The sequence below is a fragment of the Aquicoccus sp. SU-CL01552 genome, assembly GCF_040365005.1.
GTDB lineage: Bacteria > Pseudomonadota > Alphaproteobacteria > Rhodobacterales > Rhodobacteraceae > Antarcticimicrobium.
In genome coordinates, this window is sequence record NZ_BAABWV010000020.1 from 1 (window position 1) to 57671 (window position 57671).

Here is a 57671-nt window from a genome sequence, read left to right on the forward strand (position 1 = left end):
AGGCAGGTCATCTCGATCAGGCCGCGTGCCGCGCTGGCGCATCGCCGGTCAGCTGGTGCAGGGCATCCGCGTCCAGCACATGGATGCGGGTGGGTTGTGGCATGGCGATCACCCCGGCCTTTTCCAATGCGCGGATCTGGCGCGAAACGGTTTCCAGTGTCAGGCCGGACATCTGCCCCAACTCGGCGCGGCTGACCGGCAAAAGCAGTTCGTTCGTCCCGCCTTGTCGGGCATGAAGCCATGCCACCATCGACGCCACGCGCTCGGACGCGCTCTTGCGGCCAAGCAGGGTCTGCCAACGATGCGTTATGGCGATCTGGCCCTGCAACAGGTGCAGCAGGTTCAGGCGAAGGCGCGGGATGTCCGCCGCCAGCGCGTCAAAGCCGGCGCGGTCGCAGGTCAGCAGCGCCGTCTCCTCGAGCGCGGACAATTGTCCGCCTGCGCGCCTGGGCCCCAAGGGCGAGAGCACCTCGCCCGCAAAGTTCAGCGCAAAGAGGCGGCGCGCACCATGGGCATCATGCACGTCCTCGCGCAGAGCCCCGGACAGTATCACGCCGACAAAGGGCCTCTGGACCGGGTCGAGCGGGACAGGTTCGCCACGGGCATAGAGGTTTTTGCAAAAGCCCTGCCGGATGCAGTGCATTTCGTGGCGGGTCAGCCCGCGGAACAGTGCGGGTCGTGGCTGTGTCCGGGCATCCGGGCAGGGGGCCTTGGTGGCCCATGGATGGATCATCGCGTTCATGAGGAACGTCCTTGTCTTGGATCACGGGACAAGGGGCACGCGGCCCCCGGTTGAGGGATCAGACCGGGACGGGTGGCGCGCGGGTGCGATGACGAGCCAGCGGCGCGTGTGCGGTGGGCCGTTGCGCGGTGACGGCGGGCGGAGCCGTGGGCCAGAGCGACAGGAGGATCGCGGCCCCCAACCGTGGCGGGGCCTCGGCGCCGGTGACGCTGATCTGAATGCAATCGGAGCCGTCATGACCGCCTCCGTCGGGCTGATGATCCTCGACGGGATGGACCTCTCCGTCATTGGCCAGCCAGACCTCCTGGGTGCCATCGGGCGTGCAGATCACCAGGCGCATGCCATCGGGACCCTGCGCGCGCATCATCCCGGTCGGCACGGTGGCCGGGCCGAGTAGCGCCAGGAACAGCAGCGCGCGTGTAATGAGGGCCGCAGGATGCAAGGATCAGTCGCCGGAGTGGTCCATCGTGGAATGATCGGCCGCGTCGGCAGCAAAGTCCCGTGTGACGGTCTGGTCGGCCAGTGTGGCGATCATGGGAGGGCAGGCGGCCAGTGCCGCACGAAAGGCGATGGTTTTCATTCCGTCTCTCCAGGGTCTGAAGGGGCCCGGCAAGACCGCCGGGCGAGCGTTTCACGAAGGTGAAAGGCGTCAGACTGCCGGAGGGGCGCGTGCCGGGCGCGTGGCCTCGGTGGTCAGGGTGTCTCGGACGGGCGGTTGTGGCGTCCAGTCTGCGGGGGCGAGCGAAAGCTCGGCGACAATCATCGAAACGGCGGGTGCCGGAAGGGACATGGCCCCGTGCAGGAGGCAGGCGCCACAGGTCTGCTGCGCGCCCTTGCCATCAATGTCCCCGCAGATGTCGGCCACATCCAGCCCGAAGGTCAGCGCATAGTCCGAGGCCGCCTGTTCATCCGGCGTCATGAACCGATGCGCAAAACCCGACGTCGACAGGGCGAGGACGAGCAGCACGACCAGAGTGCGCAAGGGCAATATCCGCATCAGGGCCTTCATGACAGGAGATGGATAGCACGACCCGGGAAAACCGCAAGCGTCCCTCGCATCGCGGTGCCCCGGTCCAGTTGCGGAAAGATCGCGACAAGGCTGGCACGGCGGAGGATATGAATGCGGGGAGAGAGGCCGTCTGCGGGGTTCTACCGCCCGTGCCCCCCCCCTTTGACGGCGAAGGGGCAACCGGACATTCAGGCAATCCCGAGATGGGCGCCCTTGCCACGTCACTGGATTTCCGCATTGGCGTGCCGCCGGTTTTATGGACGGCGACTTGGGCTTTCATCGCGCGCGCCCCGAACGCCATGGGGCTTGGGTCGCCGATGGTCGCGCGACGGTGGAACGGCTCGAACATGGCCGCTTGCACTGACGCCCCAGATCAGCGATCCTGACTTTTGTGTGCCTCACCTGGTGCACGAAGCCGTATCATCGCGACGAATGCCGGGGTCAAAAGTAACTTGATTTCAAGCGGTTGAAACGTTCCCCCCTGCGCCTCCGGCGGGCGTGTCCGGGGCCGGAAAAAGAGCCGGCCCCGGTGAGACAAAGATGGGCGAGACATGGGCCTGACAAGCGATCTGATGGAGCTGCGCGAGGCCGATATCACCGCGCATTACCCGGCCGCCGAGGCGATGCTGCAAGGGTTCGACCATGCCCCGCGTATCGCGCGCGCAGCCCCCGCGCCCGGTGACGCCGAGGAACGCTCGCCCGGGATCGGGACGCGACGGCGGTTCCGTTCGACCACGCCGGGGCTGGTCACCCGGCGAACCGTGCGGCCCGACGGGGTGCACCTGCTGGAGCGGATCGAGGCCTGCGACGGGGGCGATCCGCTGACCTCTCCGGCGCAGGCGCAGGTGATGCGGGCGCTGCGGCGGGCGCTCTCGATCGCGCTGGCGATGGCCGAGACCTATGGCGAGCAAACGCCGCTGGCCGCGCTCAAGCGCGCCAACCTGGCCGGCGATCTGCCAGCGGCGCGCAAGGGCGAGTTCTCCGAGCTTCTGGCCGGCGAGGCGCTGATCGCGCTGCATGTCTTCGGCAATGCGCTGTCTTACCTGCTGGCGCCGCACCTGGGCGAGACCACGATCGAACCCGGCGAGGTCGAGGAGGTGCTGACCGATCACGGCCAGATCGCTCTGCACGGCGCATTGTGGGAGCTGGACCGCGCGTTGGCGGCGCAGGCGGGAGACGACGCGCGGCTGGTCGCCACCGCCAGCACCTTTGCCGAGGCGCTGATGGAGAAGGTCGCGTTGCGGGCGCAGTCGGCGCCGCACCTGGGCGCGTTCTCCGGTGCCGCCTGGCGGATCGAGGCGGACGACCTGACCCTGCGCGGCTTTATCCCGGCGACGCGGGCGAAATCCACCACGCTCTCGATGTCCTTCAAGAAGCCCGAGGAGGTGGTCGGCAACCATATCGCCAAGTACCAGGCCCTGAGGCTGGCCAAGATGCTGATGGCCTATGATTTCGACCGCAAGCTGAATCCCTTTGCCGAGTTGGGCGGATTCATCTTCACCTTCATGGGCGACGGCATGCCGGGGACCGGCAAGACCACGCTGATCCAGATGATGGCCGGGTTGATCCACGAATACTGTCAGAACGCGGGCTATCCGTTCCGCTATCAGAACCTGAGCACCGAGAGCATCGACAGCTACCAGGGCAAGTCGGCGCAGAACGCCAAGGCCTTCATCAACGCGGTGATCGACCCCGGCGTGATCGGGTTCGGCACCATCGACGACATCGACCAGCTTGCCGGCAAGCGCGGCGACCGGCAATCGAGCGCCGGGCAGCTGGAGATCACCGCCGTGCTGATGGAGAGCTTTGCCGGCGCCAATACCGTGGTGCGGGGCAATTGCACATTCGGCATGTTCTCGAACTATCCCGAGAACGTCGACGATGCCCTGCGCCAGCGGGCCGGAGCGCGATTCCTGGTCGACGGGCCGCAAAGCCGCGAGGATTACATCGACATCCTGGCGCTGCTCTTGGGCAAGGGGCACGGGATTCCGCTGGGCGATCACGAGCTTTATGCCGCGCAGGAGATCCGGCGCGCGGTGGCGGCCAGCTTCGCCGCGCACAACCGCCCGCAGGAGGCGGCGCTGGTCGATGTGTTCGAACAGGTGACGCAGCGGGTCGGCGCGCTCGATACCGTGGCGCGGATGGGTGCCTATCTCAAGGCGATCCAGCAGGCCGACCCGCGGTTCACCGGCCGGTCGATCAAGAACATCACCGACGCGGTCAAGATGCGCTCGATGGATTTCGAGCTGCCCGATGAATGGATGGAGCAGCCCGAATTGTTCCTGTTCCGCGACTACGAGACCAAAAGGGCGATGATCGAGGAGTTGCGGGTGCCGATCACGCCGGAAATGGTGATCCAGGAAATCAACCGCTATGCCGACAGCGAATTCCGCTACAGCGAGAACTCCGACGAGGTGGCGATCGAGACGGCGGTGCGCGAGATGGAGCGGATGGAAGAGGCGAAACGGCGGTACCTGGAGGGGAAGGGGTGATGATGCGTACTGCTTTGCATCCCTCGAAAATTCAGCGCGCTGCCCCCCTGTTCGACAGCCCGGCGCGCCTGCGGCGCGCAGCCCCCACCCCACCCCCCTTCAGGGTCGGGGCTCATTTTCTGAACAGATGTTCGGCACGGAGGGTGTGCCCATGAAACGCCTCATCACCCGTGGCCTGATGTTCGGAAATCTCTACCGGGTCGACAGCCCGGCGCTGGTCGAACGGTACAACCGCGCGCTCACGCATCTGACCGGAAAGCGCACGGCGCTGGGCGAATTTCATGTCGATCTGTCGGGCTATTCCCCCGAGGTGGGCGATGAGCTGGGCGATCACCTCTATCTCAACCAGGGCGGGGTGAACCGGCAGTTCATCCTGCTGACCACCGAGCAGAAACACTGTCCGCTGCTCAATGCCAAGTTCTCGACCAGCCGTGACATCCTGCGCGATTTCATCGCCGACAACGAAACGCAGCTGTTCGCGCTGACCGCCACCGACGCGGTGGCGGGGGAGTTGGTGAACTCGGTGATCGACATCTCGGACCCGCGCCGGCTGTTCGATCTCCGCCGCGTGGTGATCGAGGCCGACACCACCACCGGCACCCTGCGCCACGCCGAAAAACTCACCCGGCTGGTCGACCGCTTCAAGTCCGAGCCGGACGCCTGGTTCGATGACGTGCTGATCGCCGAGATGATCGGGCTGGCGCAGAAATCCGGCGATCTCACCCGCAACCCGGTGCGGCTGGAAAACCGTGAGTATGAGCAGGCGGATTTCTGGACCGCGCATTTCGGCGGGCTCTACCTGTTTCAGAGTGTCGACGAGACGACGCTGATCGCCGCCGGCGAGACCGGCGGGCTGGAGGATCTGCCGGTGCAGCGGGTGATGCCGCTTTCGGCGCGCAACCGCATCGCGCGGTTCCTGACCGACAACGGGCTGGTCGAGCCGATCCTGCGCGCGCGCGGCATAGATGCCGCCGCGATCCTGCGGCAAAAGATGGATTTCATCGTGATCGACGCGGCCGCCGGGGCCGGGCTCGACCTGGCCGATCTCGACCGTGCCGACCTGCGGCGGCTGGCGCGCACCAACGCCGATGTGCTGCCCGGCGCCTATCACGGGCTGGCGCACCTGTTGAACTGGGCCTCCTCGGGCGGTGACTGGCCGCGCATCACCTCGGAGGATCCGGCCTATTTCTACACCCTGCGGGCGGCGGACACGCCGCTGCGCGACCTGGTCAACATGCTGCTGGCCGAACTGACGCCGCTGGACATCCGGCAGCTGTTCATCTGCCACAAGGCGCTGTTCTATCGCCTCTATGCCGATTGGCCCGAGGGCAAGCGCGCCTATGTTGCCGATTTCCTCGCGCGCGAGTATCAGGTGGACAAGGCTGGCGCGCGGGCGGCGCTTTACGGGCATGAGCCGGACATGTCCGGCGAGGATCCGCCAACCCCGCCCGACGACCTGATCCGCCGGGTCGGACCCTGGGGCGCGGTAAGGAGGAACTGACATGCTGGTGATGCTGCGTTTTCTCTTGCCGCTGCTGGTGGTGCTGACGGTGGTCTATGTCGTCCTCTCGGTCTATTCGCGATTTGTCCGCCGCCGCAAGCTGGCCGAACGCTGGGACAGCAAGGACGTGTTGACGGTGGATCGCGAAACCTTCATCCGGCGTGGGCTGGAACGCTATGACCGGTCCTTCCGCCGCAAGCTGATCCTGGGGGTCTACATCGTGCCGCTGACGGTGATCGCGATCCTCATCTATGTCACGAATTTCATGTAAGGGCGCTCCGATGGTTTACGTCAAATGGGCATTCATCCTCACCTTCTGGCTGCTGGTCGCGGGGTTCTTTCACTACACGCTGCCGCAGAACGACATCGCCCGGATCACCGACACCTATGAAAAGCGGATCGACCCGGGCGAGAACAGCTGGTTCTGGGCCTCGCACGACGTGGGCAGCGATCCGACCACCTCGAACCGCGACGTGTTCTTCATCCAGACGCGGGGATCGGACGGCAAGATCATGGTCTATCGCAACGAGGATACCGGCTGGTCCTGGCCGCCCTATTTCAAGGTCAACAGTTCCAACCTGCAGGCCGAGGCGGCGGATATGAAATCGACCGCCGAGGCGCCGAAATGGGTGGCGATCCGCCATTACGGCTGGCGCAACGAGTTCCTGTCGATCTTTCCCAACGCGGTGAAGATCAAGCCCGTCGCCGGGCCGGAGGTGCGCCTGATCCCGTGGTTCAACATCATCCTGCTGACCGTTCTGGCGGCGCTGGCCTATGCGGTCTGGGTGCGCTGGCGCCGGTTCCGGCGGGCCCGGATCGACCCGCTGATCGAGGATATCGAGGACAACATGGACATCGCCGGCGAGGCGATCTCGGAACGCGGCGGGCGGCTGCGCCGCTGGCTGTCCCGCAAGGGTGGCAAGTAAGCCGGGTCAGTCGGCGAACAGATGCTCGGCCTGCGCCAGGCTCGCCGCCTGGTCGCGCGGGATCGACAGGAAGGCGGCCAGCGCCTCGGCGTTGTCCTCGGGGTCGGCCGATTCTCGGATCTGGCAGAAATTCTCAAACCCGGCATCGCGCAGCTGGTCGGATTCGTGGGTCAGGTCGTTCCGGATCGTCGGCACCAGCCGCTCCAGCGCGGATTGCGGTGTTTGCTCTCCGGCCAGCCCGATGCGCCGGGCGTGCCCGATCAGGTAGTCGTCCGAAAAGTCGCAGTCGATCTCAAGGACCCGCGTTGTCGACCGGTCCGAGGCGAAATCCTGCATCAGGTCGAGGTTGCTCGGATCCATGCAGACGATCAGCCGGTCGGCCTCGTAATAATCGAACAACATGCGCATCAGCGCGCGGCGGTGCCGGGCGCGTTTTTCCAGAGACCCCTCGATCCCGCCCAGGTCGGGCAGGGGGGTATCGACCTCGTTGAACAGGTACTCGATCGCCGGCAGGTTGGTGATCTGGCGGATGTGCTGCAAAAGCCGCTTGGCGACGTGCCATTTCTTGCACACCACGATCATCAACTCGCGCTCGCGCCCTAGCGAGCTTTCGGTTTCCCAGAACCGCACGCCGAACCGGCGCCCGATGCGCCCGCGGCCGGTCAGGAACTTGTGCAGATTCTGGCCTTCGTTCGAGATCCGGAAATCCACGTCATGCGCGGCATAGAGTTGGCCCAGCCGATCCTTGAGGTCGGTCGCCTCGGGGCTGATCTTGCGTGCGAAAAGGTAGTCCTGCCCCAGCAGCAGGTCGTAGTGGTCGTTGTAGAAGGTCACCGGCATCCCGTAGTCCGAGAACATCAGGAAGGTCAGCGTCCGGCTTTCGATCTCGTTTTCCGGGACGAGGTGGCGCACCAGGGTCTGAAAAAACGTCTCGTCGGGAATCCAGGTGGTGCGAAAGAACCGCATCACGTCGCGCCGTTTCCGGGTAAAGTCCAGGATCCACTCGACGGTGCGGCGGCGCAGGCACCACCATTGACTGCCAATCTGCATTCGGAGGTCGGCAGGGACCGCCCGTTGCAGGCCCAGCCGACGTTGCAGCTCGACCGAGGCATAGAACAGGGTCTTGTGCTTTCGCTCGTTCAGGAAGTGGCGATAGATCAGCCGGTCTTCTTTCATCCCGGTCTTGATCCAGTCGCTGTCGAAGAAATCGACGCTCTCGATGAAGTCGCGGTCGTTTCCGTCAAGGAAGCTATGGGCGTATTCCGCCGATTTGATCGGCATGCAGTCGCCCGACAGCATGTAGAAATGCGAGGCGCGCGGAAAGGCCTCGGCCGCGGCCTCGACGGCGTTCAGGGTCGCCTGCACCAGCGACCACTCGCCCCAGCCGCAGCGGATGCGCGGGCGGGCAAAGGTCACGTTCGGGTTGTCGGCCAGCGCATCGCGGACCTGGCGGAACTGCGCCAGTGGCGCGCGAGCGTCGAAGTGGATCGAGATATAGTCGCCCGCCGTCGTCAGCCGCTCGGCCTGAAGGACAATCGCTTCGGGGTCCTTGTGACAGAGCAGGATGTAAGCGATTTTCGCCATGATAAAACGACATATACGTGTTTGGGCAATTCTCCTAACTAGATAAAGGTGAAGGGCGATTGAATAAACACGCAAAATTTGCTTTTTTCATGCAAACCCCGCCCGCGGCACCGAGAGAGTGGCCCGGGCTGCATGGAGGCAAAGGGCAAATGGGCTTTCCCGGCACCTGGATGACGACAAGCGAGAGCATGGTGTATCGGGTCGTCCCGAAGTGCGCCTGCTCGACCATCGGGCAGATCATGTATTATTCCGATCATGGCGTGTTCTTCGACGGCGACATCCACGATGCCAGGTCGGGGCTGCACAAATGGGGCATCGAGGAGAGCCAGGACCAGATCACCCGCAACGTGCAGGCGCACCGGTCCTATGCCTTCACCTGCGTGCGTAATCCCTACACGCGCATCCTGTCCTCGTTCTTTGACAAGATCTGCGGCATCCAGCGCAACGGCAAACGCTATCGCGGAAACCTGGTGCCCAAGCTGGCCTATACCTATGGCATCGAGGTCGGCGGCGATGACGGCAAGGGCGAGTTCGACCAGATCGCCTCGTTTCGCCGTTTTCTGCTGTTCGCCCGCGACACCATCCGCTGGCGCCGTCCGATGGACCCGGACATCCACTGGTCGGCGATGTCGGGCCATGTCTCGACCTTCATCGTCAACGGCGGGCAGTACGACAACATTTTCTGGACCGAGAAGTTCAACGAGGGCATGCAATCGGTGCTCGACGCGGTGGAGACCCCGCACGCCGTCGATCTGGCGACGATCCCGCGCTTCAACGAGAGCGAGGGGCACGGCCCGAAACGGGCGCATCCGGTCGAGGATTACTTCGACGACCTGTCGATGCACCTGGTCTACGAGATCTACAAACGCGATTTCGAGCTGTTCAAATACGACCCTGCCGATCCCGGCAACAAGCTCCCGGTGGGCGAGATCGACCTAGACGAGGTGCACGCCAAGCTCGGGCGCTGACGCGCACGATCTTGCGCAATGATCCGCGCGCGCGTAGATCGGTCGGCATGGCCAAGCAGAAGACAGATCCGAACTACAAGGTAATCGCCGAGAACCGGCGCGCGCGTTTCGATTACGCGATCGAGGATGACGTGGAATGCGGGATCATCCTCGAGGGCTCCGAGGTCAAGTCGCTGCGCGCCAACGGCGGCAATATCGCCGAAAGCTACGCGGCGGTCGAGGAGGGTGAGCTGTGGCTCGTCAATTCCTATATCGCGCCCTACAAGCAGGCCCGGACCTTTGGCCATGAAGAGCGGCGCCGGCGCAAGCTCTTGGTCAGCCGCAAGCAATTGTCGGACATGTGGAACGCGACCCAGCGCAAGGGCATGACGCTGGTGCCGATCGTGATGTATTTCAATCACAAGGGCATCGCCAAGCTCAAGATCGGCATCGCCAAGGGCAAGAAGGCCCACGACAAGCGCGAGACTCAGGCCAAGCGCGACTGGTCTCGGCAGAAACAGCGCCTGCTCAAGGATAACCGTTAGACATCCGGCCCGCAGGCGCGACGCGCTGTTGCCTTGCACCCGTTCGCGACCAATAGTAGGCAGGGAGTTGGCTTTGGTACAAGGGCGGCAGGCATGCAGGACGACCCCAAGACACTGGTTTCCACCGATTGGCTGGCGGCGCATCTGAAGGATCCCGACCTGCGGATTCTCGATGCGAGGATGCCGCTTGCGGGCCAGACGGGCGATCCCCGGGCCGAGTACGAGCAGGCGCATATTCCCGGCGCCCGCTTCTTCGATATCGACGATATCAGCGACCACCGGTCGGAGCTGCCGCATATGGTGCCGCCGGTCGAGAAATTCATGTCCCGCCTGCGCGCGATGGGCGTCGGTGACGGCCACCAGGTGGTGGTTTATGATTCCCTTGGGATCTATTCCGCCGCCCGCGTCTGGTGGACCTTCCGTCTGATGGGCCAGACCAATATCGCCGTCCTCGACGGTGGCCTGCCCAAGTGGTTGGCCGAGGGCCGCGAGACCGAGGATCTGCCGCCCATGGTCCGCGACCGGCATATGACGGTGCGGCTGCAGAACCAGATGGTGCGCGACGTGACCCAGGTCTCGGCCGCCGCCAAGCTCGGCGATCACGAGATCATCGACGCCCGGTCCGCCGGACGCTTTCGCGGCGAGGAGCCGGAACCGCGCGAGGGGCTGCGCAGCGGCCATATCCCGGGTTCGAAGAACGTCCCGTTCACCGAGCTTCTGACCGAAGACGGCACGATGAAATCGCCCGAGGCCTGCCGCGCCGTGTTCGAGGCCGCCGGCGTCGACCTGTCCAAACCCGCGATCACCTCCTGCGGATCGGGGGTCACCGCCGCCGTCCTCAGTCTCGCGCTGGAGCGGATGGGCAAGACCGACCATTCCCTCTATGACGGCTCCTGGGCTGAATGGGGTGCCTTCCCGACCCTGCCCGTCGCAACCGGAGACGACTGATGTTCGAAACCCTCAAGGAACAGCCCGCCGACAAGATCCTGGCGCTGATGAAGATGTTCGCTGACGATCCGCGGGCGCAGAAGATCGACCTTGGCGTCGGCGTCTACAAGAACGCCGAGGGGGTGACCCCGGTGATGCGCGCGGTGAAGGCCGCCGAACAGCGAATCTGGGAACAGCAGACCACCAAGAGCTATACCGGGTTGGCCGGTGATCCGGCCTATGCCGATGCGATGATCGGGCTGATCCTGTCCGATGCGGTGGCGCGCGATACCGTCGCCGCCGTTGCCACGCCCGGCGGCACTGGCGCGGTGCGCCAGGCGTTCGAGCTGATCCGCATGGCCAATCCGGGCGCGCGCGTCTGGGTCTCCGACCCGACCTGGCCGAACCATACCTCGATCCTCGGCTACCTGGGGATCGAGACCAAGGCGTACCGCTATTTCGACAGCGAGACACGTGGCGTCGATTTCGACGGCATGATCGCCGACCTCAAGACGGCGCAGGCCGGCGACGTGGTGCTGCTGCACGGGTGCTGCCACAACCCCACCGGCGCCAACCTGAACCTTGTCGAGTGGCAGGCGGTGGTCGACGTGTTGAACGATCGCGGGCTGATCCCGATGATCGACATCGCCTACCAGGGCTTTGGCGACGGTCTGGAAGAGGACGCCGCCGGCACCCGCCTGGTGGCCTCTTCGGTGCCCGAATGCCTGATCGCGGCGAGCTGTTCCAAGAACTTCGGAGTGTACCGTGAACGCACCGGGTTGCTGATGGCTGTCTCGGCGGATGCGGGCAAGACCAAGCTCAACCAGGGCACGCTGGCCTATCTCAACCGCCAGAACTACTCCTTTCCGCCGGATCACGGCGCCCGGGTGGTGAGCACGATCCTCACCGATCCCGCGCTGCGCGCCGATTGGGCGAGCGAGTTGGAAGAGGTGCGCCTGTCGATGCTGGGCCTGCGCCAGCAACTCGCTGACGAGTTGCAGCGGCTGACCGGATCGGACCGGTTCGGCTTCATCGCGCAGCACCGCGGCATGTTCTCGCGCCTTGGCACCACGCCCGAACTGGTGGCCAGGCTGCGCGAGGATCACGGCATCTACATGGTGGGCGACAGCCGGATGAATATCGCCGGGCTGAACAAGACCACCGTTCCGATCCTGGCCCAGGCCATCGTCGACGTCGGCGTCTGAGCCTTTCGATCACCGGTGCCACGCCCCGTTCGCATGGACGGGGCGCGTGCCTGTTTCACCGATTTAGCCCGAAGGGGACGACATGGCCGGACAGAAGAAACTGCTGCGCGCGCTGGCGGGCGAGGTGCTGGAAACCCCGCCGATCTGGATGATGCGGCAGGCTGGCCGCTACCTGCCCGAGTACCGCGCCACGCGGGAAAAGGCCGGCGATTTCCTGTCGCTGTGCTATAATCCCGAGCTCGCCGCCGAGGTGACGCTGCAACCGATCCGCCGCTATGGCTTCGATGCCGCGATCCTGTTCGCCGACATCCTGCTGGTGCCGCAGGCGCTGGGCGCCGACCTGTGGTTCGTCACCGGCGAGGGGCCGCGCCTGTCCACCGTGACCCAACAGGCGGATTTCGATGCCTTGAAACCGGCTGACGCGATCCACGACAAACTGGCACCGGTCTATGAAACCCTGCGCATCCTGAAGGGGGAGTTGCCGCAGGACACCACGCTGATCGGCTTTGCCGGCGCGCCCTGGACCGTGGCCACCTACATGATCGCCGGGCGCGGCACCCCGGCGCAGGAGCCGGCCCATGCCCTGCGCGAGGGCAACGTCGCGCTGTTCGAGGCGCTGCTCGACCGGATCACCAAGGCCACCATCACCTATCTCTCGGCGCAGATCGAGGCCGGGGCCGAGGTGGTCAAGATCTTCGACAGCTGGGCCGGGTCGCTCAAGGGCGCGGCCTTCGACAAATACGCGATGGAGCCGGCGCGCGAGATCACGGCGGCGCTCAAGGCGAAACATCCCGACATCCCGGTGATCGGGTTTCCGCGCGGCGCGGGCGAGAAATACGCCGGGTTCGCCAAGGCGACCGGCGTGGATTGCGTGGCGCTGGATCAATCGATCGATGCCGATTGGGCGGCGGCCAACGTACAGCCCAACGGTTGCGTGCAGGGCAACCTGTCCCCCGAGCATATGGTCACCGGCGGCCAGGCGCTGGTCGACGAGACGCGGCGCATCGTCAAGGCGTTCTCCAAGGGGCCGCATATCTTCAACCTCGGCCATGGCATCACCCCGGACGCGGACCCCGAAAATGTACAATTGATGGTCGATACTGTACGAGGGGCCGCCCGGGGCTGACCCAGACGCGGCGCCCCCGCTTCTTCTCTTTAAAAATACTCAAATCCGAGGGTGCGGCCGGGCGCGCCCTCAGCTGCCCTGTTCCATCCGCTGGCGAAAGGCGCGCGGCGGTATCCCGATGCCACGGGTGAACACGCGCGAGAAATGCGCCGGATCGGAAAACCCCAGCTCATAGCCGATCTCGGCCGCCGTCAGGTTGGTATAGATCAGCATGCGCCGCGCCTCGCGCAGCATCCGTTCGCCGATCAGCGCCGAGGCGGGACGACCGGTGGCCTGGCGCACCACGCGGTTGAGGTGGGTGGGCGAGACGGCGAGGCGGTCGGCATAGCCGGCGACCGGCAGCCGTTGGCGGAAATGCTGCTCCACCAGCGCCTCGAACCGGCGCAGCAGCGGGGTGCCGGCATGGGGATCGGGCGGCGCCTGGTCGGCATGGATCGCGCGCGCCGCCAGCCCCAGCAGCGCGCCCGCCTGCGAGCGCAGGATCTGCGCCCGGGCAAAGTCTCGGTTGTGGTACTCGGTCAGGATGCGGCGGGCCAGCGTTTCCAGTTCCGGCGGCAGTGGCACGGCGCAGGGCACCGACAGCGGAACCCGCAGCCCCTCGCGGTCGCGCAGCGCCTCGTCCATCAGGTCGGCGCTGACCGTGATGACCCAGCCCTCGGTGCCCCGGTGAAAGCGGAACCCGTGGACAAAGCCGCGCGGCATGTTGACCAGCACCGGAGGGACCAGCGGCACGGTCTTTCCCTCGATCCGGGCGCTGCCGCCGCCCGAGCGCATCAGCAGGACCTGGTGCAGCCGCGCGTGGCGGTGCGGGCGCAATTCCCAGTTATGCAGTTCTGAGCGTTCTGGAATGGTCTCGCAATGCACCACGTCGGGCACCTCGGCGGTTTCGCCGAACAGGTTGTAGTTGCGGATCGCGGCGCTGTGCGAGGTCTCTGTCATGTTCGAAATGTACAACAAGATGCGCGGTTGATCCATTCCGTACAAGTCGGTGCGGGGGCATATTCCGACCAGAAAAAGGAGGAGAGACCATGACAACTCCCATGAAAACCAAGGTCGGAATCATCGGCGGCGGGCCATCGGGCCTGTTGCTGTCGCAATTGCTGCACCTGAAGGGAATCGACAATGTCCTTCTGGAAAAGCACAGCCGCGACTACGTGCTGGGCCGGATCCGCGCCGGCGTGCTGGAGCATGGCTTTGCCGAGCTGATGCGCGAGGCCCAATGCGGCGAGCGGATGGACCGCGAGGGCGAGATCCACGACGGGTTCTATATCGCCCACGACGGCATCCGGGACCGGGTCGATCTGAAGAAATATACCGGCGGCAACTCGGTGGTGGTCTATGGCCAGACCGAGGTGACCCGCGACCTCTACGAGGCGCGCGACAAGATGGGCGGCACCGTGATCCACGAGGCACAGGACGTCACGCCGCATGACCTGAAGTCCGACGCGCCCTATCTGACCTATCGGCTGGGCGACGAGCCGCACCGCGTCGATTGCGATTTCATCATCGGCGCCGACGGGTTCCACGGGGTCAGCCGCAAGTCGATCCCCAAGGACGTGCTGACCGAATACGAAAAGGTCTATCCCTTCGGCTGGCTCGGGGTGCTGTCACGGACCAAGCCGGTCTCGCCCGAGCTGATCTATGCCAAGCATGAGCGCGGCTTTGCCCTGTGCTCCCTGCGCAGCCAGGTGCTCAGCCGCTATTACCTCCAGGTGCCGCTGACCGACCGGGTCGAGGACTGGTCGGACGAGGATTTCTGGGCCGAGTTGAAAAAGCGTCTGCCCGAGGATGTGGCCGGGGACCTGATCACCGGGCCGAGCATCGAGAAAAGCATCGCGCCCCTGCGCAGCTTCGTCGCCGAGCCGATGCGCTATGGCAACCTGTTCCTGGCCGGGGATGCCGCCCATATCGTGCCGCCCACCGGCGCGCGCGGGCTGAACTCGGCGGCTTCGGACATCTATTACCTCTATCATGCGCTACTGGATCACTATCAGGACGGCGACGATACCGGGCTGGAGCAGTATTCGCAAAAGGCACTGGCGCGGGTGTGGAAGGCGCAGCGGTTCTCCTGGTGGATGACCTCGCTGCTGCACACCTTCCCCGACAGCATTTCCTATGACAAGCGGTTGCAACAGACGGATCTGGAGTACTTGTTCTCGTCCGACGCGGCGCAGACCTCGCTGGCGGAAAACTACGTTGGCTTGCCATTCTGAGACGGTGCCATGACTGACCCACGGCGCGCATCCGCGCGCCGTGATGTCTTGCGGGGCGGGCCGGTGAATCTCGGCGCGCCCCTCGATCTCACGCCGCCTGAACGGCGTCGCGGTTCAGTGCCTGCTCCAGGTCCTGCAGGATGTCCTCGACCTCTTCCAGCCCCACCGACAGCCGCACCAGCCCTTCGGAGATGCCGTGTTCGGCGCGTTCCTCGGGGGTATAGGTGGAATGGGTCATCGAGGCAGGGTGCTGGATCAGGCTTTCCGCGTCGCCCAGCGACACCGCCCGCAGGATCAGGTTCAGGCGGTTCATCATCGCCACCCCGGCGCCGTAGCCGCCCTTGAGCTCAAAGGCGATCATGCCGCCGAAATCCGCCATCTGGCGCTTGGCCAGATCGTGCTGCGGATCGGAGGGCAGGCCGGGGTAATAGACATGCTCGATCTCCGGCTGCGCCGCCAGCCAATCGGCCACGGTGCGGGCGCTGGCGCTGTGGCGTTCCATCCGCAGTTTCAGCGTCTTGAGCCCGCGCAGGATCAGCATGGCGTTGAAGGGGGCCATCACCGCGCCGGTCATGTCCTTGAGCCCGTACATCCGGACCGCGGTGATATCCTCGGCGCTGCCGACGGCGAGCCCGGCGACAACATCGCCGTGGCCGCCCAGGTACTTGGTGGCCGAATGCACCACGATATCCGCCCCCAACTGGATCGGCCGGGTCAGGACCGGGGTGGCATAGGTGTTGTCCACCACCGTGCGCGCGCCATGGGCGCGGGCGATGCGCGAGACCTCGGCGATATCGACCAGCCGCATGTTGGGGTTCGCGGGGGTTTCGAAATAAACCATCTTCGTCGCCGGGGTCAGGGCGGCGGCGACGTTGGCGGCGTCGGTCATGTCCACATGGGTGACGGTGATGCCGAACTTTGCCAGACCATGGCGCAGATAGGCAAAGGTGCAGCCGTACAGCGTCTTGTCGACGATGACCTCGTCGCCCGGGGACAGGAAGGTCCACATCACCGCGGTGATCGCGCCCATCCCCGAGGCGGTGGCCAGCCCCGCCTCGGCGCCTTCGAGATCGGCGATGCGCCGTTCCAGCAGGTCGGTCGTGGGGTTGGAGACGCGCGAATAAAGGTATCCTTCGCGCTCGCCGGCAAAGACCTCGCCACCGGCCTCGGCGCTCTCGAAGGCGAAGGTCGAGGTCAGGTGCAGCGGCGGCGTCAGCGCGCCCTGATGCGCCATCGGGTCGTGAAAGGCGTGGATGGCGCGGGTGGCGAAACCGGAACGGTCGTGGGACATGGGGGAGACTCCTGCAAGGTGATCAGGGGCAGGGTACCAATGCACGGGCGCCAAGTTCTGCCAAATTATGCCCATGATTGGTTGAAAATTGGCATGTTATGCCACACTTTCCTGAGTCGTGGACGAAAAAGACTATCAGATCCTCCGCGCCCTGCAGGAGAACGGCCGACTGACCAATCAGGAGCTGTCGGAGCGGGTGAATCTCTCGCCCTCGCCCTGCCTGCGCCGGGTGCGGCAGCTGGAGAAATCAGGGGTGATCCGGGGCTATACCGCGCTGGTCGATCAGAACGCCTATGGCCTGCCGCTGACCGTGTTCATCCGGATCAAGATGGAACGCCACGCCGCCGAGCTCGTGCGGGTGTTCGAGGCCCGTATCCGCGACATCCCCGAGATCCAGGATTGCTACCTGGTGACGGGAGAGGCCGATTACCTGCTGCGCGTGGTCTGCCGGGATCTGGATGCCTATGAGCGGTTCATGCGGGAAAAGCTGCACGCGATTCCCGGCATCTCCTCGATCAACACGTCCTTCATCTTTGGCCGCGTCAAGCAGAGCCAGGTCCTGCCGCCGCCGTGAGCGGGCCTAACGCTGGGCCGTCTGCCAGTCGGGATGAATCCACGGGTGCTCGTTGGCGGGCGCCAGCGGCGCGCGGCCAAGGATGTGATCGGCGGCCTTTTCCCCGACCATGATTGAGGGGCCGTTGAGGTTGCCGTTGGTGATCTGCGGAAACACCGAACTGTCGGCCAGCCGCAGCCCCTCGACCCCGATCACCCGGCACTCCGGATCGACCACCGCCATCGGGTCGTCGGCCCGGCCCATGCGGGCGGTGCCGCAGGGGTGATAGGCGCTCTCGGCGTGTTCGCGGATGAAATCGTCCAGTTCGGCATCGCTCTGCACCGCGTCGCCCGGCTGGATTTCGTGGCCGGCAAAGGGTTTGAACGCCTCCTGCGCAAAGATCTCGCGGGTGAGGCGGATGCAGGTGCGAAAATCGCTCCAGTCGTCCTGGTGGCTCATGTAGTTGAAGAAGATCTTCGGCGCCGCCGCCGGATCGGACGAGGCCAGCGTCACCGCGCCCCGGCTCTTTGACCGCATCGGTCCGACATGGGCCTGGAAGCCGTGCCCCTCGGCCGCCGCCTGGCCGTCATAGCGCACGGCGATGGGCAGGAAGTGGAACTGGATGTCGGGGTACTTGACCCCCGCGCGCGAGCGGATGAACCCCGCGCTTTCGAACTGGTTCGAGGCCCCGGGGCCGGTTTTCGTCAGCAGCCATTGCGCGCCGACGCGAGCCTTGCCGACAAGGTTCCAGTACTTGAACAGGCTGACAGGTTGGGTCGCGGCCATCTGGATATAAAGCTCCAGGTGATCCTGCAGGTTTTGGCCGACGCCCGCGCGATCCGCGACAACCGCGATACCATGCTCGGCCAGATGCGCGGCGGGGCCGATGCCAGAGAGCATGAGCAGCTTGGGCGAGTTGATTGAGGAGGCAGCGAGGATCACCTCGCGCCGGGCCAAGATCACCTCGGTCTTGCCGCCGCGCGTCACCTCGACCCCGGTGGCGCGGCCCTCTTCGATCACCACGCGTTGGGCGTGGGCGCGGACCAGGTCGCAATTGGGGCGTTTCAGCGCGGGCTTGAGATAGGCCTCGGCGGCTGACCAGCGGCGGCCCTGCCAGATCGTCGCCTCCATCGGGCCGAAGCCCTCCTGCTTTTCGCCGTTGTAATCGTCGGTCAGCTCGTATCCCGCCTCGCGGCCGGCCTCGACAAAGGCTTGGGTCAGCGGGTTGTCGCGCTTGCCCCGGCTGACATGCAGCGGGCCGCTCTGCCCGCGCCAGTGTGGGTCGCCGCCATGGCCGCCGTCGTGCCATGTCTCCATGCGGCGGAAATAGGGCAGCACGTCGGCAAAGGACCAGCCGTCGGCGCCCATCTGCGCCCAGGTGTCGTAATCACAGGCGTGTCCGCGCACGTAGACCATGCCGTTGATCGAGGAGGAGCCACCGATCACCTTGCCGCGCGGGGTGGCCAGGCGGCGGCCGCCCAGGTGCGGCTCCGGCTCGGACCGATACCCCCAGTCGTAAAGCGGCATGTTCATCGGGTAGGACAGTGCGCCGGGCATCCGGATGAACGGGCCTGCATCGCTGCCGCCGTGTTCGATCACGAGGACCGAGGCGCCCGCCTCGGACAGGCGAGAGGCCATGGCACAACCGGCCGACCCGGCCCCGACGATGACGAAATCCGCTTCCATCCTTCGACTCCTCAGAACGGGGCTTCGGTGTCGCCAAGCGCGACATAGACCGATTTCAGCTGCGAGTAATGCTCGATCGCGGCCCAGCCGTTTTCCCGGCCCACGCCCGAGTTCTTGACGCCGCCAAAGGGCATCTCGACCGGGGTCAGGTTATAGGTGTTGATCCAGGTGGTGCCGGCCTGCAATTGTCCGATCACCCGGTGTGCGCGGGGCAGGTCGCGGGTGAATACCCCGGCGGCCAGCCCGAACTGGGTGTCGTTGGCGCGCGCGATCACTTCGGCCTCGTCCTCGAAATCCAGCACCGCCATCACCGGGCCGAAAATTTCCTCGCGGGCGATGGTCATCCCGTCGGTGACATCGGCAAAGATGGTGGGTTCGACGAAACATCCGTTGCGCTCGGCCCGCGCGCCACCGGCGACGACCCGCGCTCCTTCGTCCTTGCCCATCTGGATATAGGACAGAACCTTGTCCATCTGCGCCGTGCTGACCAGCGGGCCGAAGTTCACCGCCTCGTCCAGCGGATCGCCCATCACCAAGCCCTGCAACCGTTCAGTGAGGCGGGCGAGGAACCGGTCCTTGATACCCTTTTGCACAAAGACGCGGGTGCCGTTGGAACAGATCTGCCCCGAGGAATAGAAATTGCCCAGGATCGCGCCCGAGATGGCGTTTTCCAGATCGGCGTCGTCAAAGACGATCAAGGGCGACTTGCCGCCCAGTTCAATCGTCACATGTTTCAGCCCCTCGGCGGCGGCGGCATAGACGCGGCGCCCGGTGGGCACCGACCCGGTGAGCGAGACCTTGGCGACGCGGCTGTCGGTGGTCAGGGCGGCACCTGTCGCGCCCATCCCCTGTACCACGTTGAACAGGCCCGCGGGCGCCCCGGCCTCGACCAGGATCTCGGCCAGTTTCAGCGCCGAAAGCGGCGTCGTCTCGGAGGGTTTGAACACCATCGCGTTGCCGCAGGCCAGCGCCGGTGCGGCCTTCCAGCTGGCGACCTGGATCGGGTAGTTCCAGGCACCGATGCCGACGCAGACGCCCAGCGGCTCACGCACGGTATAGGCAAAATCACCGCCCAGCGGGATATGCTCGCCGGTGATGCCCGCCGCGATGCCGCCGAAATATTCCAGCGCGTCGGCGCCGCTGGCGGCATCGGCCACCAGCGTTTCCTGCAGCGGTTTGCCGGTATCGCGGGTTTCCAGTTCGGACAGCTCGCGGTTTCGCGCGCGCATGATTTCGGCGGCACGGCGCAGCACGCGGCCCCGCTCGGCCCCGGTCATCGCGGCCCACTCGGCCTGGGCCCGGGTCGCCGCATCAAGCGCGCGGTCAAGGATCGCGGGGGTCGCCGCGTGCAGCCGCGCGATCACCTCGCCGGTGGCGGGAAACAGCGAGTCAAAACCCTCTCCTGCGGTGTCCTCGACATAGGTGCCGTCGATGAAATGGCTGGCGGTGGGTTGGCAAATCGCGGTCATGGCGCACTCCGAATACTTGGGCGGGGGGCCTGAATGCCCCGAAATCGCGGTCTTGGAGTCCTTCTAGACCGTATATTGATTGACCAGTCAATCAGCCCGGTTGCGGGAATCCCGAAAATATGGTTCTTGGAGGCAATCAAATGTGAAACGGGGAGTAATACAGATGTTCAGACTGTCGATTTCGGCACTGGCCTTCGCGGCTATGACCGGCGCGGTAAGCGCCGCGGATTGCGATTCGGTCACCTTCTCCGATGTGGGCTGGACCGACATCACCGCCACCACCGCCGCCACCACCACGGTGCTCGGGGCGCTGGGCTATGACACCGACGTCAAGGTTCTCTCGGTGCCAGTGACCTACACCTCGCTCGCCAAGGGCGACATCGACGTGTTCCTGGGCAACTGGATGCCGACGATGGAGGCCGATATCGCCCCCTACCGCGACGCCGGCACCGTCGACACCGTGCGCGCCAACCTCGAGGGCGCGAAATACACCCTGGCCACCAACAAGGCGGGCGCGGACCTGGGCATCACCTCCTTCGGGGCCATCGCGGCGCAGACCGATGCGCTGGACAGCACCATTTATGGCATCGAGCCGGGCAATGACGGCAACCGCCTGATCATGGACATGATCGCCGCCGACGCCTTTGGCCTGACCGGGTTCGACGTCAAGGAAAGCTCCGAACAGGGCATGTTGGCACAGGTCGCGCGCGCCGATCGAAAGGGCGATCCGATCGTGTTCCTGGGTTGGGAACCGCATCCGATGAACGCCAACTTCGAGATGACCTACCTCACCGGCGGCGACGAGTGGTTCGGCCCCAACCTCGGCGGTGCGACGGTCTATACCAATACCTCGGCCGGCTATGTCGAGGCCTGCCCGAACGTGGGCAAGCTGCTGCAGAACCTCGAATTCACGCTGGCGATGGAAAACGAGATCATGGGCGCGATCCTGGACGACGGCGAAAAGCCCGAAGAGGCCGCAGCGGCCTGGCTTGCCGCCCATCCCGATGTGCTGGGCCCCTGGCTCGACGGTGTGACCGCCAAGGACGGCGGCGACGCGATGGCGGCGGTGAAATCGGCGCTCGGGCTCTGATCCGCGTGACAAGAACGGATGCGGCGCGGCTCTTCGGGGCCGCGTTGCATAACGGCGGCCGGCACCTCTACCGGCGGAACGACCAGCAAGGAACAGGGCGCACCGGATGAACTGGCTGACCGACCGCAAGATCCCCATCGGCGACGCCGCCGAGGGTTTTTTCCTTTGGCTGCAGGATCACGGCGCCTGGTTCTTTGACGGGATGGCGGTGGCGATGGAGGGGCTGATCGACGGCATCCTCTGGGTGCTGCAAACGCCGCATCCGCTGCTGGTGATCGCGGTCTTCGTGGCGATCACCTGGGGGCTTCAGCGCAACTGGAAGACCTGCCTCTTCGTCGCGCTCGGGTTCCTCTTCATCCTCAACCAGGACTACTGGGAGGAAACCACCGAGAGCCTGACACTGGTGCTTTCGGCCTGCGTCTTCTGCATGGCGCTGGGGGTGCCGCTGGGCATCGCCGCGGCGCATCGCCCAAGGCTCTATCGCGGCATGCGGCCGGTGCTCGACCTGATGCAGACGCTGCCCACCTTCGTCTACCTGATCCCGGCCATCGTGTTCTTTGGCATCGGCATGGTGCCGGGGCTGATCGCCACGGTGATCTTTGTGGTGCCAGCGCCGATCCGACTGACCCACCTTGGCGTCTCCTCGACGCCGCAACCGCTGCTCGAGGCGGCACAGGCCTTTGGCGCGACGCCGCGCCAGACGCTGTTCAAGGTCGAACTGCCCTATGCCCTGCCGCAGATCATGGCCGGGCTGAACCAGACCATCATGCTGTCGCTGTCGATGGTGGTGATCGCGGCGCTGGTCGGCGCCGACGGGCTCGGCGTGCCGGTGCTGCGCGCGATCAACACGGTGAACATCGCGCTGGGGTTTGAAAGTGGCTCGATCATCGTGGTGCTGGCGATCATGCTGGACCGCATGTTGCGGATGGAGCGTTGACCATGACCACGGCAGTGAAATTCGACCAGGTCTCCATCGTCTTCGGCCCCGATCCGCAGGCGGCACTGCCGCTGATGGACGAGATGAAGGGCCGCGCCACGATCCAGGAGGAAACCGGCCAGGTGCTGGGCGTTCACGATTGCTCGCTCGAGGTGGAAGAGGGCGAGATCCTGGTGCTGATGGGCCTGTCCGGGTCGGGCAAGTCCACGCTGCTGCGCGCGGTCAACGCGCTCAATCCCGTGGCGCGCGGCGAGGTTCTGGTCAATGACGGGCAGGGGATGGTCGACGTGACCCATGCCGACCCGGCCACCCTGCGCCGGATGCGACAGAACCAGATCGCCATGGTGTTCCAGCAGTTCGGCCTGCTGCCCTGGCGCACGGTGCGCGAGAACGTGGGCCTCGGGCTGGAACTGTCCGGCGTGCCCAAGCCCGAGCGCGCCGAACGGGTCGACCGGCAACTGGCGCTGGTGGGCCTCTCCGACTGGGGCGACCGCAAGGTGGGCGAGCTGTCGGGCGGCATGCAACAGCGCGTCGGGCTGGCCCGGGCCTTTGCCACCGAGGCGCCGATCCTGCTGATGGATGAACCCTTCTCGGCGCTCGACCCGCTGATCCGCACCCGGCTGCAGGACGAGCTTCTTGACCTGCAACAGCAGCTCAAGCGCACCATCATCTTCGTCAGCCACGATCTGGACGAGGCGTTCAAGATCGGCAACCGCATCGCCATCATGGAGGGCGGGCGGATCGTGCAATGCGGCACCCCGCAACAGATCTTCTCGCACCCGGCCAACGACTACGTGGCCGATTTCGTCGCCCATATGAACCCGCTGGGGGTGCTCTGTGCCCGCGACGTGATGCAGCCGGCCAGCGGCACGCCCGAGCTTACGGTTCCGCCCGACGCGGATATCCACGACGTGATGACCCAGGTGATCGAGACCGGCCAGCCGGTAGGCGTGGTCGAGGACGGCGCCCTGCTGGGCGAGATCACCAAGGACGGCGTTCTGGCGAAATTGCTCGACCCGCGCAGTTGACGGATAAGGTCCGCTGGTGTTGCATGGGGGACGGCTTCGCCGTCTGTCACCGGAGGCCTGCAGGTCGTCAATACGCGAATTGCCCGAATTTCAGGCGGGCCGCCTGATTTCCGCGCGCCGCGATTGGACCCGGGGGCGGACAGGTGGTCCAGGCCGCGCGGTGACTTGTCTTCGTTTTCAGGAGGTCGGCTGATCATATCATGACGCAAGACGATACCCAGTTCGACGAGATGTTTCGCGGGCCCGAAGCGCCCAGACCCCCCTATGACGGCTACTACGATTGGTTCCGTGGCGAAGACCTCAAGGCGCTGCGCCGGAAATCGACCGAGGCCGAGGTGTTTTTTCGCCGCATCGGGATCACCTTCAATGTCTACGGTCAGGACGAGGCCGACGAACGGCTGATCCCCTTCGACCTCGTGCCGCGCATCATTTCGGCGCGCGAATGGTCCCGGCTGGAACGCGGCATCGAACAGCGGGTCCGGGCGATCAATGCATTCCTGCATGACATCTACCATCGCCAGGAAATCCTGCGCGCCGGTCGCATCCCGCGCGAGATCATCGCCGGGAACGAGGCCTTTCTGCCGCAGATGATCGGGGTGAACCCGCCCGGCGGCGTCTATACCCATATCGTCGGTGTCGATCTCGTGCGCACCGGCGAGGACGAGTTCTTCGTGCTCGAGGACAACGCCCGCACGCCCTCCGGCGTCTCCTACATGCTGGAGAACCGCGAGACGATGCTGCAGATGTTCCCCGAGCTGTTCACCGGGCTCAACGTCCGCCCGGTCAGTTCCTATCCCAAGCTTCTGCGCCGGTCGCTGTCCGACTGCGCCCCGACCGGCTCGCCCAACGACCGCCCGGTGGTCGCGGTGCTGACGCCCGGCATCCACAATTCGGCCTATTTCGAACATGCCTTTCTCGCCGATCGGATGGGCGCCGAACTGGTCGAGAGCACCGATCTGCGCATCGACAAGGGCCGCGTCGCCATGCGCACCACCCAAGGGTATCAGCCGATCGACGTGCTGTATCGCCGGGTCGACGACGAGTATCTGGATCCGCTGAACTTCAACCCGGACAGCATGCTGGGCGTGCCCGGCATCATGGATGTCTACCGCGCCGGCAACATCACCCTGGCCAATGCGCCGGGCACCGGGATCGCCGACGACAAGGCGCTGTATTCCTACATGCCCGACATCATCGAGTTCTACACCGGTGAACCCGCGATCCTGCCCAACGTGCCGACCTGGCGTTGTTCCGAGCCTGATGCCCTGGCCTATGTGCTGGAGCATCTGCCGGAACTGGTGGTCAAGGAGGTGCACGGCTCGGGCGGCTACGGCATGCTGGTCGGCCCGGTGGCCAGCAAGAAGGAACTCGCCGCCTTCGAGCGCAAGCTGCGTGCGCGGCCGGCGAACTACATCGCGCAGCCGACGCTTGCGCTGTCGACGGTGCCGATCCTGACCAAGGCAGGGCTGGCCCCAAGGCACGTGGACCTGCGCCCCTTCGTGCTGGTCTCGCCGAACCGGATCGACATGACGCCGGGCGGGCTGACCCGCGTCGCATTGAAAAAAGGCTCTCTGGTGGTCAACTCCTCGCAAGGGGGCGGCACCAAGGACACCTGGGTATTGGGGGACTGAGCAGATGATGCTGGGCAAAAACGCCGGCGGGCTGTTCTGGATGTTCCGCTATATCGAGCGCGCCGAGAATATCGCGCGGCTGCTGGAGGCCGGCTGGCATATCGGGCTGACCCGCACCGGCGGCGTCAGCGAGTGGCAGTCGATCCTGACCACGGCGGGGATCAACGCCGCCTATCGCGAGAAGCACGACGAATACGATCCCGCCACCGTCATCAACTTCCTGCTGCGCGACAAGACCAACCCCTCAAGCGTGATGAACGCGATCGAGGCCGCGCGCACCAATGGCCGGATGGTGCGCACCGCGCTCTCCGGCGAGGTCTGGGAGGCGGTCAACGAATGCTGGATGTCGATGCGCGAAAGCCTCGCCCGTCCGGTCACCGACCGCAGCCTGCACGACACGCTCAGCACCATCCGCCACGGCACGGCGGTGGTGCGCGGGGCGCTGCATGGCACCATGCTGCGCAACGACATCTACGCCTTCTCCCGGCTGGGCACCTTCATCGAGCGGGCCGACAACACTGCCCGTATTCTCGACGTGAAATACTACGTCCTTCTGCCCTCGGCGGCCTTCGTCGGCAGCACCATCGACAACGCCCAGTGGGAGGTGATCCTGCGCTCGGTCTCGGCCGAACGGTCGTACCAGTGGCTGAACGGCGGCGACGTCTCGCCCAAGGGCATCGCCGAGTTCCTGATCCTCGACAAGCGCATGCCGCGCTCACTGGCGTTCTGCTACTCCAAGATCGGGCAATACCTCGAGCAGCTCGAACAGGAATACGGCGCCCGGCAAGACAGCCAGATCCGCGCCGCCCAGGTCTGCGAACGGCTGAAATCCGCCACGGTCCAGGACATATTCGAGGACGGGCTGCACGAGTTCCTGACCGAGGTCATCTCCGACACCTCCAGCCTGGCACAGCACATCGAAACCGATTTCCGGTTCTACAGGTAACCCCATGCGGCTCAAGATCACCCATACCACCACCTATACCTACGACACCCCGGTGGAATACGCGTTGCAGCAACTGCGCCTGATCCCGAAATCGGGGCACGGGCAGGGGGTGATCTCGTGGTCCTCGTCGATCAGTGGTGGCACCAAGCAGGTGGTGTTCGACGACCTGTTTGCCAACCATACCGAGCTGGTCGTCGTCGATCCCGGCGCCACCCGCATCGAGATCGTCAGCGAGGGCGACGTCGAGATCGAGGATCGCCATGGCGTCGTCGGCCGCCATACCGGCCCGGCGCCGCTCTGGCTGTTCCGCGAGACCACGCCGTTGACCGCGCCGGGCCCCGGGCTGCGCCGGCTGGCCTCGGGCATCCGCGCCGCCTTCGACGAGCTGGGCGGTGTCGACCCGATGCACGCGCTTTCGGCCGAGATCGCGGGCACGGTGGCCTATGAAACCGGACGGACCGACGCCGGCACCGGTGCCGAGGCGGCGCTCACCGCCGGCCACGGGGTCTGCCAGGACCATGCCCACATCATGATCGCCGCAGCGCGGCTGCTGGGCTATCCCGCCCGCTATGTCAGCGGTTACCTGATGATGGACGGGCAGGTGGAACAGGAGGCCAGCCATGCCTGGGCCGAGGTCTGGACCGAGCCGCTGGGCTGGATCGGCTTCGACGTCTCCAACGGCATCAGCCCGGACGCCCGCTATGTCCGGGTCGCCACCGGGCGCGACTACCGCGATGCGGCACCGATCCACGGGTTACGGCACGGCGCCGGGGGCGAGAACCTGCATGTCGCCTTGCAAGTTCAGCAATAGGCTGGTTGATAGGCGCAAAAAGGGTTTCCTGCCATGACCTATTGTGTCGGTCTCATGCTCAAGCGCGGGCTGGTCTTCATGTCCGACACCCGCACCAATTCGGGCGTCGACAACATCTCGACCTTTCGCAAGATGTTCATCTGGGAACAGGGGGGCGAGCGCAACATCACCCTGATGACCGCCGGCAACCTGGCGACGACGCAGTCGGTGATCAGCCTGCTGGACGAACGCAGCAAGGAACCGGCCGAGCGCCACCCCGGCATCCTCGAGGCCAAGTCGATGTTCCAGGTCGCGACACTGGTCGGAAACACTTTGAAAGAGGTGATCTCCACCCACGCCGAAACCGGGCAAAAGGCCGACTCCGCCTTCAACGCGACGATGATCCTGGGCGGCCAGGTCGCCGGCGGTGAGCCGCGCCTGTTCCTGATCTATCCCGAGGGCAATTTCGTCGAGGCCAGCTTCGACACCCCCTATTTCCAGATCGGCGAGACCAAGTACGGCCGCCCGATCCTGGTGCGGGCCTATGACCCGGATATGAGCTTCGAGGACGCGATCAAGCTGCTGCTGCTGTCGTTCGATTCGACCATCAAGGCCAACCTCTCGGTCAGCCTGCCGCTCGACGTGCATGTCTACGAGGCCGACAGTTTCGAGCCGGGCCAGCAATTCCGCATCCAGCCCGACGATCCCTATTACGAGCGGATCTCGAGCGGCTGGGGTGTCGCCCTGCGCGAGGCCTTCGGGCAATTGCCCGGCTTCACCTTTCCCGAGGACGCCGGCTGACACGGCCGATCCGGAGCCAAGAAAAAACCGCGCCCGCCGGGGCGGACGCGGTCGGTGTTACCGTGCGGGACGGGTGCCTCAGCCGTAGACCAGCCTTGGCAGCCAAGTGATGATCTCGGGGAAGAACATGCACAACAGCAGCCCGACCACCTGCAACGCCAGGAACGGCAGTGCGGATTTGAAGATATCCGTCATCGGGATCTCCGGCGGTGCGACCCCGCGCAGGTAGAACAGCGCATAGCCGAACGGCGGCGACAGAAAGCTCATCTGCATGTTGACCAGGTAGAGCACCCCGAACCACAGGACCAGGTCGTCCGGGCTGTCCAGGCCAAAGGCCTGCGCGCCCAATGCCTTGACGATCGGCACGAAGATCGGAACGCAGAGCAGCAGGATCCCCACCCAGTCGAGGAACATGCCGAGGGCGATCAGCACGATCTGCATGATGACCAGGATGCCCCAGGGGCCGAAACCGGTGGCCTGCAACGCGTTCTGGACGAATTGCTGCCCGCCCTCCAACACGTAAAGCCCGACGAAGATGGTCGCGCCGAACATGATCCAGATCACCATCGCGCTGGCCTTCAGCGTGCCGATCGAGGCCTCGCGGATGGTCTGCCAGTCCAGCTTGCGGTGGATGGCGGCGACGATGAAGGCGCCGAAGGTGCCGATACCGGCGGCCTCGACCGGGGTGGCGACACCGGTAAAGATCACCCCCAGCACCACGACGATCAGCGCGATCGGTGCCGACATCTTGCCGACCAGCCGGATCTTGTCGGCGTTGCTGACGCGCTCCTCCATCGGGATCGGCGGGCCGAGCTGCGGATTGATGTAGCTGCGCAGGATCACGTAGGCGACATACATCCCCGACAACAGCAGGCCGGGAATGACCGCGCCGATGAACAGCTCGCCCACCGACTGCTCGGCCACCACCGCGTAGATGATCGCCAGGATCGACGGTGGGATCAGGATGCCCAGCGTGCCGCCGGCCATGATCGAACCCATCGCGATCTTGGGATCATAGTTCCGCTTCAGCATGGCGGGCAGGGCGATGATGCCCATGGTGACCACCGCCGCGCCGATCACGCCGACCATCGCCGCCAGCACGGTCGAGGCGATGATGGTCGCCGCCGCCAGACCGCCCTTGACCCCGCCGAGGACCTTGTAGATCACATCGAACATGTCGTTGATGATCCCGGCCCTCTCCAGCATCGAGGCCATGAAGATGAACAGCGGGATCGCCGACAACTGGTAGTTCGTCATCAGCGGAAAGATCCGGCTGGGCACGATGTTCAGTGCCCGTTCATCGCCCAGGACGAACAGGAAGACACAGGCCAGACCGCCGGTGACAAAGGCCAGCGGCAGCCCCGCCATCAGCAGCACCAGCAGCGAGCCGAACATGATGAGCGTCAGCCACTCGATTCCGATATCAAGACCCATGGTTTACGCCCCCTTCACGACGGCGCGCAGATCCTGCGCCAGTTTCGAAATGCCCTGCAGCACCAGCAGTAGCCCGCCGATGACCATGACCCATTTCATCGGCCAAAGAGGAACCTCCCATTCATTGAAACTGATCTCGCCCCAGCGGATGTTCGGATCGGTCCACTGTGACAGGTCGAAGCCGGCCAGCATCTCGCCGAAACCGATCTCGCCCCGCGCCCAGTCGGACAGGATCGAGTTGCCCGAGGGCACCGAAATCGCGTCGAAGGCAAAGATATAGGATGTCGCCAGCAGCGTGCCGGCGAAGATGAAGAAGAACACCGAGGTCAACAGGTCGACCCAGGCCTTGTTGCGCCGCGTCAGCGGCGCGTAAAAGATGTCGACGCGCACGTGGCTCTCGGTCAGCATCGCGTAGGAACCCGCGATCAGGTACTGCATGCCGAACATCAGGTACATGGATTCATGCGCCCAGTTGGTCGGGCTGTTGAACACGTATCGACCGATCACCTCGAAGTAATAGACAAAGACCGCGATCACCGCCCAGTAGCTGACGAACTCGCCGCAGAACAGCGACAGCCGGTCGATATAGCCGGTCCAGCCGGCCGAGACATGGCGCGAATCCTCCTGCATTTCCTCTTCTTCCAGCGCCTTCAGCTTGCGCTCGGTCTCGGTGATCTCGACCTTGGCGGGCAGGTTGGCGTTGGCCTTGCGCACCATGCCGGGCAACAGCACCGCGTCGATCAGCATCCCGGCCAGCAGCAGGTAGAAGGCATAGGTCGAGATCATGCGCCAGAACGACAGCCGGTCCTGCGCCACCACCTCGATCGGCTCGGCGGCGGCAAGGTCGCTGCGCGCCTGTTCGATGGCGGCGCGGCTCTTTTCGATGCGGTCCTCGGCGCGCTTGATCTTCTTCTCGGCCCCGCGCTTGGCAAAGGAGCCCACCTCGGCGGCGGCGAAATCGGCGCGTAACCCCGGCAGGCTGGCCTCGGCCGAGGCGGCGCGATCACTCTCGCGGGTGATCGTGCCCTCGGCCATGCGCACGGTATTGGCCGCGTTCGACAGCTCCGACCGCGCCGTCGCCCCCATGCTGTTGGCCACCAGGATGGCCAGGAACACGGGAATGAAGACCAGCCCGTACAGGTTTTTGAGATAGAACCGGTGCAGGCCGAGCATGCCGCCCGTGACCAGGATCATGTATCCCAGTGCGCTGTTATAGGTCGGGTTTTCCGGTTTCGGTCGCCTGGCCAGCGCCATGGCGATGATCGGGAACAGGATCAACCCGGACCAATATGCCCAATGGGGCAGTGTGAAATCGAGACTTGGCATGCGTCCCCTCTTGGCCTCAATGCGAAAAAGCAGACATGGCCCGCGCCGCGACCGGGCGCAGGCCATGTCCTCGGTCGGTCAGATCAGAGATCCAGTTCCAACCCTTCGATCTGCTCCGGGGTCACGTAGCCGAGCGAGCCGGACATCATGTAATCGAGCTGGATCTTGAAGATCCGCGCGCTGTCCTTGTCGCGGTTGGCGTATTTGAACCAGATCGGCACCGCGACCTCGGTCATCAGTTCCACGTCGTCCTGGCTCAGGCGGGTGACCTCGGTGCCGTCGGCCTCGAACTTGGCCCAGGCCTCCTGGTCGGCCTTCTGGATCGCGGCGTGGTGCATGTCGGAATAGACGTGGGTTTCCATCTCGACGAACTGTCGCATTGCCGGGCTCAGCTTGTTCCAGGCATCCATGCCAACGGTGATGTCCATCAGGTCGACCGGCTGGTACAGCGACATGAAGCCCGGAGGCCCCATCGAGATGTACTTGGTCACCTGGCTGAACCCGAGGGAATAGTTCACCGCAGGCCCGACATAATCGGCCACGTCGATGGTGCCCTTTTCCAGCGCTGGGAAAATCTCGGACCCGGGCAGAACCGTGGTCTCGGCGCCGATCTCGGTGAAGACCTCGGCTACCATGCCGCCGGGCATCCGCATCTTGCGGCCCCGGAAATCGTCGATCGAGCGGATCGGCACCTTGGAGTGGATGATGTTCGGGCCGTGGTGGACCGGGCCGACGAAATGCATCCCCTGCTTGGCATACATCTCGCGCGCGATCTCAAGCCCGCCCAGCCCGTAATAGAATACGTCCCACTCATGCGGGTTGCGCATGCCCAGCGGATAGCTTGTCAAAAAGGTGGCGGCGGGGATGATCCCCTGTGCATAGATGGTGAACGGGTTGACCGCGTCCAGAACGCCGTTTTTCACCGCGTCGAACAGCTGGAAATCGCCCACCACGTCATTGGCGCCGAACGGATTGAAGGCCAGTTCGCCGCCGGTTTTCTCGACGATGGTCGCGCACCAGTCCTTGAAGATCTGCAGGCCGGCGCCGCCGGGCCAGGATGTCTGGATCTTCCAGGTGGTGGTCTCGCCGGCCGCACTGGCGAGCGACGGCGCCGCCAGCCCGGCCGCCCCGGCCAGCGCCACCTTCTGCAAGGCAGCCCGTCGCGTGATATCGTATTTTGTCATGTCTTCCTCCCTGTTGTGCCGGGCGGTCTCCCGTCCGTCCGGCCGCGTGCTTTGCATTCACGCCCTTGAATTGGTAACTTTGTTTATCCAATTTGCATAGATGCTTTTTGGTTCCACCTCTCTACCGGCGCGAAAAACGCGCGGGCCGACCGGGGCTGGTTTCGCGGTCGCGGAAAACTGGTCAGTAATCTTGACCTGACCAGCCGACCCTCCGCCACCAGTACCCGGTCCGACACGAAAAAACCGGCAGCCGCTGGGGCTGCCGGTTGACGATGGGATAAATCCTGTGACGGCCGCGACGGCGGCCGCTTGGGTCAGGCGATGCCTTCGGCTGCGACCCAATCGGCAGTGCTGTCCAGCACCCGACCCAGCCGCGCGACGATCTCGTGCACCTGTTCCTCGGTGACGATCAGCGGCGGGCACAGCGCAAGCGTGTCGCCGACGTTGCGCAGGATCAGACCCTCTTCGTGGCCGAAGTCGAAGCCCGCCGCGCCGACCTTGCCGATCGGGTCGAACGGGCGCTTGCTTGCCTTGTCGGCCACCAGTTCCAGCCCCGCGATCAACCCGGTGCCACGCACCTCGCCGACCAGCGGGTGATCGGCGTATTGCTGCAGCGCCTCCTGCATCACCGCGCCGACCCGGGCGGCGTTGCCCATCAGGTCCTGCTCCTCGATGATGGCGAGGTTCTCCAGCGCCACGGCGGTGGCCACCGGGTGCCCCGAGGCGGTGTAGCCATGACCAAAGGTGCCGATCTTGTGGGTGTTGTCGGCGATGGCGTCATAGATCTCTTCCGAGAACATGATCGCGGCCAGCGGCATGTAGGAGGAGGTCAGCTGTTTCGACGTCACCATGATGTCGGGGGTGAACCCGTAATGCACCGCGCCAAAGGAACTGCCCAAGCGGCCGAACCCGTTGATCACCTCGTCGGCGATCAGCTTGATGTCGTACTTGCGGCACAGGGCCTCGACGCCGGGCCAGTAGCCTTCGGGCGGCGGCATCACCCCGCCGGCGGCCATCAGCGGCTCGCCGATGAACCCGGCGATGGTGTCGGCGCCCTCCTCGAGGATCACGTCCTCGATCTCTTTCAGCAGGCGCGCGGTGAACTCCGTCTCGCTCTCACCCGCCTCGCCGAAACGATAGAAATGAGGGCAGGTGACATGGCGCACCGGGATCGCCGGAAGGTCGAAATCGCGGTGGTTGCCCGGCAGGCCGGTCAGGCTGCCCGAGGCGACGGTGATCCCGTGATAGCCCTTGGTGCGGGCGATGAACTTCTTCTTCTCGGGCCGTCCCAGCGCGTTGTTCATGTACCACAGCATCTTGACCACGGTGTCGTTCGCCTCGGACCCGGACGAGGTATAGAACACCCGCGTCAGGTTCTCCGGCGTCATCTCGACCAGTTTCTCGGCCAGCCGGATCGAGGGCTCATGCGACTTGTGCGCGAAGGTGTGGTAATAGGGCAGGCGGTCCATCTGCTTTGCTGCCGCCTCGCGCAGGCGCGGCTGGTTGAACCCCACCGCAACCGACCACAGCCCGGCCAGCCCCTCAATGTACTGCTTGCCGGACTGGTCATAGACATAGATCCCCTCGCCACGGTCGATCACCAGCGGGCCCTTTTCCTCGTGGACTCGGGCGTCGGTATAGGGGTGCAGCGTGGTCGAGACATCCACGTGCTGTGCCGAATTGGAGAGGGGCTTCATCGTCGTATCCTTTGTTGTGCGTCGGGTCCGCGCCGGCCTTGCAACGGGCGCGGGGTCCGGGCGCAGTCTGCTCCGGTTGCGGCGGGCGTCAAGGGGCGATCGGCACCGTTTCCCCGATCGCCTCGCCGGCATCCAGCAGCAGATCCTCGCGGAACTGGTTGGCGACCAGTTGCACCCCCACCGGGGTGGGCCCATGCGGCCCCTGCACCGTGCCGGTCGCCACCGTCAGCCCGGGCAGCCCCATGAAGGGAAAGGCGATCTGCAACATCTGCGCGGCGACGATGGCCTCGAACTCTTCCTGCGACTCAACGTCGCTGTGATCGAAAAAAGGCAGAGCGCCCGATACAGGGCACAACAGGACCGGCCAATCGCTCAGGAAGGCGCGCCATGCGCGGGTCAGCCGCGACCGGGCCTGCAACGTGTCGAGCAGCCCGTTGACATCGACCGGCGGGCACAGCGCCGAAAGCCGGGCATAGACGATATTGGCGTCCGGGTCGTCCTCCTGCCCGATCACCGCGTCGCCGCCGCGCCGGGTCTCGGCCAGCCACAGCGTCAGCTGCTCCGTCATCGCCTCGTGCAGCGGCGGGGTGTCGGGTTCCTCGACCACCCAGCCGGCGGCCTCCAGCCGGGCGGCGGCGGCGCGCAGCGCCTGCTTGATCTCGGGCGCGACCTGCATCCCGTCGGGCGCCAGGCACAGTGCCGCGCGGCGCGGCGCGTCGGGTCCGCGCAGGGGCGCGGGCATGTACCACGGGTCGCGCAGGTCCGGCGCGGCCATCGCCTCCAGCCCCAGCCGCAGATCAGCGACCGAGCGCGCGATCGGTCCCGACACCGCCATCAGCTGCGCGCCGATCTGCCGGTCCGGCCCGGTGAAGTTGAAGGCCGGAACCCGCCCCAGCGACGGGCGCAGCCCGTGCAGCCCGCAGGCATAGGCCGGGTAGCGGATCGAGCCGGCGATATCGGTGCCATGGGCCAGCGCGCCCATCCCCGCCGCCACCGCCGCCGCCCCGCCGCCGGACGAGCCGCCGGGCGTCAGCGCCCCGTTGCGCGGGTTCTTCGTCGCCCCGTGCAGGCTGTTGCGGGTGAACCAGCGCAGCGAAAAGGCCGGCGTGTTGGTCCGCCCCACGATCACCGCGCCCGCCTTGCGCAGGTTGGCGACCACCGGGCTGTCCTGCGCCGCGATCAGGTCCTTTTGCAGGCGCAGCCCGTTGGTGGTGGCATGGCCGGCCTGGTCGACGTTGACCTTGACCGTCACCGGCACACCGGCCAGCGGCCCAAGGGCCTGCCCCGCCGCGCGGGCCGCATCGACCGCGTCGGCGGCGGCCAGCGCCGCGCCGTCGCAGCGGTCCACGATCGCGTTGAGCGGCCCGTTGGCCAGGTCGATGCGGCCCAGCGCCGCCTCGGTCACCGCGCGCGCGGTCAGGTCGCCGGCGCGTAGCCGCGTGGTGATTTCGCTTGCCGTCAGGCTCCAAAGCGCGTCCATCTGTCCATCCCGTACAAAACCGGGGTCAAATTCCCCGATCCTTTCTAGCGCGGGGCGGCGCGACAGGCCAACTCAGATCACGATGTCGAACCTCTGGCGCAGCGCCCGGTCGACCTCTGGCGGCAGCATGTTGACCGCCGTGTTCAGGATCGCCTCCTTGCGCGCCGTGGCGGTATCGAGCAGCCGGGGTTTCTGCGCCTCGTCCCATTCCCTCGGGCTCATCCGGTTGCCCACCTCGGGATAGATGTACTCGGTCTGCATCAGCTTCAGCGTCTGGTCCGAGCCCAGGTAATGCCCCGGCCCGTCAAGGCAGACCGAGGCCATCACCTCGAGCGAGAGGCTGTCTTCTGTCACGTCGATCCCGCGCACGCAGCGCTGGACCTGGCCCAGCACGTCGTTGCCCAGGACCAGGCTCTCCAGGCAGAACCCCAGCAGCGAGGCATGCATCCCGGCGGCCTCGTAGACCATGTTCAGCCCCGACAGACCGGCCAGCACGTTGGTGATCCCCTGTTCCCAGCCGGCCTGCATGTCGGGCAGCTTGCTGTCGGATATGCCGGCGGCAGCGCCACCGGGCAGCCCGTAGAACCGGTGCATCTGGGCACAGCCCGCCGTCAGCAGCGCCTGTTCGGCCGAGCCGCCCGACATTGCCCCGGTACGCAGGTCGCTGACAAAGGGCCAGGTGCCGAAGATCGCCGGATGCCCCGGCGCGATGGAATTGACATAGACCACCCCGGCCAGGCATTCCGCGACCGCCTGCACGATGGCGGTGGCGATCGGCGCCGGCGCGGTGGCCCCGGCCTGCCCGGCGGACAGCAGCAGCACCGGCATCCCGGCGCGGATGCAATGCTCCATCGTCACGCAGCTTTCCTCGGCGAATTTCATCGGCGGCACGACGAAGCAATTGGAATTGGACAGGAACGGGCGTGCGCGCCAAGCCGCCTCGCCGCCGGCGATCGCGTGGATCATCTCCATGCAGCCGGCGACATGGGACGGGTCCGAGAACGAGGTGCCGACATGCTTGGTGGTGCCGGCGCAGCAGGCATAGATCGTGTTCACGTCCATGCCGAAATTGTCCGGGATGTCGCGGCAGACCATCGGCCGTTGCAGGAAATGCAGGTTGTCCAGGTGCTGGACCAGCCGCGCGGCGTCATAAAGGTCGGCGGCGGTGGTCTCGCGGTAGGTGCCGGTCGCCGGATCGACCAGGTGCACCGCCGCCCCGGCGGTGCCGAAATGGGTCCGCGTGCCGGTCAGTTCCAGGTCGTGCTGCGGATCGCGCCCGTGCAGGGTGATGCCGCGCGCCGCCTTGGCCAGCATGTCCTCGACCAGCGCGCGGGGAAAGCGCAGCCGCCCGTCCTCGCCCAGGATCGCGCCGGCGGCGGTCATCGCGGCGATGCCCGAGGGCGGGGCCTGGCTCAGCCCGATCCGTTCCAACGCGCTCAGCGCGGCCTCGTGGATGCGCAGCACCTCGGCCTCGGTCAGCGGCTTGTACTGCCCGCCGGACAGGCCGGGGCGAACCGGGCGCATATCCTGCGACAGCGGGGCGGCGCGCAGGGCGACGCGGGCGGCGCGACCGCCGGAACGTCGTCCGCCACGGCCGGTCTGTTGGGATACGGGACTCATGCGCGCAACCTTTCGTTTTCGGGATCCCACAAGGGGCGATCCTGTTGCACCACGGCGCGATGCTTCGCGCCGTAGATCTCCACTTCCAGTTCCGTGCCCGGCACCGCCAGGTCGGCCCGGAGCATGCCCAGCGCGATCGAGGCCCCCACCCGGTAGCCCCAGGCGCCCGAGGTGGTCTCGCCCACGATCTCGCCGCCATGCCACAGGCACGACATGTAGGGCGCGTCGCAATCGCCCGCCTCCACCACCAGCGTGACGAAACGCTTCTTCACCCCGCGCTGTTTCTCGGCCAGCAGCGCGGCTTTGCCGGGGAAATCCTGCGGCTTGTCGAGCTTGACGAAACGCTCCAGCCCGCCCTCCAACAGGGTGTAATCGGTCGACAGATCGCCCTTCCACGCGCGATAGCCCTTTTCGATGCGCAGGCTGTTCAGCGCCCACATGCCAAAGGGCTTGGCGCCGGCATCCAGAACCGCGTCGTAGATCGCGGGCATGTCGGCGGTCTCGGCATGGATTTCCCATCCCAGTTCACCGGCAAAACTGACCCGCGCCAGCGCGGCGTTGCGCCCGGCGACCTTGGCCGCCTGGTGGCTGAGCCAGGGCAAGGACAGATCGGCCCCTTCGCTGATCGTTTCGAAAAGCGCGCGCGATTTCGGCCCGGTGACGATCAGCGTGGAATATTCGGTGCTGTGGTCGCTCAGGCTCAGCCCGGCATCCATTGCCGGTCGCAGAACGTCGAAATCATGCCATTGCGCGGATGCCGCCGTGATAATGGTGAAAAAGTCCTCATCGTGGCGCAGAAGGCTCATCTCGGTCAGGATGCGACCGCGATCATCGGGGAAATAGGCAAGGTTCATGCGCCCGACCTTGGGCAGGCCCCCGGCGATGCGCCCGCGCAGCCAGTCCGCCGCCCCCGCGCCTGACAGGTTGAACCGCGAGAACCCCGGCAGGTCCAGCACGCCGACGCCGTCGCGCACTGCCTCGCATTCCTCGCGGATGCGCTGCTCCCACGGGCCGGTGCGACCCCAGGTATGCGTCGCCGCCTCGGAGGTGTCGTCACCGGGCTGCGCGAACCAGTTGGCGCGCTCCCACCCGTTATAGGCGCCCATCTGGCCACCCAGCGCCTTGATCCTGTCATGCACTGGCGACAGCTTCCTGTCGCGACCGGCGGGCCATTCGTGCCAGGGGAAATGCATGGCGTATTCGTGGCCGTAGACCTCCATCCCCTTGGCGACGCAATAGTCGTGATCGGTGTAATCGGTAAAGCGGCGCGGGTCGCAGGCCCACATGTCCCACTCGGTCGCGCCATCGACGATCCACTCGGCCAGGACCTTGCCGGCGCCGCCCGCCTGCGCGATGCCGAAGGTAAAGACGCAGGCCTCGTAGGCATTGCGCACCCCCGGCATCGGACCAAGCAGCGGCAGCCCGTCGGGGGCATAGGGGATCGGCCCGTTGATCACCCGGCTCACCCCGGAGGTGGCCAGCAGCGGCACCCGCTCCATTGCGTCGGTGACGATCTCCTCGATCCGGTCAAGGTCGTCCTGCCAGAGCTGAAAGCTGAAATCCTCGGGTATCGGGTCGCTCTCGTCGACCCAATGCGCCTGGCAGTTCGGCTCATAGGGGCCAAGGTTGAACCCGTGCTTCTCCTGCCGCAGGTAATAGGAGGTATCGACATCGCGCAAAAGCGGCAGCTTGTGCCCGCTTTGCCTGGTCCAGGCCTCGACCTCGGGCACCTCTTCGGACAGCAGGTACTGGTGGCTCATCACCATCATCGGCACGGTGCGCCCGCCATAGGGCTTGAACCATTCGCCGACGCGCTGGGCGTAATATCCGGCGGCGTTGACCACGTGATCACAGGCGATATCGCCCTTGTCGGTGTGCACGATCCAGCTGCCGTCCGCCTTTTGCGTCACCCCTGTCGCTGGGGTGAAACGCAGGATGCGCGCGCCCATGCTGCGCGCGCCCTTGGCCAGCGCCTGGGTCAGTTGCGCCGGGTCGATGTCGCCGTCATGCGGGTCATAAAGCACGCCGGCCAGGTCGTGGGTCTCGAGAAAGGGATAGCGTTCCTTGGCCTCCTCGGGGGACAGGATCTCGATCTGCATCCCCTGGTAGCGCCCCATCGCGGCGGCGCGGCGAAACTCCTGCATCCGCTCTTCGCTGTGGGCCAGGCGAAGGGAGCCGGTGACATGGTAATTCATCGGGTAATCGACCGCCTCGCCCAGACCGGAATACAGCTCGGTCGAGTAGCGCTGCATGTTCATCACCGCCCAGGAGGTCGAAAAGGTGGGAACATTGCCCGCCGCGTGCCAGGTCGAGCCGGCGGTCAACTCGTTCTTTTCCAGCAGGACGCAATCGGTCCAGCCCTTTTTCGCGAGGTGATAAAGGCTCGATGCGCCGACCGCGCCGCCGCCGATGATCACCACGCGGGCCTTGGTGGGGAACTCTGCCATCTGCGCCTCCTGTTTGTCGCTCGGTAAGAAAATATCCGACGGGATCGCCGCTCTATCAATCGCGTGACGTAGGGGTTATTGATCGGCATGACCGATTAGCGCGCCGGGATACGCCGATGCAGATCGAACTGATCGAAACCTTTCTCGACCTCTGTGAGACCCGCAGTTTCAACCGGACCGCGGACCGGCTGGGCATCACGCAATCCACCGTGTCGGGCCGGGTCAAGGCGTTGGAAAAGACGCTGGGGCGGCGGTTGTTCCTGCGCAGCCGATCCGGCACCGCGCTGACGCTGGAGGGCATCCGGTTCGAGCCGCACGCCCGCGCCCTGCGCGTCAACTGGTCCGAGGCGCTGCGCGCCACCCGCGACGCCGGCCCGACCGCCACCACCCTGCGCGTCGGCATCCAGCGCGACCTGGCCAACGCCCATATCGCCGACTGGGTCCGCCAGGTGCGCGAGGCGCTGCCCGAGACCGCGCTCTACATCGAGGCCGATTTCTCATCGCAGATGTGCAACGACCTGGTGCAGGGCAACCTCGATATCGCGGTGATCTACACGCCGAAACCGCATCCCGACCTGCATTTCGCCTCGCTCAACGACGTGCGGTTCCGCATGGTGTCGGACCAGGCCGGGCGTCTCGACCAGGTGCCGGCAGAAAGCTATATCCGCGCCAATATCTCGCCGGCCTTCGAGGGGGTGCACGACGCGTTGTTGCCCGGTTTCGCCGTGGCGCCGGTGATCTGTGGCCAGGACATGCTGCTCGAGGCGATGCTCACCTCCCTCGGCGGCACCGCCTACGTGCTCGAGGAAACGGCGGCGCGGCTGACCGCCTCGGGGCGGTTCACCCCGGTGAAAAAGGCGCCGGTGATCGCGCAGCCGGTCTATTCCGCGATCCACCTGCGCAATCGTCACCGCTCGTCCCACCGGCGGCTGATCCAGCTGCTGGCGGCGCATTTCAATGTGGCGCCCGGCGGCTAGGCCGGGGTCACTTGCCCGGCCGTCGCCGCGCCAGCAGCGGGCCATAGACCGCCGCAAAGCCGACAAAGGCCAGCGTCCAGAAGGTCGCCGACAGGTGATAGAGCGCCATCGCCGGCCAGAGCCCAGCCGCCATCCGGAACAGCACCGAGACGACCAGCGCGAGGTAGAGCGCCAGGGTCGCCGGCCCGGCGCGCAGCGCCTGCCCGGTGTGGCCCAGCGTGGCCCGCGTCATCACCGCCAGCGTCATCAGCCCCACCGCGCCCGCCATCCACAGGTGCTGGGCGCCCGCCGGGGCGATCCAATCGGGGCGGAGCACCGACAGGCCGCTCCACAGTGCTCCCAGCGGCACGCAGGCATAGGCCAGGTGCAACACCCAGACCAGCGGTTCCGCCCCGGTTCGCAGGCCCTTCCACCGGACCAGCCGGGCCAGGTGCAGCCCGCCCATCAGCAAAAGGCCAAACCCGGTCACCGGCTGCGACGGCAGCGCCACCCACAGCATCAACATGAGCAGGCTGACCACCAGCACCGCCTTGTCGAACCGTTGCATCGGTGCCGCCGGACGGTCCGCGCGCCCTTCGCGCACCAGCCAGTTGCGGGTGAACGAGGGCACGATCCGACCGCCGATCACGCCGATCATCATCAACCCCGAGGCCAGCCCCAACCGCAGCCCAAAGCCCTCGGCGGCGTAATCGCCGCGCGCGGCCTCGATGTGAAACAGCAGATTGGCGACCAGGAACAGCGCTAGCATCGCCAGAACGATCAGGTTGCGCCAGTTCTTGCCGGCCACGATCTCGCGCAGGAGCACCGCGCTCAGCACCAGCGGAAAGGCAAGGTCGATCGCGGCTGCGCCCCAGGCCGGAAGCAGCGCCGAGACCAGCACCGCCACCCGCCCCGCGCACCACAGCGCGAACAGCCCGGCCAGTTGCCAGCCCACCACAGGCAACCGCCCGGTCCAGTTCGGCACCGCCGTCAGCAGAAAGCCCGCGACGATGGCCCCGAGATAGCCGAACAGAAAGGCATGCGCGTGCCAGGACACCGGGTCGAACCGACTGGGCAGCTCGAAGGCGCCGGCGAACACCATGATCCAGAGCGGCATGGCCAGCCCGGCCCAGAGCGCACCGAACAGGAAAAAAGGGCGAAATCCGAATGTGAAAAGCGCCGGCCCGCGCCATTGGCGCATCTGCTCGGCTGTCGTCTGGGCCATGGGTTCTCCTGTCGTGGATGAGGGTTATGCGGGTCTGCGGTCGGTCACGCCACGCAGGCCGCGGTATCAAGCGTTGCCCGCAACCAATCGTCAAGCGCCGCCTCGGTGGCCGCAAGCCGCGTGGCAAGACCGGCCGAAAACGCCTCGAACCCCGGGTGATTGAGCGCGTTCACCCCGGTGATCACCGGGATGTCCTCGGCCAGACAGGCGCCGATCAGCTCGCGGAAACCGCCGCCCTCGGCCTCGCGCTTGCCGAACTTGTTGAGGATCACCAGCGCGGGGCGGGTCGCCAGCGTCCTTTCGACCTCTCCCACCGCCGTCTCCAGCACAGCCGAGTCCAGTCGGCAGCCCCGCGCGCCGGTGCCCAGCGATTGCGAGATGCGCAGCACCGGCCCGTCGGGCAGCACCTGCACATCCATGTCGCAGTGATGCGCGCCCTCGATTTCGGTGTTGGTCTGCACCAGCCCCGCCACCGGCAACCCGCGATCAAGGCAAGTCCGGGCAAACCGGCTGAGCAAGAGGTCGGTCGCGCCGCGTTCGCCGGTCATGACATAGGCGAGTTTCATCGGGTGTCCTTTCGGGTGGTCGTCACAGGGGAAGAAATTCCAGTAGGTCGTCGGCCTTGATCTGCTCGCAGTCGCCGGGGATCAGGATCAACCCGTCGGCCCGCGCAAGTGCTGCAAGATCAGCAGAGTTGACGTGGTCGGCACAGGCGATGCGCTCGATCCCGTCGCCGTCATATCCGACGATCCGCGCCGGGCGGTATTCACAGCGCCCCGGCTTGTGCCGCAGCGCGGTCGAGGCGCGCACATGCCGCCGGACCGGCCCGGCCTCGGCCCCGGCAAGGCGGGCGACCAGCGGGCGGCCCAGAACCTGCCAGGTAACAAAGGCCGCGACCGGGTTGCCCGGCAGGCTCAGGATCACGCTGCCGTCCAGCCGCGACACCGTCACCGGCTTGCCCGGCTTGATCGCCACGCCCGAAACCGCCACCTCGGCACCCAGCGCCTGCAGCGCGGGCTTGACGTGGTCGCGATCCCCCACCGAGACACCGCCGGAGGTGAGGATCAGGTCGACGGTCCCGGCCAGTGCGGCCAGCGCGGCGGACAGGTCGTCAAGCCGATCGGGACAGCGGACCACGGAAACCAGGGAGATCCCCGCCTCGTCGCAAAACGCGGTCAGCATGGGGGCATTCGCATCCCAGATGGCGCCGCCCGTCAATTCTTCGCCCGCCGGGCTCAGTTCATCTCCGGTGACGATCAACGCCGCGCGCAGTTTCCGCCGCACCGTCACCGTGCCGGCCCCGGCGCTGGCGCAGATGGCCAGATCCTGCGGCGCGAGCCGGAGATCGGGGGGCAGCATCACCTCGCCTTGCCGGCGGGTCTCGCCCGCCTTGCGAATGGAGCCCCCCGCGCGGGGCGGGGTGTCAATGCGGACGCGGTCGCCGATGCGCGTGGCATCCTCCTGCCGCACCACGGTATCCGCGCCCTGCGGGATCGGCGCGCCGGTAAAGATGCGCATCGCTCCGCCCTTCGGCAGGGCGGCAGGGGCATCACCGGCGGCACATTCGCCCCGAACCGGCAGCAGGCCGCCGTCGACCAGGTCGGCGCAGCGCAGCACGTAGCCGTCCATCGCCGCATTGTCGAAACGCGGGATGTCCGCCCGCGCCCGCACCGAGGCGGCAAGATACCGGCCAAGGGCGGCCTGCAAGGGCAGCGTTTCGGTTTCGGCGACCGGTGCGGCCAGCGCAAGCGCCGCCGCGACCGCGTCGCAGACCGGCATCAAAGCAGGGGTCCCGGGCGCGCTGTCGCAGCCGCAGGCGGTGCTCTCGATCCGTTCGAAAATGGTCATTGTGGTTCCCACCTTTCCTTGTGGTCGCGCGCGGCCGGATGGGCCGACCGGACCCTGTCGCTTTGTTGACGGACGCCCGACATCTCAGCTGTCCCCGCCGGGGTCGGTTTTATCGCTCTGGACCGTCCCCCGCCGCCGGACCATCGCACCGCGCAACGCCTCCAGATCCCCCGCGGTCAACACCACCCGCGCCAGCGGCAGAACGATCGCATTTTCCACGATCAGGTGGCGCCGCTCATGGGCGGCAAACCCGGTGATCGTGGTGACTTCCTCGGCGGTCAGCGCGCCGCCCGAATTGGCAAGGCGCCCGAGCGCGGCGATCACCGCGTCAAGCGCCCGGGTGCTCTGCGCGTGATCGGCGTTCAGCCGGCGCAGGGTATCGTTGATCTCGTCCTCCGGCGCGGATCTCTGGCGCAACAGTGGGAACAGGATCTGGGCCTCGTCGCGCATGTGGCGGGGCAGGGCGGTCGAGAGGTATCGCAGCGCCGCGCGCGCCATGCCCCGGTCCGGGCGCGCGGCGGCGGCGAGGGTATCGAGCATGGCGCAGACCTCGCGCTGGCGCAGGTGCTCTTCCGCGAAGTGGCTCAGCGGGTCGGGCAGGACATCGCCGCCCGCAAGCGCCTGCGCGTCCCGCCCCGGATATGTCCCCGCCCGCGCCATGGGGTCAGGCCACCGCCCTGGGGTCGAAACCCGCGATTTCGGCCCGGTCCATCAGCCCGTCCAGATAGGCACTGGCAGCACTGGCCCACATTGCCTTTTCACAGGCCTCGGCCAGACGCGGGCGCACCACGTCGAACGGCAGCACTTCGCCCTCTCCGCGGGCATCCATGCGCAGGATGTGAAACCCGTACCGGGTTTCCACCAGCTCGGCGTGAACCTCGCCCAGCGGGGCCACCTTCATCGCCGCCTCGAACTCCGGCACCGTGTCACCGCTGCTGAGCTGGCCAAGCTGTCCGCCGGCGTCGCGCGACGAACAAGCGCTTTCCTCGCGCGCCAGCGCGGCAAAGCGACCGGGTGCGGCGCGCAGCGTCTCAAGCACCGCCGCGCCCCTTGCCTTCGCAGCCTCGCGCGCTTCGCGATCCCCGGGGGCGGCGGCGAACAGGATATGCGCAGGCTGGAACAGTGACGGCGCGCGATAGGCGTCGGGGCTGTCCTTGTAGGCGCGCAGCAGCGCCGCCTCTGTGACCGGGGCGGGTTGTACGTTTTGCGCCAGCAATTCCCGGATCTGGGCCTCCTCAGGTGTTTCCAGCTTGCCCTGCGCGACCTCCTCCGCCACCGGGTTCAGGTTCAGCCGTGCGGCCTCGTCCAGCAGCACGCGGCGGATCGTCAGCGCCCGCGCCGCGCGGCGCCAGGCCAGCCCCGGCTTGCCGGCCGGGGCAGGGTGGTTCTGGGCCTCTGCCGCGATATCGGCGGTAGAGAGCGGGGTTCCATTGACGGTGATTTCGGGGAACAGGGGTTTGCTCATCAGATCACTCCGCCGGGGTCTTGGTCACGGTTTTCCGGCGCGAACGCACGATCTGGTAACCGGGCCGCCACAGGTAGCGCAGCGGGACCGATAGCATGTGCACCAGCCGGGTGAACGGGAACAAAAGGAAGATCGTCAGCCCGAGGAACAGGTGCAGCTTGAACACCAGCGCCACGTCCTCGATATAGCTGGCCGCCTGCCCGTCGAAGGTGAAGATCCCCTGCGCCCAGGCCATGAACTTGGTCATCTCGTGCCCGTCCAGGTGCTGCAGCGAGACAAAGATCGTCCCGACCCCGAGCACGAGCTGCGCCAGCAGAAGCGCCAGGATGCCGATGTCGGCAAAGCTCGAAGTGCGACGGATGCGCGGATCGGTCCAGCGACGGTGAAACAACATCCCGCCCCCCGCCAGCGCCATCACCCCGGCCACGCCGCCGGCGATCACCGCCAGCAACTGCTTGGCGCCATGGCTGATGCCAACGGCGTCGAAGATCCAGATCGGCGTCAACAGACCGCCCAGGTGGCCGAAGAAGATCACCAGGACGCCGACGTGGAACAGCACCGAGCCGATGATCAGCTGACGCCGCCGCAACAGCTGGCTGGAACTGGATTTCCAGGTGAAGGGTTCGGTCTCATAGCGGGCAATGGACCCGAAGATCAGTACCGTAAGCGCGATATAGGGGTAAATTCCGAACAGAAAGTGATGCATCTGAGCCTCCATCACTCAGCCGCCTGGGCGCGCGCGCCCGGGGCGGGGTTAACGGGTGTGTCCATCTGGGACAGCATGTCGCGCACCTGCGGACAGCCGCCGTTGGGATCGGGGCCGAATGTGACCTCGGTCTCCTCCCAGACGGCATCGAGTGCGTCCAGATCCTCGGGATCGTCCTCGGGCTGCTCCAGCAGCTGTTCCACCGCCCCGGCATCGGCCCGGGCACCCGCGATCTGCAGAAGGGCGGCGAACACGGCACCATAGGGGCTGTCGCGCCGGTCGAGCCGGGTCTGCAACGCCGCAAAGATATGGGCCGCGTCCGCCAAGGTGTCCTGGATGTCTGAAAAGGGACGCATCGCCAGGAATTCGAGCAGAACGGGAAGGTGATCGGGCAGTTCCGAGGTGGCCGGATCGAACCCGGCATCGCGGTACATCTCGACCAGGCTGACCATGGCGCCCCCCCGGTCGCGGCTTTCGCCGTGCACATGTTCGAACAGATTGAGCGACAGGCTGCGCGAGCGATCGAAGAGGCCCACATAAGTCTCCTGCAGTTCATAGATGTCGCCTGATCTCAGGGTGTCCACCAATGGGCGCAGGTCGCGCCGGGCGGCGGCCGTCATCCGGCTGTCGGCGGCCAATACACCGCCGATCTCGGGCATCGCGCGCTGTAACTCCTCGTTGGGATAGCTCAGCAGCAACGAGAGCGCTTTCAGGGATCGATCCATCATCACATCGCCTCCGGCATTTTGAGGGCCTTGCGTTTGCCACCGAAGAGCGAGCCTTCGGAGATGCCCGTGGAACAGGCGTTGCCGTCGGTGAAGCCGCAGCCGCCGCGCAGGTCATAGGCATCCTCGACCTGTTCGCGGTGGGTGGTGGGGATCACGAAACGATCCTCGTAATCGGCCAGCGCCATGATCTTGTACATGTCCTCGATCACCCGGCCGCTCAGGCCGACGCGCGCCGCGATCGCCTCGTCGATGACGCCGTCCACGGTCTTGGCCCGCATGTAGCTGCGCATCGCCGACATCCGCTCCAGCGCCTGCACGATCGGCTCTTCGTCGCCGGCGGTCAGCATGTTGGCCAGGTAGCGCACCGGGATACGCAGGCTGCGCACGTCGGGCATCTCGCCGTCATGGCCGATCTTGCCGGCCTCGGCGGCGTTCTGGATCGGGCTGAGCGGCGGGATGTACCACACCATCGGCAAGGTCCGGTATTCGGGGTGCAGCGGAAAGGCGAGCTTCCATTCCATCGCCATTTTCCAGATCGGGCTTTCCTGTGCGCCCTTGATCCAGTCTTCGGGTACGCCGTCGGCGCGCGCCGCCTCGATCACCGCCGGGTCATGCGGGTCGAGGAACACGTCGAGCTGCGCGTCGTAGAGATCCTTCTCCGAATGCGTGTTGGCCGCGGATTCGATCTTGTCCGCGTCATAGAGCATGACGCCGAGATAGCGGATGCGGCCGACGCAGGTTTCAGAACAGACGGTAGGGTTGCCGCTTTCGATCCGGGGATAGCACAGGGTGCATTTCTCGGACTTGCCGCTTTCCCAGTTGTAATAGACCTTCTTGTAGGGGCAGCCCGAGACGCACATCCGCCAGCCCCGGCATTTTTCCTGGTCGATCAGGACGATGCCGTCCTCTTCGCGCTTGTAGATCGCGCCCGAGGGGCAGGAGGCGGCGCAGGCCGGGTTGAGGCAATGCTCGCACAGGCGCGGCAGGTACATCATGAAGGTATTTTCATACTCTCCATAGATCTCCTTCTGCACCCCTTCAAAGTTGTAATCCTGGCTGCGCTTCTCGAACTCGCCGCCCAGGATCTCCTCCCAGTTGGGGCCGTGCTCGATCTTCTGCATCCGCTCGCCCGAGACCTTGGAACGTGGCCGCGCGGTCGGAAACGCCTTGACCTCGGGGGCCGATTTCAGGTGGTCGTAATCGAAATCAAACGGCTCGTAGTAATCGTCGATCTCGGGCAGATCCGGGTTGCCGAAGATATTGGCCAGGATGCGCCACTTGGACCCCTGTTTCGGCTGCAGCTTGCCGGATTTGGTCCGCTCCCAGCCGCCGTTCCAGCGTTTCTGGTTTTCCCAGTCCTTGGGATAGCCGACGCCGGGCTTGGTCTCGACGTTGTTGAACCAAGCGTATTCGACGCCGTCGCGGCTGGTCCAGACGTTCTTGCAGGTCACGGAACAGGTGTGGCACCCGATGCATTTGTCGAGGTTCAGCACCATGCCGATTTGTGCGCGTACTTTCATTGTGCGGCCTCCTTCTCGGTCGCTTCATCGTCAAGCCAGTCGACCTTGTTCATTTTCCGGACGATGACGAACTCGTCGCGGTTCGACCCCACGGTGCCGTAGTAGTTGAAGCCGTAGGACAGATGCGCGTAGCCGCCGATCATGTGGGTCGGTTTCAGCACCGTGCGGGTGACCGAGTTGTGGATGCCGCCGCGCAGCCCGGTCTTCTGCGATCCGGGGGTGTTCACGATCTTTTCCTGCGCGTGGTACATGAACACCGTGCCTTCGCGGATCCGCTGCGAGACCACGGCGCGCGCGGTCAGCGCCCCGTTGACGTTGTACGCCTCGATCCAGTCGTTGTCCGCGATCCCGGCCTTCCTGGCGTCGACCTCGGACAGCCAGACCACCGGCCCGCCCCGGTTCAGCGTCAGCATCAGCAGGTTGTCGGAATAGGTCGAGTGGATGCCCCATTTCTGGTGCGGCGTGATGAAGTTCAACACCAGGCTGTCGCCGCTGTCCTTCACCCCCTTGGTGATGGTCTTGAGGTCGACCGGCGGGCGATAGGCGACGAAGCCCTCGCCAAAGGCGCGCATCCACAGGTGATCCTGGTACAACTGCTGCCGCCCGGTCAGCGTGCGCCAGGGGATCAGCTCGTGCACGTTGGTATAGCCGGCGTTGTAGCAGACCTCCTCGCTTTCGATGCCCGACCAGGTCGGAGAAGAGATGATCTTGCGCGGCTGGGCGGCGATATCGCGAAAGCGGATCTTGACGTGTTCCTGCCCCTCGGCCAGGTGCGCGTGTTCGCGCCCGGTTGCCTTGCTCAGCTCTTTCCACGCCTTCACCGCAACCTCGCCGTTGGTCTCGGGCGCCAGCATCAGGACCACCTCGGTGGCGTCGATGTCGGTGTCGATCCGCGCCTGCCCCTTGGCCGGCCCGTCGAGTTGCACGCCGTTGAGGTCGCGCAGGTGCTGCACCTCGGTCTTGGTGTCCCAGGTAATGCCCTTGCCGCCGTTGCCGATGTCGTCCATCAGCGGCCCCAGCGCGGTGAACCGGTCGTAGATCGCGGTATAGTCCCGCTCGACCGCGATATAGTTCGGCGCGGTCTTGCCCGGGATCAGATCGCATTCCCCTTTCTTCCAGTCGCGCACCTGGTCCTGCGCGATCTCGGCGGGGGTGTCGTGCAGGATCGGCAGGGCGACCACGTCGGTTTCCTTGCCCAGGTAACCCGGTGCGATCTCCTGGAACTTCTTGGCGATCGCCTTGAAGATTTCCCAGTCCGACTTGCTCTCATAGGCCGGGTCCACCGCTGCCTGCAGCGGGTGGATGAACGGGTGCATGTCCGAGGTGTTCAGGTCGTTCTTCTCGTACCAGCTTGCCGTCGGCAGCACGATGTCGGAATAGACCGCCGTGGTGCTCATCCGGAAATCAATGGTCACCAGCAGGTCAAGCTTGCCCTTGGGCGCCTCGTCGCGCCAGGCCGCCTCTTTCGGCTTCTGCCGGCCTTCCTCGCCCAGGTCCTTGCCCATGACACCATTGTCGGTGCCCAGCAGGTGCTTGAGGAAATACTCGTGCCCCTTGCCGGAACTCCCCAGCAGGTTCGAACGCCAGACGAACAGGTTGCGCGGCCAGTTCTCGGGCGCGTCGGGGTCTTCGCAGGACATCTGCAACTCGCCCGACTTCAGCCCCTTGGCGATATAGTCGCGCGGCTCGTGCCCGGCCTCTTTCGCGGCCTTGGCCACCTCCAGCGGGTTCTGTTTGAGTTGCGGCGCCGAGGGCAGCCAGCCCATGCGCTCGGCCCGGATGTTGTAATCGATCATCGAGGCGTCCCAGTCGCCCGCCGGGGCGGTGGGCGACAGGATTTCGTCGGCGCTCAGCGTTTCATAGCGCCATTGGTCGGTATGGGCATACCAGGCGCTGGTGGCGTTCATGTGGCGCGGCGGGCGGCCCCAGTCCAGCGCGAAGGCCAGCGGTTGCCAGCCGGTCTGCGGGCGCAGCTTTTCCTGGCCCACGTAATGGCTCCAGCCGCCGCCGGACTGGCCGATGCAGCCGCACATCACCAGCATGTTGATGATGCCGCGATAGCTCATGTCCATGTGGTACCAGTGGTTCAACCCGGCCCCGAGGATCACCATCGACTTGCCGTTGGTCTTTTCCGCGTTCAACGCGAATTCGCGCGCCACGGCGGTGATCTTGTCGGCCGGAACCCCGGTGATCTTTTCCGCCCATTTCGGGGTATAGGGCATGTCGGCGTTGAAATCGTCGGTCACCCAGTCGCCGCCCAGTCCACGATCAAGCCCGTAGTTGGCACAGAACAGGTCAAAGACGGTGGTCACTTTCGCCTCGCCGTCGGCCAGCTTCACGGTCTTGACCGGGATGTTGCGGGTCAGCACGTCGGGGTGGTCGCAACGCACGAAATTCTCGGTCGCCACGCCGCCGAAATAGGGGAAATCGACGCCGACCACGTCGTCATGGTCCTCGTCGAGGATCAGCGACATCTTCAGCTCGGTCTCGGCGCCCTTCGCGCGTTCCTCGAGGTTCCATTCGCCGTCCTCGCCCCAGCGATAGCCGATCGACCCGTTGGGCGCGACATAGCTGCCCGAGGTGTTGTCGAGCGCGATGGTCTTCCATTCGGGGTTGTTGTCCTCGCCCAGCTTGTCGTCGAAATCCTCGGCCCGCAGGAACCGGCCCGGCACCAACCGGCCGTCCTTTTCCTCCAGCCGCACCAGCATCGGCATGTCGGTGTACTTGCGGCAGTAATCCTCGAAATACGCTGCCTGCCGGTCCAGGTGGAACTCGCGCAGGATCACGTGGCCCATCGCCATCGCCAGTGCGGCATCGGTGCCCTGCTGCGGCGCCAGCCAGACGTCACCGAACTTCGCTGCCTCGGAATAGTCGGGGCAGATCACCGCCGACTTGGTGCCGCGATAGCGAGCCTCGGTATAGAAATGCGCGTCGGGGGTCCGGGTCTGCGGCACGTTGGAGCCCCAGAGCAGCAGGAAGCCCGCGTTGTACCAATCGGCCGATTCCGGCACGTCGGTCTGTTCGCCCCAGGTCTGCGGGCTGGCCGGCGGCAGGTCGCAGTACCAGTCGTAGAACGACATGCAGGTGCCGCCCAACAGGCTCAGGTAGCGGGTGCCGGAGGCATAGCTGATCATCGACATCGCCGGGATCGGCGAGAACCCGAACACCCGGTCCGGCCCATAGGTCTTGGCGGTATAGGCATTGGCCGCCGCCGTGATCTCGGTCGCCTCCTCCCAGGTGGCGCGCACGAATCCGCCCTTGCCGCGGGAGGTCACATAGCTCGCGCGCAGGATCGGATCGCCCTGCAGCTTGGTCCAGGCCGCGATCGGGTCCATGGTCTTGCGCATCTCGCGCCAGACCTTCATCAGCTTGCCGCGGATCAGCGGGTTCTTCACCCGGTTGGCGCTGTAGAGATACCAGCTGTAGCTGGCGCCGCGCGCACAGCCGCGCGGTTCGTGGTTGGGCAGATCGGCACGGGTGCGCGGGTAATCGGTCTGTTGCGTCTCCCAGGTGACGATGCCGGATTTCACATAGATCTTCCACGAACACGATCCGGTGCAGTTCACCCCGTGGGTCGAGCGCACGATCTTGTCGTGCCGCCAACGGTTTCTATAGGTATCTTCCCAGTCGCGGCTTTCGCGGGTGAGCTGGCCGTGGCCGTCCGAGAACTGCGCGAGTTCCTTGGGCTGAAGGAAATTCAATCTGTCCAGAAGGTGGCTCATGTTGGCTGTCCTTTCGATATCGGAGGCGGGCCGGTCGCGGCTGTGGCGCCGGCCCCCCTGTCAGTTCACTGGGCGGGGGTGGCTGCGGGGGTCCTGGACCCGCCACCGCGTTCAAGGTCGTAAAGCAGGCTGCCGCGCCGGGTGTAGTAGACCCAGGTGACCGCCAGGCAGATCGCGTAGAACACCAGGAAGGCCCAGAGCGCGCCCACCGGAGATCCGGTCATCGCGATCGAGGTGCCGTAGGCCTTGGGGATGAAAAAGGCGCCATAGGCGGCGATCGCGCTGGTAAAGGCGATGATCGCCGCGCTCTCGCGTTCGGCCTGTTTCCGGGTCGCCGCCGCATCCAGATCGGGCAGCAGCCGTGGAATCTCGCGGCCCATGATCGCCGGGATCATCTGGAAGGTCGAGGCATTGCCGATGCCGGTCAGCAGGAACAGCGCCATGAAGGCCGCGAAGAACCCTGCGAAACTGCCCGCGCCAAGGGCGGCGATCACTCCGAACACGGCCACGATCATCGCGGCAAAGGTCCAGAACGTCACCCGGCCCCCGCCGAAACGGTCGCTGATCCAGCCGGTGCCGGCTCGGCTCAGCGCGCCCACCAGCGGCCCGAGGAACACGTATTGCATCGCGTTCACCTCGGGGAAGGACAGCCGCGTCAGCAGCGGGAAGCCCGCCGAATAGCCGATGAAGCTGCCAAAGGTGCCGGTGTAGAGAAGGCACATCAGCCAGTTGTGCTTGCGGGTAAAGATGATCGCCTGTTCGCGGAAGCTCGCCCGCGCATCGGCGATGTCGTCCATCCCGATCCAGGCCGCCACGGTGGCCGCCACGATGAAGGGCACCCAGACGAAACCGGCGTTCTGCATCCACAGCTGGCCGCCGTCCGACAGGGTCTGCGGCGCGCCGCCGAGGGCGCCGAACACTCCCGCCGTGATGACGAGGGGCACCAGGAACTGCATCACCGAAACGCCGAGGTTGCCCAGCCCGGCATTCATCGCCAGCGCGTTGCCCTTCTCCGCCTTGGGGAAGAAAAAGGCGATGTTGGCCATCGACGAGGCGAAGTTGCCGCCGCCAAAGCCGCAGAGCAGCGCCAGCGTCAGGAAGATCAGGTAGGGGGTGGAGGCATCCTGCACCGCGTAACCGATCCCGACGGCGGGAAGCAGCAGCGAGGCGGTCGAGAGCGTCGTCCACAACCGGCCGCCGAAGATTGGCACCATGAAGCTGTAGAAGATGCGCAGTGTGGCGCCCGAAAGCCCGGGCAGCGCCGCCAGCCAGAACAGCTGGCTTGTCGAGAAGTCGAAGCCGATCGCGGGCAGTCGCGCGACCACCATCGACCAGACCATCCAGACCGAGAACGCCAGCAGCAGCGCCGGGATCGAGATCCACAGGTTTCGGCGCGCGATGCGACGGCCCTTGTCCTGCCAGAAATCGTCCTCCTCGGGGCGCCAGTCCTCCAGCACGCGGGGCATCACGGTCCGCTCGGGATCGTGGATCTCCTGCATCTCGGGCAGAGCCGGCAGGGTATCCAGCGCCTCGCCATGGGCCTTGCGCTCCATCGCGCGGATCGACATGTGCATCCACAGCAGCGCAACACCGACCAGTGCGAACAGCAGCGCAAAGCACGAGGTGTAGACGCCGCTGATGTCCAGCAACGTGCCGAACAGGATCGGCAGGACAAAACCGCCGAGGCCGCCGATCATGCCGACAAGGCCACCGACCGCGCCGACATGGTTCGGGTAATAGACCGGGATGTGCTTGAACACCGCTGCCTTGCCGAGGCTCATGAAGAACCCGAGCACGAAGAGCGTGGCGACGAAGGGCCAGACGTCCATTTGCGTCGAGAATGCGATCGGGCCGTCCTTGCCCTGGATCACGTAGTCGGTCGGCGGATAGGACAGCATGAACAGCAGCACCATCGAGAACCCGAAGGTCCAGTACATGACCGAGCGCGCGCCGAACTTGTCGGCCAGGTGGCCGCCATAGGCGCGGAACAGGCTGGCCGACAGGCTGAACGAGGCCGCGGCCATCCCGGCGGTCTTCACGTCAAGGCCGTAGACCTCGATCAGGTAGTGCGGCATCCACAACGCCAGCGCCACGAAGGCCCCGAACACCAGGAAGTAATACAGCGAAAAGCGCCAGACCTGCAGGTTTTTGAGCGGTGCGAACTGCTCGGCCAAGGTCGGCGCGCGCACGCCGGTCCGGCGCCGCTCGATCATTTCGGGATCGTCCTTGGCGAACAGGAAGAACAACACGCCGATGACCGCCAGCGCCGCCGCCCAGGCATAGGCGACGCCATGCCAGCCATAGGCGACCATGACAAAGGGGGCGACGAATTTCGTCACCGCCGCACCGACGTTGCCGGCCCCGAAAATGCCCAGGGCGGTGCCCTGGCGGCCTGCCTCGTACCAGCGCGAGACATAGGCCACGCCGATGATGAACGACCCACCGGCAAGCCCGATGCCAAGCGCGGCGATCAGGTACATCACGTAACTGTCGGCCAGCGTCAGGGCCCAGGTGGCCATTGCGGTCAGGATCATCTGCGCCGGAAACACCATCCGACCGCCGTATTTCTCGGTCCAGACGCCGAGGAACAGGCGGGTGATCGAGCCGGTCAGGATGGGGGTCGCGACCAGGATGCCGAACTGCGCCTCACTCAGGCCCAACTCGTCCTTGATCGCGACGCCGATGATGGAAAAGATCGTCCATACCGCGAAACAGGCGGTAAAGGCGAATGTACTGAGGCCAAGGGCACGGGTCTGTTCCGTGCGGCTGACCCCGTCTAGCGTCGTCATGTGATGTCCCTTTCGAATACGGGGCACGCCGAAAACAGCGCGTTTCGGAACCAGACAAAGGGCAGTTCGGTGACATACAGTTGATCGAGATCAAGAAACCGCCCGGTTCGCCTTAAAATAAACCGGCGATGGAATTACTTTCGGTCCGGAGGAAAAACATGTGGAATGGGCGTTGCGACAACTTCGGCTGATCGCTTGACAAATATCAATCGTCCCCACAGATACGGTCATGCGGGCGAGACAGGAGACGATGTGAGACCTGACGACATTCCAGAGATTCGGACGCTCGATCTGTTCCGGAACATGTCCGACGAGAGTTTCGGCGACCTGATCCGTGGCGCCTACGTCCAGACCTTCCCGCCGCAGGTGCAACTGATCACCGAGGGGGACTATCCCGATTTCCTGCACATCGTCCTGACCGGCAGCGTCGAGATGTTCGCCAGTTGGAACGGGCGCGAAACCTCGATGGCGACGGTGCGCCCGATCTCGACCTTTATCCTGGCCGCCTCGATCAAGGATGCGCCCTACCTGATGTCGGCCCGCACCGCCGAGAAATCCCGCGTCATCATGCTGCCGTCGATGGATGTGCGCGCGGTGTTCGAGGTCGACAACGGGTTTGCCCGCGCCGTGGTGGGCGAGCTTGCCCAATGCTATCGCGCGGTGGTCAAGACCTCCAAGGATCTCAAGCTGCGAACGTCGATCGAGCGGCTGGCGAATTACCTGTTGCGCAGCAGCCATCGCGCGGGGGGCGCCGCCGAGTTCGACCTTTCGATCGAAAAACGCCGCTTGGCGTCCTTTCTGGGCATGACGCCCGAAAACCTTTCGCGCGCGATCAAGGCGCTACGTCCCTACGGGGTCGAGGTCGAGGGGCCGACGGTGCGTATCGTCGACCGCGACAGCCTTGAAGGGTTGGCAAAGCCAAACCCGCTGATCGACGATCCCTCGACCTGACGGCGTCAAATCCGCCTTGTCGTTGCCCTCGGGTGGGCGCGACCGCAGCCGCCTGCCATCACCCTGTTCTCCGCCCCGTCGCAAAACGTACCAAAGGGCACCGACAGCCGCACGAACGCATCCTCATCGCAATCGCACGAAGCTTGATCACGATTCGCCAATGCGATCATCAAGACCGGCATACCTTGGCGGATCCTGCTACGCGGATGGACACAGTTGCCAATGTCCCTGCTGACGAGAGGTCAAGCTGGCATTGGGCGGCGATCTCCTGAACCGTCGTGCAATTGCGTGGCGCCCCGAGCGTGCATATGCCCTGAATTTGTCCGAAATTTTTCTTTGCGGTGTCATTCTCACACTCGTTTGTACCTATACGGCATGTCCCAGGGCGCCTGCCAGAATGCTCCGGCCACTTCAGGGTGCGCACCCCAAAGACACTGAAATGCTCGACACTGAAGACTGTTTGTATCGGACTGGAATTCGCAAAAGGAAGTCTGGAATATGCCCACAATTCATATTGATAGGCTCGACGAGAATCCGCACGAAACCGTCGATGGCCTTCGCGCCGATACCACCTCACGTGGGGTTGATCTGGAGGGGGCCAAGGTCACCGCCACATATGCGGATGGGTCTACCGAGACACTGACATGGCAAGCCTATGACGAATACACCGAGGGCGGTGCTGTTGGTGAAAACATAAACATGTCTTATGGCTGGAACTGGCACGAGCTGACGACGACCAAGCTTTTGGCATCGTTGGAGATCGACCTCCAGCCTGCCAGTTCCGTCTTCGATACGACCTTCACGATGGACGATGATCCTGACGGAGGGTCCACACCGGGTTCAAAAAACGGCTATCCGTTTTATCTATCCCCGGAATCCGAAGAGATGTCCGGCAATATCAATGTTGCCTACTCAGGTGTTGTCAATTTTGTCGGAAGCCCGGCAGAGGGGGACCTCTATACAACTATGGTTGTTGATTTCTCAGGTCTCCCTGATGGCGGTCTGCTCGGGGACCTGAGTTGGCGCTCTGACATCGACACCATGGAGAACGATGGCGACCTGGTGCCACAGGGCTCCGCAGGAGAGACCATCACCGGCACGGCCGGGGCCGATGATCTGAATGGTGGGCTTGGCCCTGACACGATCCATGGTCTGGCGGGAGATGACGTCATCACAGGCGGGGACGGCGACGATACGATTTCGGGCGGGCCAGGGGATGACAGCCTTTCCGGCGGAAGCGGGAATGATATCTTTGAGTTCAATGCCGGTGATGGCGCCGAGACCATCACTGATTTTGGCGTCGGCTCCACGGATTCCGACGATGGCGACAAGACCAACAATGACTTTATTGACCTGTCCGAGTTCTACACCAACAGCACGGAACTTCTGGCAGACCTCGCAGATGACAACATCCTGAACCAATCCGACGACAGCGATTATAGCGACAATACTGCGCTTGGCGGGTCGATCACCGGCCTGTCTGGCCTCAAGGGGGCGTCAGCCTCTTCAATCGAGGAGCAAACCGGTGTGACATGTTTCGCCCGTGGGACATTGATCACGACAGATCGAGGCGCCGTGCCGGTCGAGACGTTGAAAGCGGGCGATCAAGTGCTGACACAAGACAATGGCTTTCAAGAACTTAAACTGGCATTGAGCCGCGTCATAGGGCCGGAAGAGCTGCGGCAGAATGCAAAGCTCTACCCGATCCGGATCATGGCGGGCGCAATGGGGTCAGGATTGCCCAAGAGAGATCTGGCCGTATCTCGCCAACACCGCATGGTCGCCCAGTCCAGTATTGTGAAGCGTATGTTCGGCTCCACGGCGGTTCTCGTTGCCGCGATACGGCTCACTGCGCTGCCCGGAATTCTCGTGGACAAGACAGTCGACAGTGTCGAGTACTTCCATCTTGTATTTGAAAACCACGAAGTCATTTTCGCCGAGGGCACCCCGACCGAGAGCTTCTTGATGGGTCCCCAGATGAGAAATGCCCTTGATATCGACACGTGGCTAGAATGCATGATGCTTTTTCCAGAGGCCGTTGATCTTGACTATTGCGCGGTCCCTGCGCGCACAATTCCATCGCACGTCTTGCAAAAGAAACTGGTTCACCGGCACATTAAGAACAGGAAAGAGCTTCTTTGTGCTTGAGGTCAGGATTCATGGCCAATAGATCACGGTTCCTGCAATCGCCCGCACCGCAACCGCCGTCTACTGGTTTTGAACCTCACTGAGTTCAGGTTCTGGGCTTGGAGATTTTCCTGAAAAGACAGATGTATGCGGTTTTTTTCGCAAGGAAACCGGACACAGCGCGACCCTTTCTCAAAAAGGAAGGAGGCTGTGTCAGGAGCGACCTGCGTTGCGTGAATGCAGCTTATGATCGAAAGAGTCCCGGGGGCGGGGAGAGGTTGCAGCCCGTTCTCGCGTGAGACTGCTTCCCCCTTGGGGGACGCGAAAACGTAACGCCCTGGACGAAAATCCAAGACACGATGGGGCCTCGCGGGCGGCCCACGACGACAGGGGCGGGGCCGTTCGATGGCGTTTCCCCGTCGCGACTGTCCGCGCACAAGGGCTTGCACCGGAGCCCGTCTTGCTGCGTCATAATCAAAACCTATCATTAAGATCAGTAAATAAAACTTATCCCAATGGCGTGAATTTGTTAGAACGAGTCCAGAAGAAGGGAGGGGCGCGGCCCGTGTGCCACGCCGCCACAGCCCTTCGATACGCCCACGACAAAGCTCAAAAAAGCGGGAGAGAGAGATGGACGGAAACGATATCGGCAAGTGCCCGGTCATGCATGGCGCGATCACGGCCAACGACAAGACGGTGATGGACTGGTGGCCGAATGCGCTGAACCTCGACATCCTGCACCAGCACGACAGCAAGACCAACCCGATGGACAAGGGGTTCGACTATCGCGAAACGGTCAAGACGCTCGACGTCGCGGCGTTGAAACAGGATCTGCACGCGTTGATGACCGACAGCCAGGACTGGTGGCCGGCCGACTGGGGCCATTACGGCGGGCTGATGATCCGCATGGCCTGGCACGCGGCGGGCACCTACCGGACCGCGGACGGACGCGGCGGTGGCGGCACCGGCAACCAGCGCTTCGCGCCGCTGAACTCCTGGCCCGACAA

Annotated in this window: 48 protein-coding genes (1 of these 48 running past the window's edge); 22 read left to right on the forward strand and 26 right to left on the reverse strand. The window is 65.2% G+C overall.

Annotated features, from left to right (window positions below):
• Positions 1-16 precede the first annotated feature (16 nt).
• From ABWV23_RS19335 to ABWV23_RS19350, 4 genes are all read right to left on the reverse strand, one after another.
• A complete protein-coding gene (locus tag ABWV23_RS19335) occupies positions 17-742 on the reverse strand; it encodes a Crp/Fnr family transcriptional regulator (RefSeq protein WP_353350754.1) in 726 nt (241 codons plus the stop codon).
• Between the two features lie 58 nt (positions 743-800).
• Positions 801-1184 carry a DUF2946 family protein gene (locus ABWV23_RS19340; protein ID WP_353350756.1) on the reverse strand — a complete coding sequence of 128 codons (384 nt, stop codon included), beginning with the start codon at positions 1182-1184 and terminating at the stop codon, positions 801-803.
• 3 nt (positions 1185-1187) lie between these two features.
• Positions 1188-1322 carry a hypothetical protein gene (locus ABWV23_RS19345; protein WP_353350758.1) on the reverse strand — a complete coding sequence of 45 codons (135 nt, stop codon included), beginning with the start codon at positions 1320-1322 and terminating at the stop codon, positions 1188-1190.
• A 69-nt stretch (positions 1323-1391) separates the two neighbouring features.
• Positions 1392-1751 (reverse strand): polyketide synthase, encoded by a 360-nt coding sequence (locus tag ABWV23_RS19350; RefSeq protein ID WP_353350760.1) that lies wholly within the window; start codon positions 1749-1751, stop codon positions 1392-1394.
• 551 nt (positions 1752-2302) lie between these two features.
• On the opposite strand from ABWV23_RS19350, the gene ABWV23_RS19355 reads away from it, so the two are divergent.
• The 4 genes from ABWV23_RS19355 (at position 2303) to ABWV23_RS19370 (ending at position 6670) form a co-directional block, all read left to right on the forward strand.
• On the forward strand, positions 2303-4243 hold the full coding sequence (locus ABWV23_RS19355; protein WP_353350762.1) for an AAA family ATPase: 1941 nt from the start codon (positions 2303-2305) through the stop codon (positions 4241-4243).
• Between the two features lie 151 nt (positions 4244-4394).
• Positions 4395-5744: a DUF6638 family protein gene (locus tag ABWV23_RS19360; RefSeq protein WP_353350764.1), complete on the forward strand. Its 1350-nt coding sequence runs from the start codon at positions 4395-4397 to the stop codon at positions 5742-5744.
• Between the two features lies 1 nt (position 5745).
• Entirely contained in the window at positions 5746-6015 is a 270-nt protein-coding gene (locus tag ABWV23_RS19365) for a hypothetical protein (RefSeq protein ID WP_353350766.1), read from the forward strand.
• Between the two features lie 10 nt (positions 6016-6025).
• A complete protein-coding gene (locus ABWV23_RS19370; RefSeq protein WP_353350768.1) occupies positions 6026-6670 on the forward strand; it encodes a DUF1523 family protein in 645 nt (214 codons plus the stop codon).
• Between the two features lie 6 nt (positions 6671-6676).
• Here ABWV23_RS19370 and ABWV23_RS19375 read toward each other — a convergent pair whose 3' ends face one another.
• On the reverse strand, positions 6677-8254 hold the full coding sequence (locus tag ABWV23_RS19375) for a DUF5928 domain-containing protein (protein WP_353350770.1): 1578 nt from the start codon (positions 8252-8254) through the stop codon (positions 6677-6679).
• A 149-nt stretch (positions 8255-8403) separates the two neighbouring features.
• Here ABWV23_RS19375 and ABWV23_RS19380 point away from each other — a divergent pair, with 149 nt between their 5' ends.
• The 5 genes from ABWV23_RS19380 (at position 8404) to hemE (ending at position 13004) form a co-directional block, all read left to right on the forward strand.
• Complete coding sequence (locus tag ABWV23_RS19380; RefSeq protein WP_353350772.1) at positions 8404-9222, forward strand: sulfotransferase family protein; 819 nt, start codon at positions 8404-8406, stop codon at positions 9220-9222.
• Between the two features lie 47 nt (positions 9223-9269).
• Positions 9270-9746, forward strand: a complete 477-nt coding sequence (gene smpB, locus ABWV23_RS19385; protein ID WP_353350774.1) for an SsrA-binding protein SmpB — start codon at positions 9270-9272, stop codon at positions 9744-9746.
• A gap of 93 nt (positions 9747-9839) precedes the next feature.
• Complete coding sequence (gene sseA / locus ABWV23_RS19390; RefSeq protein ID WP_353350776.1) at positions 9840-10694, forward strand: 3-mercaptopyruvate sulfurtransferase; 855 nt, start codon at positions 9840-9842, stop codon at positions 10692-10694.
• Positions 10694-11878, forward strand: coding sequence for an amino acid aminotransferase (locus ABWV23_RS19395; RefSeq protein ID WP_353350778.1), 1185 nt, complete (start codon positions 10694-10696; stop codon positions 11876-11878). The genes sseA and ABWV23_RS19395 overlap by 1 nt, the downstream gene beginning before the upstream one ends.
• Positions 11879-11960: 82 nt before the next feature.
• The gene (hemE, locus tag ABWV23_RS19400; protein ID WP_353350780.1) at positions 11961-13004 is read left to right on the forward strand and encodes a uroporphyrinogen decarboxylase; all 1044 of its coding nucleotides are present in this window, start codon (positions 11961-11963) and stop codon (positions 13002-13004) included.
• Positions 13005-13073: 69 nt separating this feature from the next.
• Here hemE and ABWV23_RS19405 read toward each other — a convergent pair whose 3' ends face one another.
• Complete coding sequence (locus ABWV23_RS19405; protein WP_353350783.1) at positions 13074-13943, reverse strand: helix-turn-helix domain-containing protein; 870 nt, start codon at positions 13941-13943, stop codon at positions 13074-13076.
• Positions 13944-14032: 89 nt separating this feature from the next.
• Between ABWV23_RS19405 and pobA the strand changes: the two genes are divergently transcribed.
• The gene (gene pobA, locus ABWV23_RS19410) at positions 14033-15217 is read left to right on the forward strand and encodes a 4-hydroxybenzoate 3-monooxygenase (RefSeq protein ID WP_353350785.1); all 1185 of its coding nucleotides are present in this window, start codon (positions 14033-14035) and stop codon (positions 15215-15217) included.
• Positions 15218-15305: 88 nt separating this feature from the next.
• On the opposite strand, the gene ABWV23_RS19415 is transcribed toward pobA, so the two are convergent.
• Complete coding sequence (locus tag ABWV23_RS19415) at positions 15306-16508, reverse strand: methionine gamma-lyase (protein ID WP_353350787.1); 1203 nt, start codon at positions 16506-16508, stop codon at positions 15306-15308.
• 118 nt (positions 16509-16626) lie between these two features.
• On the opposite strand from ABWV23_RS19415, the gene ABWV23_RS19420 reads away from it, so the two are divergent.
• Positions 16627-17082, forward strand: a complete 456-nt coding sequence (locus ABWV23_RS19420) for an Lrp/AsnC family transcriptional regulator (protein WP_353350789.1) — start codon at positions 16627-16629, stop codon at positions 17080-17082.
• A gap of 6 nt (positions 17083-17088) precedes the next feature.
• Here ABWV23_RS19420 and betA read toward each other — a convergent pair whose 3' ends face one another.
• Positions 17089-18747: a choline dehydrogenase gene (gene betA, locus ABWV23_RS19425; RefSeq protein ID WP_353350792.1), complete on the reverse strand. Its 1659-nt coding sequence runs from the start codon at positions 18745-18747 to the stop codon at positions 17089-17091.
• Between the two features lie 11 nt (positions 18748-18758).
• Positions 18759-20216, reverse strand: a complete 1458-nt coding sequence (betB, locus tag ABWV23_RS19430; protein ID WP_353350795.1) for a betaine-aldehyde dehydrogenase — start codon at positions 20214-20216, stop codon at positions 18759-18761.
• A gap of 163 nt (positions 20217-20379) precedes the next feature.
• Between betB and choX the strand changes: the two genes are divergently transcribed.
• The 7 genes from choX (at position 20380) to ABWV23_RS19465 (ending at position 27439) form a co-directional block, all read left to right on the forward strand.
• On the forward strand, positions 20380-21306 hold the full coding sequence (gene choX, locus ABWV23_RS19435; RefSeq protein ID WP_353350797.1) for a choline ABC transporter substrate-binding protein: 927 nt from the start codon (positions 20380-20382) through the stop codon (positions 21304-21306).
• A 106-nt stretch (positions 21307-21412) separates the two neighbouring features.
• Complete coding sequence (gene choW / locus ABWV23_RS19440) at positions 21413-22243, forward strand: choline ABC transporter permease subunit (RefSeq protein ID WP_353350799.1); 831 nt, start codon at positions 21413-21415, stop codon at positions 22241-22243.
• A gap of 2 nt (positions 22244-22245) precedes the next feature.
• The gene (gene choV, locus ABWV23_RS19445) at positions 22246-23271 is read left to right on the forward strand and encodes a choline ABC transporter ATP-binding protein (RefSeq protein ID WP_353350801.1); all 1026 of its coding nucleotides are present in this window, start codon (positions 22246-22248) and stop codon (positions 23269-23271) included.
• A 200-nt stretch (positions 23272-23471) separates the two neighbouring features.
• Positions 23472-24902 (forward strand): circularly permuted type 2 ATP-grasp protein, encoded by a 1431-nt coding sequence (locus tag ABWV23_RS19450; protein WP_502901671.1) that lies wholly within the window; start codon positions 23472-23474, stop codon positions 24900-24902.
• Between the two features lie 4 nt (positions 24903-24906).
• Positions 24907-25848 carry an alpha-E domain-containing protein gene (locus tag ABWV23_RS19455; protein WP_353350803.1) on the forward strand — a complete coding sequence of 314 codons (942 nt, stop codon included), beginning with the start codon at positions 24907-24909 and terminating at the stop codon, positions 25846-25848.
• Between the two features lie 4 nt (positions 25849-25852).
• On the forward strand, positions 25853-26659 hold the full coding sequence (locus ABWV23_RS19460) for a transglutaminase domain-containing protein (RefSeq protein WP_353350805.1): 807 nt from the start codon (positions 25853-25855) through the stop codon (positions 26657-26659).
• A 33-nt stretch (positions 26660-26692) separates the two neighbouring features.
• The gene (locus tag ABWV23_RS19465) at positions 26693-27439 is read left to right on the forward strand and encodes a proteasome-type protease (protein ID WP_353350807.1); all 747 of its coding nucleotides are present in this window, start codon (positions 26693-26695) and stop codon (positions 27437-27439) included.
• Positions 27440-27517: 78 nt separating this feature from the next.
• On the opposite strand, the gene ABWV23_RS19470 is transcribed toward ABWV23_RS19465, so the two are convergent.
• The 7 genes from ABWV23_RS19470 to ABWV23_RS19500 form a co-directional block, all read right to left on the reverse strand.
• A complete protein-coding gene (locus ABWV23_RS19470; RefSeq protein WP_353350809.1) occupies positions 27518-28873 on the reverse strand; it encodes a TRAP transporter large permease in 1356 nt (451 codons plus the stop codon).
• A gap of 3 nt (positions 28874-28876) precedes the next feature.
• The gene (locus tag ABWV23_RS19475) at positions 28877-30199 is read right to left on the reverse strand and encodes a TRAP transporter small permease subunit (protein WP_353350811.1); all 1323 of its coding nucleotides are present in this window, start codon (positions 30197-30199) and stop codon (positions 28877-28879) included.
• 83 nt (positions 30200-30282) lie between these two features.
• Positions 30283-31383 (reverse strand): TRAP transporter substrate-binding protein DctP, encoded by a 1101-nt coding sequence (dctP, locus tag ABWV23_RS19480; protein WP_353350813.1) that lies wholly within the window; start codon positions 31381-31383, stop codon positions 30283-30285.
• 314 nt (positions 31384-31697) lie between these two features.
• Complete coding sequence (locus ABWV23_RS19485; protein WP_353350815.1) at positions 31698-33080, reverse strand: aspartate aminotransferase family protein; 1383 nt, start codon at positions 33078-33080, stop codon at positions 31698-31700.
• A gap of 88 nt (positions 33081-33168) precedes the next feature.
• Entirely contained in the window at positions 33169-34560 is a 1392-nt protein-coding gene (locus ABWV23_RS19490) for an amidase family protein (protein ID WP_353350817.1), read from the reverse strand.
• 72 nt (positions 34561-34632) lie between these two features.
• Positions 34633-36180 carry a trimethylamine methyltransferase family protein gene (locus ABWV23_RS19495; protein ID WP_353350819.1) on the reverse strand — a complete coding sequence of 516 codons (1548 nt, stop codon included), beginning with the start codon at positions 36178-36180 and terminating at the stop codon, positions 34633-34635.
• Positions 36177-38627, reverse strand: coding sequence for a GcvT family protein (locus ABWV23_RS19500; protein WP_353350821.1), 2451 nt, complete (start codon positions 38625-38627; stop codon positions 36177-36179). The genes ABWV23_RS19495 and ABWV23_RS19500 overlap by 4 nt, the downstream gene beginning before the upstream one ends.
• 116 nt (positions 38628-38743) lie before the next feature.
• Between ABWV23_RS19500 and ABWV23_RS19505 the strand changes: the two genes are divergently transcribed.
• Positions 38744-39604 carry a LysR family transcriptional regulator gene (locus ABWV23_RS19505; protein ID WP_353350823.1) on the forward strand — a complete coding sequence of 287 codons (861 nt, stop codon included), beginning with the start codon at positions 38744-38746 and terminating at the stop codon, positions 39602-39604.
• 7 nt (positions 39605-39611) lie between these two features.
• Here ABWV23_RS19505 and ABWV23_RS19510 read toward each other — a convergent pair whose 3' ends face one another.
• From ABWV23_RS19510 to ABWV23_RS19555, 10 genes are all read right to left on the reverse strand, one after another.
• Positions 39612-40808 (reverse strand): NnrS family protein, encoded by a 1197-nt coding sequence (locus ABWV23_RS19510; RefSeq protein WP_353350825.1) that lies wholly within the window; start codon positions 40806-40808, stop codon positions 39612-39614.
• A gap of 44 nt (positions 40809-40852) precedes the next feature.
• Positions 40853-41374 carry a DUF2478 domain-containing protein gene (locus ABWV23_RS19515; RefSeq protein ID WP_353350827.1) on the reverse strand — a complete coding sequence of 174 codons (522 nt, stop codon included), beginning with the start codon at positions 41372-41374 and terminating at the stop codon, positions 40853-40855.
• A 22-nt stretch (positions 41375-41396) separates the two neighbouring features.
• Positions 41397-42656 (reverse strand): molybdopterin molybdotransferase MoeA, encoded by a 1260-nt coding sequence (locus tag ABWV23_RS19520; RefSeq protein WP_353350829.1) that lies wholly within the window; start codon positions 42654-42656, stop codon positions 41397-41399.
• An 84-nt stretch (positions 42657-42740) separates the two neighbouring features.
• The gene (locus ABWV23_RS19525; RefSeq protein WP_353350831.1) at positions 42741-43316 is read right to left on the reverse strand and encodes a hemerythrin domain-containing protein; all 576 of its coding nucleotides are present in this window, start codon (positions 43314-43316) and stop codon (positions 42741-42743) included.
• A gap of 4 nt (positions 43317-43320) precedes the next feature.
• The gene (locus tag ABWV23_RS19530; protein WP_353350833.1) at positions 43321-44121 is read right to left on the reverse strand and encodes a peptidylprolyl isomerase; all 801 of its coding nucleotides are present in this window, start codon (positions 44119-44121) and stop codon (positions 43321-43323) included.
• 4 nt (positions 44122-44125) lie between these two features.
• Positions 44126-44827, reverse strand: a complete 702-nt coding sequence (narI, locus tag ABWV23_RS19535) for a respiratory nitrate reductase subunit gamma (protein WP_353350836.1) — start codon at positions 44825-44827, stop codon at positions 44126-44128.
• A gap of 11 nt (positions 44828-44838) precedes the next feature.
• Entirely contained in the window at positions 44839-45552 is a 714-nt protein-coding gene (gene narJ, locus ABWV23_RS19540; protein ID WP_353350889.1) for a nitrate reductase molybdenum cofactor assembly chaperone, read from the reverse strand.
• 2 nt (positions 45553-45554) lie between these two features.
• Entirely contained in the window at positions 45555-47075 is a 1521-nt protein-coding gene (gene narH, locus ABWV23_RS19545) for a nitrate reductase subunit beta (RefSeq protein ID WP_353350838.1), read from the reverse strand.
• Positions 47072-50797: a nitrate reductase subunit alpha gene (locus ABWV23_RS19550; protein ID WP_353350840.1), complete on the reverse strand. Its 3726-nt coding sequence runs from the start codon at positions 50795-50797 to the stop codon at positions 47072-47074. The genes narH and ABWV23_RS19550 overlap by 4 nt, the downstream gene beginning before the upstream one ends.
• Before the next feature lie 65 nt (positions 50798-50862).
• Positions 50863-53586, reverse strand: a complete 2724-nt coding sequence (locus tag ABWV23_RS19555; RefSeq protein ID WP_353350842.1) for a nitrate/nitrite transporter — start codon at positions 53584-53586, stop codon at positions 50863-50865.
• Between the two features lie 252 nt (positions 53587-53838).
• Here ABWV23_RS19555 and ABWV23_RS19560 point away from each other — a divergent pair, with 252 nt between their 5' ends.
• The 3 genes from ABWV23_RS19560 to katG all read left to right on the forward strand — a co-directional run.
• The gene (locus ABWV23_RS19560) at positions 53839-54537 is read left to right on the forward strand and encodes a helix-turn-helix domain-containing protein (RefSeq protein WP_353350844.1); all 699 of its coding nucleotides are present in this window, start codon (positions 53839-53841) and stop codon (positions 54535-54537) included.
• Positions 54538-55035: 498 nt separating this feature from the next.
• A complete protein-coding gene (locus tag ABWV23_RS19565) occupies positions 55036-56685 on the forward strand; it encodes a Hint domain-containing protein (protein ID WP_353350846.1) in 1650 nt (549 codons plus the stop codon).
• Between the two features lie 609 nt (positions 56686-57294).
• Positions 57295-57671 carry the start of a catalase/peroxidase HPI gene (gene katG / locus ABWV23_RS19570; protein ID WP_353350848.1) on the forward strand. The gene runs 1789 nt beyond the window's last position, so only the first 377 of its 2166 coding nucleotides appear in the window; the start codon lies at positions 57295-57297; its stop codon lies beyond the right edge, outside the window.

Excerpts from the sequence above, each read along its gene's own strand:
- ABWV23_RS19335 (WP_353350754.1), bottom strand. The coding sequence starts at position 742 with ATGAACGCGATGATCCATCCATGGGCCACCAAGGCCCCCTGCCCGGAT.
- ABWV23_RS19345 (WP_353350758.1), bottom strand. The coding sequence starts at position 1,322 with ATGAAAACCATCGCCTTTCGTGCGGCACTGGCCGCCTGCCCTCCCATG.
- ABWV23_RS19350 (WP_353350760.1), bottom strand. The coding sequence starts at position 1,751 with ATGAAGGCCCTGATGCGGATATTGCCCTTGCGCACTCTGGTCGTGCTG.
- ABWV23_RS19355 (WP_353350762.1), top strand. The coding sequence starts at position 2,303 with ATGGGCCTGACAAGCGATCTGATGGAGCTGCGCGAGGCCGATATCACC.
- ABWV23_RS19360 (WP_353350764.1), top strand. The coding sequence starts at position 4,395 with ATGAAACGCCTCATCACCCGTGGCCTGATGTTCGGAAATCTCTACCGG.
- ABWV23_RS19365 (WP_353350766.1), top strand. The coding sequence starts at position 5,746 with ATGCTGGTGATGCTGCGTTTTCTCTTGCCGCTGCTGGTGGTGCTGACG.
- ABWV23_RS19370 (WP_353350768.1), top strand. The coding sequence starts at position 6,026 with ATGGTTTACGTCAAATGGGCATTCATCCTCACCTTCTGGCTGCTGGTC.
- ABWV23_RS19375 (WP_353350770.1), bottom strand. The coding sequence starts at position 8,254 with ATGGCGAAAATCGCTTACATCCTGCTCTGTCACAAGGACCCCGAAGCG.
- ABWV23_RS19380 (WP_353350772.1), top strand. The coding sequence starts at position 8,404 with ATGGGCTTTCCCGGCACCTGGATGACGACAAGCGAGAGCATGGTGTAT.
- smpB (WP_353350774.1), top strand. The coding sequence starts at position 9,270 with ATGGCCAAGCAGAAGACAGATCCGAACTACAAGGTAATCGCCGAGAAC.
- sseA (WP_353350776.1), top strand. The coding sequence starts at position 9,840 with ATGCAGGACGACCCCAAGACACTGGTTTCCACCGATTGGCTGGCGGCG.
- ABWV23_RS19395 (WP_353350778.1), top strand. The coding sequence starts at position 10,694 with ATGTTCGAAACCCTCAAGGAACAGCCCGCCGACAAGATCCTGGCGCTG.
- hemE (WP_353350780.1), top strand. The coding sequence starts at position 11,961 with ATGGCCGGACAGAAGAAACTGCTGCGCGCGCTGGCGGGCGAGGTGCTG.
- ABWV23_RS19405 (WP_353350783.1), bottom strand. The coding sequence starts at position 13,943 with ATGACAGAGACCTCGCACAGCGCCGCGATCCGCAACTACAACCTGTTC.
- pobA (WP_353350785.1), top strand. The coding sequence starts at position 14,033 with ATGACAACTCCCATGAAAACCAAGGTCGGAATCATCGGCGGCGGGCCA.
- ABWV23_RS19415 (WP_353350787.1), bottom strand. The coding sequence starts at position 16,508 with ATGTCCCACGACCGTTCCGGTTTCGCCACCCGCGCCATCCACGCCTTT.
- betA (WP_353350792.1), bottom strand. The coding sequence starts at position 18,747 with ATGGAAGCGGATTTCGTCATCGTCGGGGCCGGGTCGGCCGGTTGTGCC.
- betB (WP_353350795.1), bottom strand. The coding sequence starts at position 20,216 with ATGACCGCGATTTGCCAACCCACCGCCAGCCATTTCATCGACGGCACC.
- choX (WP_353350797.1), top strand. The coding sequence starts at position 20,380 with ATGTTCAGACTGTCGATTTCGGCACTGGCCTTCGCGGCTATGACCGGC.
- choW (WP_353350799.1), top strand. The coding sequence starts at position 21,413 with ATGAACTGGCTGACCGACCGCAAGATCCCCATCGGCGACGCCGCCGAG.
- choV (WP_353350801.1), top strand. The coding sequence starts at position 22,246 with ATGACCACGGCAGTGAAATTCGACCAGGTCTCCATCGTCTTCGGCCCC.
- ABWV23_RS19450 (WP_502901671.1), top strand. The coding sequence starts at position 23,472 with ATGACGCAAGACGATACCCAGTTCGACGAGATGTTTCGCGGGCCCGAA.
- ABWV23_RS19455 (WP_353350803.1), top strand. The coding sequence starts at position 24,907 with ATGATGCTGGGCAAAAACGCCGGCGGGCTGTTCTGGATGTTCCGCTAT.
- ABWV23_RS19460 (WP_353350805.1), top strand. The coding sequence starts at position 25,853 with ATGCGGCTCAAGATCACCCATACCACCACCTATACCTACGACACCCCG.
- ABWV23_RS19465 (WP_353350807.1), top strand. The coding sequence starts at position 26,693 with ATGACCTATTGTGTCGGTCTCATGCTCAAGCGCGGGCTGGTCTTCATG.
- ABWV23_RS19470 (WP_353350809.1), bottom strand. The coding sequence starts at position 28,873 with ATGGGTCTTGATATCGGAATCGAGTGGCTGACGCTCATCATGTTCGGC.
- ABWV23_RS19475 (WP_353350811.1), bottom strand. The coding sequence starts at position 30,199 with ATGCCAAGTCTCGATTTCACACTGCCCCATTGGGCATATTGGTCCGGG.
- dctP (WP_353350813.1), bottom strand. The coding sequence starts at position 31,383 with ATGACAAAATACGATATCACGCGACGGGCTGCCTTGCAGAAGGTGGCG.
- ABWV23_RS19485 (WP_353350815.1), bottom strand. The coding sequence starts at position 33,080 with ATGAAGCCCCTCTCCAATTCGGCACAGCACGTGGATGTCTCGACCACG.
- ABWV23_RS19490 (WP_353350817.1), bottom strand. The coding sequence starts at position 34,560 with ATGGACGCGCTTTGGAGCCTGACGGCAAGCGAAATCACCACGCGGCTA.
- ABWV23_RS19495 (WP_353350819.1), bottom strand. The coding sequence starts at position 36,180 with ATGAGTCCCGTATCCCAACAGACCGGCCGTGGCGGACGACGTTCCGGC.
- ABWV23_RS19500 (WP_353350821.1), bottom strand. The coding sequence starts at position 38,627 with ATGGCAGAGTTCCCCACCAAGGCCCGCGTGGTGATCATCGGCGGCGGC.
- ABWV23_RS19505 (WP_353350823.1), top strand. The coding sequence starts at position 38,744 with ATGCAGATCGAACTGATCGAAACCTTTCTCGACCTCTGTGAGACCCGC.
- ABWV23_RS19510 (WP_353350825.1), bottom strand. The coding sequence starts at position 40,808 with ATGGCCCAGACGACAGCCGAGCAGATGCGCCAATGGCGCGGGCCGGCG.
- ABWV23_RS19515 (WP_353350827.1), bottom strand. The coding sequence starts at position 41,374 with ATGAAACTCGCCTATGTCATGACCGGCGAACGCGGCGCGACCGACCTC.
- ABWV23_RS19520 (WP_353350829.1), bottom strand. The coding sequence starts at position 42,656 with ATGACCATTTTCGAACGGATCGAGAGCACCGCCTGCGGCTGCGACAGC.
- ABWV23_RS19525 (WP_353350831.1), bottom strand. The coding sequence starts at position 43,316 with ATGGCGCGGGCGGGGACATATCCGGGGCGGGACGCGCAGGCGCTTGCG.
- ABWV23_RS19530 (WP_353350833.1), bottom strand. The coding sequence starts at position 44,121 with ATGAGCAAACCCCTGTTCCCCGAAATCACCGTCAATGGAACCCCGCTC.
- narI (WP_353350836.1), bottom strand. The coding sequence starts at position 44,827 with ATGCATCACTTTCTGTTCGGAATTTACCCCTATATCGCGCTTACGGTA.
- narJ (WP_353350889.1), bottom strand. The coding sequence starts at position 45,552 with ATGGATCGATCCCTGAAAGCGCTCTCGTTGCTGCTGAGCTATCCCAAC.
- narH (WP_353350838.1), bottom strand. The coding sequence starts at position 47,075 with ATGAAAGTACGCGCACAAATCGGCATGGTGCTGAACCTCGACAAATGC.
- ABWV23_RS19550 (WP_353350840.1), bottom strand. The coding sequence starts at position 50,797 with ATGAGCCACCTTCTGGACAGATTGAATTTCCTTCAGCCCAAGGAACTC.
- ABWV23_RS19555 (WP_353350842.1), bottom strand. The coding sequence starts at position 53,586 with ATGACGACGCTAGACGGGGTCAGCCGCACGGAACAGACCCGTGCCCTT.
- ABWV23_RS19565 (WP_353350846.1), top strand. The coding sequence starts at position 55,036 with ATGCCCACAATTCATATTGATAGGCTCGACGAGAATCCGCACGAAACC.